We start from the raw sequence: 42,750 nt of genomic DNA, 5'->3' as shown, positions 1-42,750 counted from the left end.
CCGGCAACTACGTCGGCGCCAGCCCGGAGGCCGGCGACGACCACAATTGGTGGGTCTGGCACGTCGGCGCCGACTACGAGAAATACCGCGAGTCGCACGACTGGATCACCGAGTTCGGCTTCCAGTCCTTCCCCCACCCCGCCACGGTCGCGGGCTACACCGGGGAATCGGACCGCGACTCGGTGCTCAGCGAGATTCATCTCTTCCACCAGAAGAACGGTAACGGCCGGGGCAACACCCTCATCCTCGACAAAATGCGCGGCTACTTCCGCGAACCGAAGGACCACGAGTCGACGCTGTGGCTGAGCCAGATCAACCAGTCCTACGCCATGAACCTCGGCATCGAGCACTGGCGCACCGACTGGCCGGCCTCGAGCGGCGCGCTGGTCTGGCAGCTCAACGACTGCTGGCCCGGCCCGACCTGGTCGAGCATCGACTACCATGGCCGCTGGAAAGCCGCCCACTACGGATACCGCCGGTCATTCGGCGCGGTGATGGCCTCGGGGGTTCCGGCCGGCGGCGAAGTGCTTCTGAGAATCGCCAGCGACCTGCCGGAAGCCGCGACGGCGGAGCTGACGTGGCGTCTTTCCGACCTCGAGGGGACGAATATCGCCCGCGGCAGCGATCGCGTGGACCTGCCGCCCGGCACCTCCCGCGTCGATGGCCCGCGGCTCGAACTCGGCCGTGAAATCGACCGCAGGGGCCGCGACAAGCTGCTGCTCTGGCTCGATGTCACAGCCGGCGGGAAGTCGAACAGTAACGTGCTGTTCTTCACCCGCCCGAAGGAACTCGAACTCGCGGACCCGCAGGTCACCGCGGAGATCGCGGCCGCCGGCGACGGCTTCAACATCACCCTGACCTCGAAAGCCCCGGCGCTGTGGACCTGGATCACCTGCCCGGATCCGGACGCCTGCTATTCCGATAACTTCGTCCACCTCTTCCCCGGCGAGCCGGTGACGATCCACCTCAAGCCATCCACCCCGCTTTCCCTCTCCGACCTCCGCGCCGGCCTGATCGTCCGCAGCCTCCGCGACACCTACACCCGACCCTGATGCACCGCTTCGCCCTCGCCGCCATCCTGTTCCTCGCCCCGCTCCCCGGCGCGGCGGAGCTGGCATTCGACTCGCCGTTCACCCCGCACATGGTCCTCCAGCGCGATGCACCGATCGTGGTCCGCGGGCGCGGCGAAGCCGATGCCACGCTCACCGTGGATTTCGGGTCCGAAAAACAGTCCACCAGGATCGCCGCCGACGGAACCTGGTCGGTGTCCTTTGGTCCGCTGCCCGCCGGCGGCCCTTTCGCCATGACCGCCCGGGCCGGGGCCGACCAGGCGCAGCTCGACGACCTGCTCGTCGGCGACGTCTGGGTTTTCGCCGGCCAGTCGAACATGCAGATGGGCCTCGATGAGGTCGACGGCGGCCCCGGGGCGATCGGATCCGCGAAACCCGGCCTCCCGGTCCGATTGCTGTCCATGCCGAAGTCCGGCGCCGAGCGACCCGACGCCTCGCTCGGCGCGGAGTGGAAAACCTGCACGCCGGAGGCGCTGCGCAAGTTCTCCGCCGTGGCCTGGTTTTTCGGCAAGCACCTGCGGCAGAACCCGGAACTCGCGGAAGTGCCGCTGGGATTGATCGATTCGAGCTTCGGCGGCACCGCGATCGAAGGCTGGACGCCCCTGGACGAGCTGCCGGCGATTCCCGCGGACCGGATCAGCGGCTCGATGTTCGGCATTCCCCCGGGCCATCTCTACAACCGGATGATCTTCCCCCTGCACGCCTACCGGATCAAGGGCGCGGCCTGGTACCAAGGCGAGGCCAACGCCGGCAAACCGGAGGTCTATTCGGAATTGCTGCAAAACCTGATGCAGCGCTGGCGGCAGCACTGGGAGCAGCCGGAGTTGCCGTTCCTGGTGGTCCAGCTGCCTGCCTTCGAAGGCCGGATGAACGGCCTCGATTTCAGCTGGCTGCGCGAGGCCGAGGCGGATGCCTGCCGGAAAGACCCCAATGCCTGGCTGGCGGTGACCTACGACACCACCCCGGGATTCGACCTTCATCCGCACGAAAAGGAGGAGGTCGGCCGGCGCCTCGCCCTGCTGGCCCGCCGCGAGGTTCATCACGAATCCTGCGCGGCCCACGGACCCCGCATGGAGAAGCTGAACGTCGCCGGGCGGCGGATCGTGCTGACCTTCGACCAGCCGCTCTCCGTGCCACCGGGCGAGCCTGCCCGTGGCTTCATGCTGGCCGGAAGCGACGGCGACTACCGGATTGCCACGGCGACCCTCGACGGCACCCAGCTCTCCCTCGAAGCCGAAGGCGTCGACCGTCCGGCGACCGTCCGCTTCGCCTGGGGCGCGATGCCCGATGCGAATCTCACCAACCGCGAGGGCCTGCCCGCGGCGCCCTTCCGCACCGACAGCCTGAAACCGGACTCGCTGGCCTTCCAATCGCTGCCGACGGTTTATCGCCTCGAGGCTCCGGGCTATGCGCTGGAGACCGGCCGGGACGGATCGATCGCCAGCCTGGTCGCCGGCGGGAAGCAGTTCCTGTCCCATGAACCCGGCGGCGGCACCCGGATCCCCGGCGGATTCGGCCCTCGCAACCTCGCCTACGTGTCCGTGACCGGCCCCCGCCGGCTGTCGCTCTCCGACGGCAACGCAACGCTCGAGATCCAAGCACGGGAGGAATCGATGACCTGGACCCTGACCAACCGGGACAAGGACCCCATCGAATTCCACGTCGAACTCGATCCCCAGGTCGCGCTGCGGATCGAAGGCGCAAATGCCCGCCTCACCCGCGAGGCCACGACCCTGGTAGTCGAAGGCATCGACCACATCAACGGCAGCCACACCCTGGTCGCCAAGGCTCCGGCCAACGGAGCCGTCACCCTGAACTGGAATCTCACCAACCCATGAACATCGCCCGACTCCTCATCCCTGCCCTCGCCGCATCCACCATCGCCTACGCAGCCGCCCCGCTGACCGGCGATCCGGTCGATTGCGTCAACCCGCTGTCCGGCACCAACGGCGACAGCGAGTTTTCCCGCGGCAACACCCTCGCGGCGATCGTCGCCCCCTTCGGCATGACCACCTGGGCACCGCAGACCGACGGCAATGCCGGGCCGTTCTACCAGATGAAGCACCGGCAGCTCGAAGGGATCCGCGCGACCCATCAGCCGAGCATCTGGATGCGCGACTACGGCAATTTCCTGGTCATGCCGGTGACGGGAGAGGTGAAAGGATCGGTCCGCGACCGCGCCTCGGCCTTCAGCCACGACCACGAGATCGCCCGGCCCTACTATTACTCCGTCGAGCTCGAGCGCTACGAAACGACCGTCGAGCTGACGCCGAGCGAGCGCTGCGCGATGTTCCGCTTCTCCTTCCCCGATACGGACGCCGCGTCCGTGGTCTTCACCGCCGAGGGCACCGTCGAAGCCGTTGGCGACGGCAAGAAGACCCGCATCCGCGGCAAGGCGACCCATGTGACCTTCGGCGCGCCGGGTGGCTTCGGGAAATACTTCATCGCCGAGTTCGACCATCCCTACGAGGCGGTCGATGTCACCCGCGACGACAAGACCGACACCGCCGTGGTCAGGTTCGGCGCGGCGAGGAAGGGGAAGCCGGTCACGATGCGCATCGGCACTTCCTTCATCGGCTACGACCAGGCGGAGCTGAACCTCGGCCGCGAGATGCCGGACTTCGACTTCGCGAACGCGAAGGACAAGGCCCGCGGCCAATGGGCGGACGAGCTCGCCAGGGTCGACATCAAGGGCGCCGACGACGACCAGAAGTCGACCTTCTACACCGCGCTCTACCGCTCGCTGCAGTTTCCGCGGATGTTCCATGAGCCGGACAAGGACGGCAAGATCCGCCACTACAGTCCCTTCGCCGACGGCGAGATCCGCGACGGCGTACTCTACACCGACAACGGCCTCTGGGACACTTACCGCACCGCCTTCCCCTTCTTCGTGCTCTACTATCCGGAGCACAGCTCGAATATCCTCGAGGGCTGGCTCAATGCCTACCGCGAGGGCGGCAGCCTACCCGCCTGGCCCAGCCCGGGGAACCGGCCGTGCATGATCGGCTCCCATGCCGACTCGATCTACGCCGACGCCTGGGCGAAGGGACTGCGCACCTTCGACATCCAGGAAGCCCACGAGGCGACCCTGAAAAACGCCATGCGCAGCAATTCCTGGGCCGGCCGCGATTTCGTCGAGGACTACATCGCCCTCGGCTACGTCCCGGTCGACAAGCGCAAGGATGCCGCCACTTCCTGCACCCTCGAGTATGCCTACGGCGACTGGTGCGTCGCCAAGGTCGCCCAGGCTGCCGGCAAGAACGGGCTGGCGGAAAAGCTGTTCGCACGGGCGAGGAATTACCGCAACGTCTGGGACCCGGAGACCGGCTTCATGCGCGGCAAGAACTCGGACGGCAGCTGGCAGGAGCCCTTCGACCCGCTGGCCTGGGGCGGCGCCTACGTCGAGGGCAATGCCTGGCAGTGGCTGTGGTCGGTCCAGCACGATCCCTACGGCCTGATGGAGCTGCTCGGCGGCCGCGACAAGATGGCGGCGAAGCTCGACACCCTGCTGTCGATGCCATCGACCACTGTGGTCGGCGGCTACGGCCGGGTGATCCACGAGATGCGCGAGGTCGAGCATTCGAAGATGGGGCAGTACGCCCACATCAACGAGCCGAACCACCACGTGCTCTTCCTCTACAACCACCTGCGCCAGCCGTGGAAAACCCAGCACGCCGTCCGCCGCGTGATGGATGAGCTCTACGACCGCGACGGCATGGTCGGCGACGAGGACACCGGCCAGATGTCGGCCTGGTATGTCTTCAATGCCGCCGGCTTCTACCCCTTCTGCCCCGGCTCGCCGAATTACCTGATCGGTAGCCCCTTGTTCGGGGAAACGGTGATCCACCTCGGCAAGAACGAGGCCTTCACCGTCCGCGCCCATGGCAACAGCAAGCAGAACCGCTACATCCAGTCCGCGAAGCTGAATGGCAAACCTTTCAGCAAGACCTGGCTCGCCCACGACGTCATCACCGCGGGCGGATTGCTGGAATTCACGATGGGACCCGAGCCGAACAAGCGCTGGGGTTCCGCCGAAGCCGACGCGCCGCCGAACGACTTCGAATGAGCATGACACGTCCCCTTCTCCTCGCCCTCGCCTGCCTCGGCCCGCTTCACGCCGAGGAGGCGAGGAAGGCCTGGTTCATCGACGGCTATCACGGCGGCGTCTACGGCCACTACCCGCCGGGCTACACCTCGTTCCTCGTCGAGCAGTTGGGGAAACATCCCGAGTGGAAGATCAACCTCGAGATCGAGCCGGAGACCTGGGACGTCGCCCGCGACCTCGAGCCCGCGGCCTATGCCGCGTTCAAGAAGCTGATCGAAGCCGGCGAGCGGATCGAGGTGGTGAACCCGAGCTACGCCCAAAGCTACTTCTTCCAAAGCTCCGGCGAAAGCGTGATCCGCCAGTTCGACCACGGCATCCGGGCGATGCGCGGGCATTTCCCGTCGCTCAAGTACACGACCTACTCGTCCGAAGAGCCCTGCTTCACCAGCTGCCTGCCGGGCGTGCTCAAGTCCTTCGGCTTCGAGTTCGCCTCGCTGAAGAACCCGAACACCTGCTGGGGAGGCTACACCACCGCCCGCGGCGGCGAGCTGGTCAACTGGATCGGTCCCGACGGCACGTCGATCCTGACCGTGCCGCGCTACGAGTCCGAATCGCTTCACCCGGAGAACCCGTGGTCGACCAACGCGTCGGGCAACTCGCCGGAGTACATCCAGGCGGCCTTTGCCCAGGGCATCGGGCACCCGGTCGGCATGTGCCTGCAGGACGCCGGCTGGGGCGGCGGGCCATGGCTGAAATGGTCGGCGAAGGACCACTACCGGCCGACCGAGACCATCCTCTGGAGCGACTACTTCCGCAACGTCACCGCCGGAGAAACCACAGACGACTGGAAGTTCTCCCAGGAAGATGTGAAACCCGGGCTGATGTGGGGCGCGCAGGTGCTCCAGCGGATGGCGCAACAGAGCCGCGAGGCCGAGCACCGGCTGCTCGTCGCCGAAAAACTCGCGGCGATGGCGCGGGTCGATGCCGGCCGGCCGGCGCGGATCGCCGGCTTCGACGAGGCCTGGCACAACGTCCTGCTGTCCCAGCACCACGACTGCTGGATCGTCCCCTACAACGGCCGCACCGGCAACACCTGGGCCGAACAGCTCCGGCGCTGGACCAGGGTCGCCAATGCCGTCAGCGACCTCGCCACCGAGACCGCGATCGAAGCGCTGCTCCACGGCGAAGGCCGCCCGCGCGGAAGGTCAGTGAGGCTTTTCAACCCGACCGCCACCTCGCGCGACACCGTGGTCGGGGTGCCGATCCCGAAAACCGACGGCCCCTCGCGCTGGGTATCACGGGATGCCCATGGCGGAAACTTCCCCACCCAGGTCGTCGCCTCGGACACGCCGGGCCAAAGCACCCTGCTGGTCCGCGCCACCTTGCCGCCGATGGGCTACGCGACCGTCTCACTCAGCGAGGATAAAGATTCGCCCCAGGCGACGGTGACCACGACTTCCACCGCGGATGCCGTCGTGCTCGAAAGCGACCTCTACCGCATCGAACTCGACCCCGCGAAGGGCGGCACGATCCGCAGCCTGGTATCGAAGCGGGAAAACCACCGCGAGGTCGTGGACCAGGCGAGCGAACGCCGCTTCAATGAACTCCGCGGTCACTTCTACGAACAAGGCGGCTTCCACTCGAGCGCCGACCATCCGGCCACGGTGACGATCATCGAGAACGGCCCGCTCCGCGCGACCGTCGAGATCGCCGGAGAAATCGCGGGCAGCCCTTTCACCCAGCGCCTCTCGCTCACGCAGGGATCACCGGTGATCGACTGCAACGTGCGCATCGACTGGCAAGGCAACCCGCGGATCGGCGAGTCCGAGGAGAAAGACGGCTGGAAGAACTTCCGTCGCCCCGCCTATCAGGACCGCTTCAAGTTGCTCGCCCTCTTCCCCACCGCGCTCGACGAGCCGAAACTCACCAAGAACGCGCCCTTCGACGTCTGCGAAAGCCAGCTCGTCGACTCGTTCTACGAATCCTGGGACGCGATCAAACACAACCTGATCCTCGACTGGGTCGACGTGGCCGGCGCGAAGTCCGGGCTCGCGCTCTTCAGCGACCACACCACCAGCTACACCCACGGTCCCGACCACCCGCTCGGGCTGACCCTCCAGTATGCCGGCAAGGGCCTGTGGGCACGCGACTACCGGATCGAGGGCCCGACCGAAGTCCGCTACGCCCTGGTCCCCCACGCAGGAAAATGGGACGCCGCCGATCTCCCGGGCCTGTCCGCCGCCTGGCAGGAACCCGCGACCGGTGCCTTCTCCCGCGGCGGGGAAACCAGCGACCGCTCGCTGGTCGATCCCGGCCCGGGGTGGCAGGTGCCGGCCATGTTCGAGCGCGACGGCGCGATCTTCATCCGCCTCTTCAATTCCCATGGCGACGACTCGCCGCGGCAGGTGAAGCTCGGGATCGACGCCGGCACGGTCGAGTTGGTCGAACTCGACGGCCGCGTCATCGAGACGCTCAAGCCGTCTGCCGAAGGCACCGTGGAGCTGCAAATCCCGCGCCTCGGCTTCCGCACCCTGCGGGTCTCCGATCTGCAGCCGGCCCGACGCCACTGAAAACGCAAAACGCCGTCCCCCTGCAGACAGAGGAACGGCGCCTGCGTGTCGGGATCGCCTAGTTCAGCGCGGGATCAATTTCCATCGCTGGGCCGAACCGCCACTCGGGGTCCACAGCCTCACGTTGGTGCCGTTGGATGTCCCGCCATTCAACACATCCAGTCGCAACCCCTGGTTGTGACCCGGCCGGATCTCGAACTCCCCGTCTCCGGCGGGAACGAGGATCCAGCGCGAATCCGAGCCGTTGTGATCGCCCCAGATCTGCACGTTGGCGCCAGCGGAACCGTTGTTCACGCCCGTCGTCTCCAGGCGCAGCGACGGCGCACAGGCCGGGATCAATTCCCAGGAACCGTCGCCCTGGTCCTGCAGGGTCCACGACTGGGCGTTGCTGTTGTTGTCCTGCCAGATCTGCACGTTGGTGCCATTGCTGCTGCCACCGCCGGACACGTCGAGCCGCTGGCCCGGGGCACAGCCCGGCTCCAGTTCGTATGGCACCAGGTTGACCGCGAAGTTGTCCCAGGTCGCGTTCGACAGGAAGGCCCGCACCCCGCAGCTGCCGCTCGCGAAGGTCGTGTCGGTCACCGTGATCTTCGGCGTGTTCATGTCGTCGCAGTAGACCTTGATCAGGCTTCCGGCGGCGACGACCCGCAAATGGTGGGTCGAGCCGTTGGCGATCGTCATCGGGGAGGATTGGAGCAGCGTCCAATTGTTGTTCATCCGCCCGAGGATCACACCGCTGCCCGGTTTGATCCCGGCATAGTAGCCTTTCAGATTATCGGCTCCCACCCGGTAGTTGCTCCCGCGGAAGATCAGCCCCGCGTCCCCGCCGTTGGCGGTCACGTCGGCCTCCACCGTCACGTCCTCATTGACGACCCCCAGGGCGATCGCCTTTGGACCCGCCGAGGCAGCCACCGAGTAGGTCCCCGACGCGGCCGTCCAGGTGCCGCCGTAGGTTTTCCACTCCGCGGGGTCGTTGTCGGCAAAGGTGTCGCTGAAGAAGTTCACGGTGTACGGCGACATCTCCAGCAGGTTCGGCGTGCGGAAGTACTGGATGTTGTAGAAGCAATGGTCGTTCCCCGGCCGGTTCGACAGGAAAGGTCCCGCGCCATCCGCGCCGTCGGGACCGATGTCAGAATAGCCGACGCCGTAGACGCCGTTCTGCACCGTGTGGGCGTGTAGGTAGGGCATGTAGTAGTAGGAGTTCTGTGCCTCCCAGGCCGGCGTCGCGATCCACTCGGCGCTGGTCCACGGACCCACCGGCGTGGGGGCGAAGGCGGTGAGCATCTGGCCGCCGACGAAGCCGGAATGGATCGCCGCGAAGTTGTTCGGACCGATCCGCACGACCTTCCAGGCACCGGGAAAGCCGCTCACCGAGACGGCCGACGAGGAACTCGCCGCCCATCCGGATCCATCCCAGTATTCCCAGGCGGAGAGATTGCTGAAGCTGCCCTTCGGCACGCTGGCGACCTTCTTCTCGTCATCGCCGCCGTAGACGTAGAAGTAGCCGTCCGCGCCGTCGACCACCTTCGAGATCCGCCACGGCAACAGTCCCGAGATCCCGTCCAGCGTGAGCCCCGGCAGCGACAAGGTGGCCACCGCACAGCCGACATACTGGCCGTAGCCGCCGACCTCGTGCAGGATGATCTTCAGCTTCGAGCCCTCGACGAAGGCATCGTTCGGCCAATAGCAGTTGCCCGAGGTCGACGGCGAGAACGAGGTCGCGCCCGGCGCCCAAGGGGTCAGGGTCTCGCCGTTCTGGACGAAAAGCATGTTGCGGACGAAGCCCGCCGTCCCGGTGCTGTTGTCATAGGGATTCGGCGTCCCCGTGTAGGTGTCGTTGAAAAGCCACACCACCCGGCCGTCGGGGAGTTCCACGGAGATATCATTGTCCGTGTTCAACAGTCCTCCGGATTGCGACGGCTGGCCCCAGCGCCACAGATGGTGCAACTCGGGGTCCAGCCGCGTGCCGGTGTGGTCGATCGCGTTCTGGGTGTCGAAGACCTGGAGCTCGTCGAGGTCGAAGGTCGCCGCCTGCCCGAAGGTGATGCTCAGCGTGGTCGTTCCCGACGCTCGGAAGGACCAGTAGTAGCCTTCCCAGCCGTTGGAGGACGGCCGGTATTCCGCCGCGGAGTAGGTCGGGCCCCCGGCGCTGCTGACCTGGAGGTGCATCAGCGGGCGGTTGACACTGGACTTCGCGAACCAGCGCACCAGGTAGGTTTCCGACGCGCTCGCCTGGAAGGTGGTGGTCAGGGACGGGCGCGTGCCGGCGCCGGGATTGGAGACCGCGATCCGCGCGGATTTCGATCCCGCGAAGGGCGAGGCGGTGGGATTCGAGAAGCTCGCGGCTCCCGATCCCTGGGAGGTGGTCCAACCGCTGAAGTTGGACTCGAAGCCGGCGTTCGGCAGGAGCTGGGCTCCCGCCGTGCCGATGGACAGCGCGAGCAGGGACAAGAGCGCGCGCCGGTGTGACCGCCCGGATCCTCCGGGCCGCATGTTAGGTTTCATGGGTTTTATCTGTGGTTTCTCGGGTTTCCCAGCGCGCCCCGTGGACACGCCGGCCCGCCGCCTCCCGCATGATTCAATGCCACGCCACCCGGTTCCCCGCTCATATCATCAGGCAACCGACGGAACCCGGCACATCATCCGAGAAATATCGACAGGATAAACAAACGAAGTTTTGCCGAATTCAGGTTTAGTTGTGCCGCATCTATCCGTCCGGCAATCCCGGAAACTTCGCGACAGCCCGCCGCGCCACCGCCGGACATTTTCCCTGCATGCCACGATTCGTCCGATCGAACTGCGGATTCCCGACGTTTCTCTCATCGTGAAACCCATCCACTTCCTTCCGCTCCTCATGCTCCTGAATGCCAGCGCCGCCGACCCGGAACCCGCCAAGGCGGGAGCCCAGACCCACCAGCACTTCGCCCGCACGGTGACCCGCGAGGAGGCGCTCGACTACCTGCTTTTCCTCCCGCGGGACTACGATGCCAAGCGCGAGCAGGGCTTCCCGATGATCCTCTTCCTCCACGGCGCCGGTGAGCGCGGCTCCAACCTCGAGAAGGTGAAGGCCCACGGTCCGCCGAAGCAGATCGAGAAGAACCCGGATTTCCCCTGCGTGGTCGTTTCCCCGCAGTGCCCGGATGGCGAAACCTGGGACGTGGCCGAACTCACGGGCCTGCTGGACAAGATCATGGCCGAGCAGAACATCGATCCCGACCGCGTCTACCTCACCGGCCTCAGCATGGGCGGCTACGGCACCTGGGCGCTCGGCCTCAGCCACCCGGAACGCTTCGCCGCGATCGTCCCCATCTGCGGCGGCGGCGAGAGGATCAAGGTGATCCTCGCCGGTCGGGAGAAAGGCGAGATCCTCAAGACGCTCCCGGTGCGAGCCTATCACGGGGCCAAGGACCCGGTCGTGCCGCTGGAGGAATCCGAGCGGATGATCGACGCCCTCAAGCGCGCCGGCGCGCAGGACGCCACCCTGACCGTTTTCCCGGAAGCGCAGCACGACTCGTGGACCCAGACCTACGACGACCCGGCCTTCTACCCCTGGCTTTTGAAACAGAAGCGCAGGCACTGACCGGACCCGGATCCAGCGCGGCAAAGTGCCGGCCCGACTAAACTTCGGCGGCCGGCCCCGACGTTACTACTGTTTCACCAATCGCATGCCGGACGCCGAGGAGACATCGCTGGGGGAATTCGTGCAGGAGCTCACGGATTGCCAGAGCGAATTGCTGTACTTCATCCGCGCCCTCTGCGACGATCCGGACTCGGCCGCTGACATCCGGCAAGCGGTCAACATCATCCTCTGGCGCAAGCGCAAGGCCTTCCGGCCGGGCACCAGCTTCAAGAACTGGGCGTTCCGGGTCGCCCAGATCGAGGTGAAGGCCTACATGCGCAAGCAGGCGAAGGCGCGCACGACGCCGCTCAACACGGAACTGCTCGACCTCTTCGCCCGCGAACTGCCGAAGGTCGCCGACGAGCTGCCCGAACGCCAGCTGGCGCTCGCCGAGTGCGTCCGCGGGTTGACCCCCAAGGACGAGCAACTGATCCGCCACCACTACTGGAGCTCAGCCACGCTCGACACGCTGGCAGCCGCCACCAACCGCAGTGTCGGCACGCTCAAGGCGCGGCTCTTCCAGCTGCGCATCTCCCTGCGCCGCTGCATCCGCAAGAAGCTCCAAACCGTCTGACCGCGATGGAACGCGCCCGATTGGAAGAGCTGCTGAACCGGAAGGTCGAACGACAACTTTCGGAGGACGAACGCGCCGAAATCGAACAGGAGCTGCTGGCCTCGAAGGCCGCCCGCATGCTCTACTACGACCTGCTGGCGGTCGATTCCCTGCTGACCGACCGCTACCGGATGCCCGAATACACCACCGTCCGCGCCAAGGCGATGGAAGGGTCGTGGATGATCAACCGGATGCGGAACAAGTTCGCCTTCGGCTCGGTCGCGGCCGCCGCCATCCTGATGCTGGTGACGGCGATCGTTTTCCTGGTCATCAAGCTGCCGCAGACGGGCGCAACCGTCGAGGGCACCGCCGATTGCCGCTACTTCGCGGGCGACAGCCCGGCCGGGGTCCTGAGTGTCGGCCAGGAGCTGAACATCGAGCGGGGCGTGGTCAAGGTCGGCCTCACTTCCCGCGTCAACGCCTGTTTCGAGGGCCCCGCCCGGGTGAAGCTTCTCGACCGGAGCGGCAACGTCGAACTGATCTCCGGCCGCGGCTTCTTCGACATCTCGGCCGGCGGGAACGGGTTCGAGGTTCACTGCGGTGGAACCGTGATCCGCGACATCGGCACCCGCTTTGGCGTGGACGCGAAGGCCGACGGCTCGTTCGAAGTCCACGTCGGCAACGGCGAGGTCCGGATCACCGACCCGCAAGAAAACACCCACCAGGTGACCTCGGGGCTCGCGATCGCCTACAAGCCGGCCGACGACGCCGTGGATGTCGACCTCGACCTCGACCGCTTCGTCCAGAACCTCCCCTGGCAGCGCATCGTGTTCTCCGACAACTTCGAGCGGCCCGCCAACGACCCGTCCGCCTTGCGCCGCCCGCAGACCGGCAAGCCGTGGCTCATCGCCGGCGAGGAACGGGTCGAGCCCAAGGTCTTCCGCAACGGCGCGCTCGACACATCCTTCGGACAGCGCTCGCTGACCGCGAACTTCGAGCGGATCGACGAGCGCGGGAAGAACATCTCCCACGTGGTGACCTTCACCACCCGCAAGCCGTCCAATGAAGAGGACAAGAGCCAGCAGCCCTTCGCCAGCGAACGCCTGCTCTTCCACGACACCGACGGCCAGCGGATGTTCAGCGTGTCCGCTCACTCCGCGGAAAACCACCATTGGCGGCTCCAGGACGAACAGAGCCCCGCCTCGTCGCCGGTCACCGACATCCGCGCCTTCGAAACGCGGACGCTGACCTTGCTCTACGAATCCTGGACCGGGCGGGCGGTGCTCTACGAAGGCTCCTCCGTCCAGGGCAAGGAACTCGTCACCCTGACGACCCGTCCGAACGCCATTCCCGGATCATTCAGCATCTTCAACCAGGGTGGCGGCGACCTCGCCCTCGAGGACCTGGTGGTGAAGATCGTCGTCTACCCGGGCCACTACGATCCCGCCCCTTGAGCCGGCGGGCCCGCCCGCTGCGGCGGACCTCCCCCTTGAGGGGCCCCGGGGGCGCATCCGGATGCGGCCAATCGGATCGGCCCGTTCCCCTGTAACGGGGTGACGGATGAGAAATAGATCGCGTCAACTACACCTGAACTCCGGGTTTCGACGTTAATACTGTTTCGATTTTCCGAACCCGCAAAACCCATGCGCCGAATCCAAGCGAGAGGCCCGCGTGAACCCGCGCGTGCCGTGGATTTCCAGCACCCCCGGCCCCCCGGCCCCGGGCAGTTGTCGCGCTGCGGGATATCCACCTTCCCGGTACCCGGCCTGCCGCCGCGGACCGGCCGATAGAAAACCAAAACAACCCAGAATGAACCCAAGAACCCGCTACTTCACATCCTCCCTCGCCGTCGCGGCCACCGGAGTCTGTACCAACACCTCCCGGGGCTCCGTCGTCATCACCCCGCAGAACACGAGCTTCACGCACGCCGGCGGCGGCCAGCTCTCGTTCGACATCACCGGGGATGCCGATCCCGACTACAGCTTCGTCTACGCCAACAACAACAACACCAAGCCGCAGCTGACCTCGGAGCCGTTCCCCGGCGGCGGGGCCTACGCCCCCGAGCACATCATGATGCCCAACATCACCTCCAAGGCCGTCCCGGCGGACCTGGCGGTCGGCAGCGTCATCGACGGGTCCCTGTATGGCGGCATGTCGTTCTGGGAGGGCTTCCTTTTCAGGAACTTCGATAACAACGCCTTCGGCGAATGGGGCGGCCCCGATACCGACAATCCCACCGGCCCGGTCGAAGGCTACATCGCCCTGCGCATCGAAACCGGCGGCCAGGGCTCCGGTACCTGGAACTACGGCTACGCCCATGTCCGGGTCGATGTTCCCGGCGGCACCATCAAGGTCTTCGAGACCGGCTACGAGACCGATCCGAACACGGCGATCACGATCCCGCCCCACGATCCGGCGCTGGTGGTTCCCGATGCTTTCACCGGGCAATCCGACACCACCGGGGTCACCCTCGAGATTTCGGTTTCCAACGGCGGTGCCACCAATCCGCTGACCATCACCTCGGCGGTCTTCACGGGAATCGACGCCGACTACTTCACGATCAACGAAACCTATCCACTGGTCATCGGACCCGGCGGCAGCATCGACTTCTCGGTCGACTTCGACCCCGAAGGCCTGGTCTCCACCTTCTCCGCCACCCTTGAGCTGACCAGCGACGATCCCTTCGCGCCGGTGATCAGCCTGCCGGTGACCGTGGAAGTCGGCCAGCCCAACATCCAGCTCCCCGCGAGCCTGGAGCTGGGGCCGTTCGCGAGCGGAGACGGCGCGCAGGCGCTCAACGTGGAGATCCAGAACAGCGGCTACGCGGATTTGGAAATCTACGACGCCTACTTTGCGGCCGGGCCGTACTCGACCCGCTTCGCCGTCACCCATGATTTCATCGGCAGCGGCCTGACCGCCGCCGGCCAGGGCTCGGTGAACCTGCCGTTCTCCTTCGACCCGACGGGATTGGCAGCCGGCGTGAAGAGCGCGGTGATCACCCTCTCGACCAACGACCCGGACAACCCGACGCCGACGCTCCTTGTCAACGTCGAGGTCTCCGCCCCGCCGCAGGAAACGACCGTCTCGCTGGCCCACCGCTGGAGCTTCGACGACCTCAGCGACAGCGCCGGCAGCGCCGATGCCACCCTCGTGGGAGCCGCCTCGGTGTCAGGAGGATCACTGGTCCTGCCCGGCGGCGGGGTCCGCCAGGACTATGCGTCGGTCCCGGTCAGCGCCACCATCGCCGCAGCCTCGAGCCTCAGCTTCGAGGGCTGGTTCACGCCGGTGGTTCCGGACCCGCTGAACCCGATTCCCCAGGATTGGACCAAGGTCTGGATGTTCGGCATCCCGGGCACCACGGCGGAGACGGTCACCTACCTCGACTTCACCTGGGACAGCCTGTTGGATTTCCCCAGCGCCAACTTCCGTAACGGGACCAATGAGGTGCACACCCGTGACGGGGACAATCCCCCGGGGATTCCCGCCGGGAGCGAGGCTCATGTCGTCGTGGTCTACGATGCCGTCGGCCATCTCATCTCGATCTACGTCAACGGCACCCTCGCGGACAGCGTGGCGTGGACCGGCGAAATCCACGACCTTGGCATCACCACCGACAACTTCCTCGGTGCCCCGGTCTTCCACAACGACCCGGACTTCGCCGGCAGCATCAACGAGATGCGCATCTGGCGTGGTGTCCTCGACTCCAGCGATGTCGCGGCAAGCTTCAGCAGCGGCCCCGGCACGCTGATCGATCCCAACTCGATCGCCCCGAATCCCGAACCCTTCGCCATTACGGGCGTCGAGATCGTCGACGGCAATATCGTCATCACCGGTTCCAGCGGACTCACCGCCGGCCAGACCTATCACCTCGAGACCGGCGTCACGCTCGACGACTTCGCTCCCGTGCCGGGCAGCGACTTCACCGGCGGCGACCCGATCCCGCCCTGCCCGGTGGGTGGTCCCAAGCGCTTCGTGAGGATCGCCAGCGGTCCCGGCGGCGAGTAAACGGCAACCGCCCCTTGATGGCATCGCCTCCTCGCCGGGGGGCGATGCCTTTTCATTGCGCCGGACCGCGTCCGAAAGTTCAAATCACACCGGCGGGAACATGACCGGGATCGCGGTCACGACCGGAAGCAAGCAGACGGCGCCGGTAGGCCCGGGCCAGTTCATCACCGGGCGAGATCCGCAGCAGGCGGTCAAGGGCCTCGACGGCCACCCGGATCATGCCCTGGGCCGCGAAGGCCCGCGCAAGCGCCAGGTGGGCTTCGGGAAAGCAGTAGCGGATCCCGATCGCGCGCTGGGCCGCCTTCGCCGCGCCGTCGAGGTCCCGGCGCCGCAGCAGCGCCTCCGCGAGCCCGAGCCAGGCCACCTCGTCGTCGCCATGCCCGAGGACGGACCGGGCGCACTTCTCGAGGAGCTCCCATTCGCGCAACGCCACCAGCAGCAGCCCGACGCGATGCCATGCCGCCGAACTCCGCGCGGGAAAACCGAGCAGGCCCCGGATGCACTCGCGGGCCTCTTCGGCTTCGCCCCGGGCCCATGCCAGTTCGGCGCGGCAAAGGAGCACGGCAAAGGGATCGAGCGACTCTTCCACCAGTTCCATCAACTCCCCGGCAGCGTCGGTCCGGCCCATGGCCAGCAGGGTCTGGAACAGGCACTGGATGAAGGCGGGGTTCTCGGGGAAGTCTCGTACCAACGCCTCGATCCGCGGCAAGGCGTCGCCAATCCGCCCGCCATCCAGCATGGATTGCACGAGGTTCCACTCGAACAACCTCCGTTCTTCCGGCGACAAGCCCGCCTTGGCTTCCGCCAGGCGCACGGCATCGTCCGCTGGCCCCGACTCCCAACTGGGGCAGGCGGGAATCTCGCACGGCGACTCCAGGCATTCGGCAAGGACCCGGCCTTCCATGTCGTCGCCACGGGCGAGCCCGAACCAGTTGAGCAAGGTCGGCGTGACATCGACCGCCCGTGCGCCATGCACCAGCAGGTCGCGGCCGAATCCCGGCCCCGAGGCGACGAGGATGCCCGGGGCTCCCGCGCGCCCGTCTTCCCCGCCCGGAGCCGCAAGGGTCTCGCGGATGCTTCCGGCCGAAACGACCACAACCGCGGCCGCGGGACCCGCCGACCGGACGAGCGCCCCGAGCATCGCGTCCAGCATTTGATACGCCACCGGCAGTACTTCGCGATACACCGCCTGCGGCTTCGCGGCCGGATCGCCGGCATGGAGGCAATGGCGGGCAAACAGGCTGCAGATGGCACCAATCGCCGGCATACGCACGGAGGCGAAATCCCAGGTTTCGGTCGCCATCAACCGGGAGAACGCGGTCTGGAACGAGGCGTCGGCGGCAAGCAGGAGCCGGAGCTTCGCGAGGGACGGATCACGATCCTGGTCGACCTGCTGCCAATCGCGAACGTAGCGGGCGATCGTGTCCGCGCCAATCTGCTCCGGCCGCACCCTCAGGTCGTCGAACGCAGCCGCGAGGCTTGCGGGCTGATAGGTTCCCGCCGGCGCTCCGGGCCACGGCTTCCCGGGTGGAGCCGTCGGCACCGGGTACCGGTCCGATATCAGGCTTCCCTCAATCCCGCCGCCGTGGCTCGCCGGCCAGCCGACGACCACCGGCCGGAGGTCGTGCCCGGACAGGATCTCCCAGATCGACCGTGCACCCCGCGATTCCGCCCCCACAGGTTCGGCACGGCCACCGGTCCGGTGGACCGGCAGGCAAACCTGGTGCTGCCAGGGTCGCTTCCCCGTTGCAAGGGTCGTCCAGCGCGAGGCGCTGAAGGGCGGCGGGTGATGGGCGAGCGCACCGCTGGCCCCGTTTTCCACGAGGCCCCGGAGCACCGGCATCCTGCCGTCGTCCATCAAGGGATGGAGGACCTCCCAGTCCGCCGCCTCCCAGCCCACCAGCAACAAGCGGCGCTTTCCTCCGCCAATCATCCCCGTGCCAACTCGGGCGTTCGACGACGACGGCGGACCGAGGCAAGGCCGAGGGCGCCGACCGCCAGCACACCGACCGAGGGTTCCGGGACAATCGTGATGCCCTGCCCCTGGACGTCTTGGTAGGCGGTGTCAAACACCGTCATGGTGCCGGCCGGGACGTCGATCGAAACATGGGCGTAGCCATAATTCCAGAGGCCGGAGCCTTCACCGCCGGTCTCGATCCGCAGGGCAATGTAGCCCTCGACGGGCCCGATGGGATTCCCCGTGTCCGCACCTCCCCAGGTACCAAAGGCGTTCTCGTCGTAGTTCTTGAAGAAGAAGGCTTCCCACAGCGACACGCCCCCGTAGAGGGAGCCGTCCACGATGGTGCCAAGCGACAGGTCCGCCGGCAGCACCTTCGAACCCGAATCCGGCATCATCACCTGGTTCGGCTCATAGGTGCCGCCGCCCTCGAAGGGAAACGAAGTGATCTGCGGCTTGGTGTTGTTGTTGTTGGCGTAGACGAAGCGGTAGTCGGCATTGCCGTCGCCCGTGATATCGAACGAGACCTGCTCATCCGTGGTGCCCGTGTAGGTGAGTGTCAGATCGTGGTTGATCACGCTCACCGCGGCCTGGCCGGTACCGGCGGAAAGGCCGGCAACCGCAACCGCCATCGACGATTTCAAGTGCTTGGGTTGTTTCATGGGTTGTAACAGAACAAACGCCCGTTCCGTCACTTCAGGTTTAGTTGCACGGAGATTATCCCAACGCCGTACCCCGGCACCTCACGCCTGGTGTCGCCGGAAAACCAGTGCCGCGTTGTGGCCGCCGAACGCGAAAGATTGCGAAAGCGCGTGATCCATCTCGAGCGCACCGGAAGATCTCACGAAGGCAAGATCCGCGACCGGCTCCTGGAGGTTCACGCAGGCATGGGTCCGTTGCTCGGCGAGACTATGGGCGCACACCACTGCCTCCAGTGCGCCGCTTGCTCCGATCGAGTGCCCGGTCAGCGCCTTGGTCGAGTTGACCTTGACCCGGGGGCCGAAAACCCGGGCGATCACTTCAGACTCGATGGCGTCGTTGATGCGGGTGCCTGTGCCGTGGGCATTGAGATAGTCGACGCGTTCCGGAGTGATCCCCGCATCGGCCACCGCGGCCCGCACCATCCGTTCGACCTGCCGACCGTCCGGCGCGATGCTCATCATGTTGTGGGCGTCGAAGGTCTGCGCAAAGCCCGTGACCTCCGCCAGGATGGTCGCGCCCCGCCGCAAAGCCATCCCGCGTTCCTCGAGACACAAGATGCCCGCGCCCCCCTCGGCCAGCAGGAACCCCGAACGCTGCACGTCGAAGGGCCGGTTGGCAGTCGCGGGATCACTGCAGTCCTGGACCAGGGTCCGGGCGATGTCGAAGCCGCGGAAAATCGCACCGTAGTCGTCGCGGAGATACTCGCACCCGCCGGCCAGCGCCAGGTCCAGCTCGCCGCACTGGATCGCACGGAAGGCCTGCCCGATCGCCACGGTGCCCGCCGCGCAGGCCACGGTCGTGGTGACATTCGCGCCGTGGAAGGTGAACTTCTGGCCGAGGTGCGCCGCGGTGGCATTTGGCATCAGCATCGACACGGCGAAGGCATTGAATCGCTCGGGATGCACCAATCGGCGGCCCGTCATCCTGAGTTCATCGGCCTCCTTCATGGTCGGGGGAAGCCGGCCGGCAAGGTCCTCGATCTCGCGCTTCGCCCGCCCGAGGAGGTGATGACTGAAGTTCCCCAGGAAGCTGTGCGCCCCGCCGATCCCGGTGCCGACGAAGATCCCGGCCCGCTCCGCTTCGACACCGGGAATCCCGAACGCGTTGGCGCGGCGATCCCGCAGGACCAGGTCGTGGCCCGCCTGTGCCAGCGCCTGGCGGGCCGCGCATTCCCCGATCAGCGACACGGGATCGCGCTGGGATCGTTCGTTTCGGTTGGCACCGAGCCCGTCGAGGTCGAGTTCGGGCAAAGGCGCCCACAAGGTGGACCGCAGGTCCGCGTGGTCGAGCCAATGCTCCGGGATGCGCCCGACCCGGCCACAGCCCGCGAGGCAATTGCTCCAGAACTCATCGACATCGGAACCATTGGGACAAAACACCCCGGTCCCGGTGATCACGACTCGTCGTTCACCCGGCATCCGCGGCGGTTTTCACCCGGGTGGAAATGTAGGCGATGACGTCCTCCAAGGTGCTCATTCCTTCCGCCTCGTCGAGGTCGACGGAACCGCCGAATTCTTCCTGCAGGGCGGTGAACAGGGACAGCATGTCGAGGGAATCGGCACCAAGGTCATCTTGAATGGACGAGTCGCGCCGCGCCGTCCCGGCGTCGAGCGACAGCACCTCCTCGACCACCGTCAGGACACGGGACTCGATTCCCCGGTGAAACTCGGCGTCACTCATCCGCGGCAAGGTGCGGTTTCATGATGCTCACCCCGCGGCGTGCGACCAGCACGGCGACGCCAACAGGTTCCCTCGATCGACGCGGATTTTTCATGCATATCGCGCCGCCTCCGGCTCGCCATGGCCATCACGGACATGGCACCCGGAAAGATGGCGCGATTACGAGTCAATGAAACCCCGGGCCTCCCCGTCAAGCTGGGCCTCGCGGATCGATCCGCTTCAACCGGCCTGCCCCGGCCGGGTGTAGATATGCCGCACCGCCACCTCGCGGCCGCCCATCCGCTTCGCGAGGTTGGCGGTTTCCAGGTGGTCCTGCTGGCGCGCCCGGAACGCCAGGACACGCAAGCTCGACCTTTCCGGGGTCGCCAGACGGGCGATGTGATCGAACAGCGCCAGGTTCGCCAGCGCGCGCAGTCTCGGCGGCATCGGGCTCACCACCCGGACATCGACCGCGAGGCAAACCGCATTCGTCCTTACCAGCAGGACGCCCAGCACGTCGCTGCCATCGAGGAGCACCGACGAGAACGCGAGGTCATAGCCATCGCCGCCCGGCGACGACCACGAGTCCCGTAGCGAATCCAGGTCGATCAATTGATAGGGCGCAAGCAGCGGCCAGACCGTCTCCGGCGGGTGGTGCCGGATCGCTTCCGTCCGCCACCCCGCCGGGATCTCCGGCCGGTAGCGCTCTAACATGGCATCGACCCGTTCGCGCACGGCATCGGCGGGGGCTTCGAAAACCCGCTCGGTGTGCCGGCCCTCGTAACCGCACTCCGCCAAAAGAATCGCCGCCGGCTCATCCTCCGCGAGCAGGCGGGCGAACTCCATGCGTCGCCCGGCGACGCGTCCGTCCGCCTCGAACTCTGCAAGCAGGGCATTCCATGAAGCACTTCCATCGGTCCCCGGCGGGCCCGCGAGCAGGAACTTCACCACCTCGCCCTCGTTCCACCATGCCAGGGACGCCACGATGCGCTCGATCGGGCGCAGCTTCGTCACCACCAGGAACTCCGCCTGCGCGGGCGGGACTTTCGGGGCCGACGCGAACAGGAAGCGCGCCCGCGGGATTTCTTCTTCGCGGGCTTTCCGGGGAAGCCCTGATGGTTGGGAATCCGGCATCTCGGAACGACGATCGGCACTCAAGAATCCATGGTCGGTTGGAACGAGTCGATCACCGGGCGCGCGTTCCGTCGAGCTGGCTCAGCGCATACGCGTAGGCACCCAGCGCAACCGCCTCGCTGGTGCCCAGCCGGCTGATGCCGACACCGGTCCTCTGCAAGGGATCGTAAAGGACCGTCCGGTCGCTGCCGGGGATCGCAACCTCGCGGGAGTCGCCCTTGAGGAAGGCTTTCAACTGCCCGGGGTCCTCGAGGTTGAATGCCTTGGCGGGCATGCGCCGGAAGCGCTTGCCATCCGGCGCGATGAACTCGCTGTTCATTTCCGCCACCAGCGCCGGCAGGAAGGCCGGCCAGGCACCGGAAACGCCCCCGCCGATCACGCCGAGACCGTCGATCAGGGTCAACGCGGTGGCCATGACGTCGCCGGCGACCTCGCCGAGCCGGCGCGCCGCTTCACGGGCCGCGGCCGCGTTGCCGGGCACGGTGCCGCGCGCGATGTCGTGGATGACCTTCGGTTCCGGCGTCTCCCCGAAGGGGATGCCACTATGCTCGCCGTAGATCTTGCGGACGGCCCGGATGCAGGCGCCCTCCTCGGCATTGGTCCAGGGCTCGAGCTTGTGCCGCAAGGTCCAGACCTCGGCCGCCACCGAGTTGTCGCCGATGAACAGGCGACCGTCCCGCACGATCCCGCCGCCGAGACCGGTCCCGAGGGTCATGCCAAAGAGATTGCGGTAGCGCTTCGGGCTTCCGGCTTGCTCGAGCATCGCGTTGACCTGCGGCAACAGCCCGCCGATCGCCTCGCCGTAGGTGAACAGATCCCCGTCGTTGTTGATGAAGACCGGGATGCCGAACTTTTCCGCGAGCATCGGCCCCAGTGGCACGCCGCCACGGAAGCCGGGCAGGTTGCCCAGATCGCCGATGATCCCCGCCGGGTAGTCGCAGGGGCCGGGAAAGGCGAAACTGATGGCCACCGGCGCCTCGGGGCAGCGGGCACGGACGGTCTCGAAACCGTCGACGATGCTCTTGAGGCAGGCCTCCAGATCGTCGCCGCGCGACGGCAGGTGGACGCCCTCGACGACCGGTTTGCCGGCACGGATCGCCGAAAAGCGGAAGTTCGTGCCGCCGGCATCGAGGGTGAGGACCAGGCGGGGGTCGGTGTTCGGATCGCTCATCTCATCCTTCCACGGCGGTCGCGCCCGATTCCTTTCGTCCGACCTTGTGCCCGCTGGCGCCATAGTAGGCCACGTAGGCGAACGCGATCATCGGCACGATGAAGGACGCCTGGATGCTCATGTGGTCCGCCATCAGCCCCTGCAACGGTGGAAGGATGGCACCGCCGAGGATCGCCATGACCAGCAGCGAGGAGGCCTGGCTCTTGTAGGTCCCGAGGCCCTCGATCGCGAGCGAGAAGGTGTTCGACCAGCCGATCGAGGCGAACAAGCCGACGGCGACCACGCACCACATGGCGACGGTGCCGCCGACGGCGACCGCGACCAGCAGCAGCACGACCGCGGTGCCCGAGAAGATCATCAGCGAACGCCCGGCGAGTCCCTTGCCGAACTGGAACAGCAGCCAGCAAAGGCCCACGAAGGGCAGGTAAAAGCGGAACACGCTCCAGTTCCCGATGAAGCTCTGCTTCCACAACGCGAGGATATCGGCATCGCCCTTGCCCCCGGCCTGGATCGCGTCCAGCGGCGCGCTCTTCGCCACCCACAGGAAGAGGAAAGCCACCAGCGGGATCGCTGCCAGGAGAACCTGCTTCCTGGCTTTCGGCAAGTCGCTCAACTCGACGGACCCCATGAAGCGGCCGATGAGAAGCCCGCCCCAGTAGATCGAGACATACTTGCTCGCCTCCGCCTCCGACAGGCCGGCGATCGACTCCTGCCCGAGAAAGCTTACAATCGCGCTGCCCACGGCCACTTCGCCCCCGACGTACATGAAGATCCCGATGATCCCGAGCCGCACGTGCGGGAAGGCCAGCGCCCCCGCCCCGGGCAGGACCTTGCCCTCGCCGACATGCGGCAGGTGGATGAAGAAAAACACGAACGCGAGCACCAGGAAGACGACGCAGAATCCCATGTACGGCAGCTTCACCGAAGCGGCGCCGTGGGCGTCGGAAGTGGCGAAGTACTGGAAGATCAACCAGCCCCCGATGAGCGGGCCGATCGTGGTCCCCACGGAGTTGAAGCCCTGGGCGAGGTTGAGCCGGCTCGAGGCCGTACGCTCCGGACCGAGGATGGTCACGTAGGGATTCGCGGCGATCTGCAGCATCGCGAAGCCGATCCCGACGATGAACAGCGCGCCGAGGAACATCGGATAGGACTCGGCGGCCGCGGCCGGCCAGAACACCGCGCTGCCCAGGGCGGAGATCACAAGCCCCAGCACGACCCCATTCTTGTAGCCGATCCGCGCGATCGGGTCGGTTCCGGTGGCCGAGATCAGGAAATAAATCAGCGCCCCGGTGAAGTAGGCGCCGAAGAACGCGAACTGGACCAGCATCGCCTTGAAATAGGTCAACTCGAAGGCCTCCTTGAAGCGGGGGATCAGGATGTCGTTGAAGACCGTCATGAATCCCCACAGGAAGAACAGCGAGGTCATCACCGCGAAAGGACCGCGGAAAGTGTCAGGCGAGTGCGGGGCGCCGGTGGGCGCCGGGCGCGAGTTGGGTAGTGCCATGCAGCTTGGATTTTGGAATGGGTCGGCAGGGCGGGGAATCCCGCCACCACAGCCTCCCTCCACCCCGCGCCAGGACGGCCGGGCAAATGAAGGAGCAATAACGCCTATTCCGTGACGCCGGGTTTAGTCATGTCCCCACTTGCGGGGACAGCTCCGCCGACGGCGAAGCCAGCTCAGCGTTCCCAATCCTACCAACCACCCGGGGCGGCCGAGGAAGCGTCAAACGGCACCCACACCGGAGAGATCTACGGCAGCTGCATCTCGAAATAGACCTTCCCCTCTTCGCCGCAGTCGATCCACGAGCCCCCCGACCCGACGGGCTCGATCCGCTCGAGCGGAATCTCCAAATCCGGGAAGTGAAGGAAGCCCAGCGCCAGCGGGACGCTCCGCCCCCGGATCACCAACCGGTCGGCCGATTGATAGGCTGCCACGGTCCGGACACCGAATCGCAGCTCTCCCATTTTCACCGCCCCCGGCAAACGACGACCCGGTGCAGTGGAGATGACATCCGTCTGGTAATGCTTGGCCAATCTCCCCCATCCGGAGCGCACCGAAGCCCAGACCATCATTCCCTGCCCCACGCCATAGAGCACGAGCATCACGGCGATCGCCATCTTGATCCTGCCCCACTGGATATCCACGAATCGCATCATCCCTCGTTGGCGAACGGATACACAACAGGGCGAACCTTGAAACGACCGGTTCTCGCCGTCGACCAGTTTGAACCAGGTTTTGGATCGCCCGCTCCCACCATGGTCGGAATGCACCCGGAAGGCACTGCTCCTATCGATCAGGCCGATTGGCCCCTCGTCCCCGGCCGCTGTGAATCAAAGCACCTCCAACCCGTGGCACGGCCCTTGGAGAGCTAAATCCCGCGGCGCCGAACTGGTAGCAGAGGGCGGATTTGAACCGCCGACCAAAGGCTTATGAGTCCTCTGCTCTACCCCTGAGCTACTCTGCCGTTCCAGTCGCTGCCCAAAACGGGCGGGCGGAGGGATTAGCGTCGTCTCGCCGGACTGTCCACCGAAAAATCGCCCGCTTGCACCCGGCCGATCCGGTGGCAAGCTGCCCGGCGTGAAGCCGCTCCAAGCACTCTCCGCCATCGCCGCGCCGTTCGGACTCGCCATTTCCCAAGCCTCCGCCGCCCCGCTCGAGGATGGCGCCGCGCTGCCCGCGGTCACGGCCGTCGACCAGGATGGCAAGGAGGTCAAGGTCGCGGAAGCCGGCGGCAAGGGCTGGACGCTGGTCTATTTCTACCCCCGCGCCGACACGCCCGGCTGCACCAAGCAGGCCTGCTCGCTCCGCGATTCCTATGCCGCCCTGACCGAGAAAAAGGTCACGGTGTTCGGCGTCAGCATGGACGACGTGGCCGCCCAGAAGGCCTTCCAGGAGAAATACCAGCTGCCCTTTTCCCTGCTGGCCGACAAGGACGCCAAGGTGGCCGACGCGTTCGGCGTGCCCCACAGCCTCGGCTTCGCGAAGCGCCAGGCCTTCCTGTTCAAGGACGGCAAGCTCGTCTGGAAAGACCTGACCGCCTCGACCGACCAGCAGGCGGCCGACGTGTTGAAGCAGCTGGAGAAGTGAGCGGACCCGCCGCCGGGAGGGCTCCTTCCTGCGGGGCCGCAGCCCTCGCCGTGCCGACACCGGAGCAGCCGCCGGGACGGAGTTCCACGCCTGGACCGGCAAATCCCGCTGAAATTCAACGTTCGACATTTCAGCCCCCTCCCCCATCGTCACGCCCCTTCCGATCCACTCATGCTTTTCCGCAGTCTCTGCCGCCACGCCGAAATCGGCTCCAATTCCTACCTGCTCGATTCCGGCAAGTCCCGGGTGGTGCTCGATGCGGGACTTCATCCCAAGCACGACGGCCTCGAAGGCCTGCCACGCTACGACCTCATCCAGAAGGAACCGATCGACTCGATCGTGGTGACCCACTCCCACCTCGATCACATCGGCTCGCTGCCGGTTTTGATGAGCCGGCAGCCGCAGGCCAAGGTCTTCCTGTCCCAGGCCGTCGCCGAACTCGGCAAGGCGATGCTCCACAATTCGGTGAACGTGATGCAGTCGAAGCGCACCGAGCTCGGCATCGCCGAATACCCGCTCTTCACCCACCGAGAGCTGGATGAGCTGGAGGACCGGTTGGAACCGCGCCCGCTGGAGCGCCCCTTCGACCTCGATCCCGAAGGCCACATGCGCGGGATCTTCCACGACGCCGGCCACGTGCTCGGCTCCACCGGCATCACCATCCGCGGCAACGGCACCACCGTGATGTACACCGGCGACGTCAACTTCGAGGACTCCACCCTGATCAAGGGCGCCGTTTTCCCGGAGGACCACGTCGACACGCTGATCATCGAGACCACCCGCGGCGACAGCGAGCGGCCCGCCAGCTACACCCGTGCCGCGGAGGAACTGCGCTTTGCCGAAAGCATCGCCGCCACCCTGGACCGGCGGGGCGCCGTGCTCATCCCGGTGTTTGCGATCGGCAAGACCCAGGAGGTGCTGACGATGATCCACCGCTTCAAGAAGCAGGGACTGATCCCGAAGAAGACCCCGGTCTTCATCGGCGGGCTCAGTACCAAGATGACGGTGATCTACGACAAGTATGCGAAGGGCAAGACCCGCCGCACCGACGATGACTTCCGCATCCTTGAGGACATGCAGCTCGAGGCCGGCAACAAGAAGCGCAAGGGCCCGGTGCCGCTCCATGCCGGCGCCATCTACTGCCTGTCGAGCGGGATGATGAGCGAAAAGACCGTCTCCAACCAGTTCGCCCGCATCGGCTTCCTCGAGAACCCGAAGAATTCGCTGCTGTTCGTCGGCTACGCCGATCCCGACTCACCTGCGGGGCACATTCGCGCCGCGTCGGAAGGGGAAAAGGTCGTGCTCGACAAGAGCCACCCCGCGGTGGAGCGGAAGTGCCAGATGGAGATCTTCGACTTCAGCGGTCACTCGACCCGCGAGGCGCTGCTCGACTACATCCTCAAGGTGAAGCCGAAGAAGACCTTCCTCGTGCACGGCGACCCGAAGGCCTGCGACTGGTTCCTCGGCCAGCTCAAGGAGAAGCTGCCGGCCACCGAAGCAATGGTGCCGGTTCCCGGCAAGGACTACCAGCTGGCCTGATTCGACGGCCAGCTCAGTGGCGCCCGAACATCCGCCGCAGCTCCGCAGCGTCCTTCACCTTCGGAACCGATTTCCGCGGACCCGAGTCGGCGGGGGCGACCTTGGGGTTCGAAACCGGGCGGGACTTCGTACGACCTTGATCGGGTGCATCAAGGTCGCCGAACCAGGCGAGACAAATACGATTTTTCATGGAGGGGGAACTTGACCCTATCCGGCAAGCACCGGGTGTTCAAGTACGCGATCGCGTGACATGGGAGCGGCTCCCATGCCGATCCGGGGAAATCCTGAATCTATCAGCTTTCCCCCCTTCAAAAAATCATTCCGCCACGAGGTCTTCGAGCCGCAGGCGGGCGATCTGATGGATCTGCCCGAGAGCCTCGACCAGTTCCTCGCCGCGGTCATTCTCGAGACGCCGTCCGAAGGCTTCCAGGATTCCGGCCCGGTCCGTCAGCCGGACGCAAATGATGAACGGAAAGCCGAAGCGCTCGCGGTAGCGGGTGTTGAGATCGGAGAACTTTTCGTATTCCCCGTCGCTGAGCCGGTCCAGCCCCAGGCCCGCCTGCTCGCGGGTGGACTCCGCGCTCAAGGCTCCGGCCCGCGCGAGCTTCCCCGCAAGATCGGGGTGGGCCCGGATCAGCGCGAGCTTCGCGGAATCAGCGGCGGATTCCACCACCGCCCGCATCCGGTCCACCACGTGCTTCCGCCCGGGGAACGGACGGTCGGCCGCGACCCGCTCCGCGACCCAGGGTGAGTCCTCGTAGATCCCGCCGAAGCGGGCGACGAAGTCCGCCTTTGGCATCGCGTTCAGGGCTTCGACCGTGACATTCTCCACGACAACAAGAATCACTACCCAGAAACCCTGTGGCAACGCTCGAATCCAACCGCTACGGCAAGTTCCGCGTCCGGGTGATGAAAGTCATCCGTCACGATGAATCCCACCACGACGTCTGTGAACTGGAGGCCGACGTGCTCCTCCAAGGCGATCTCGCCGGCTCCTACCTGAGCGACGACAACTCGTCGATCGTCCCCACGGACACCGTCAAGAACACGGTTCACCTGCTGGCCCACGACCACCTCACCACCTGCCGGACGAGCTTCGCGAACGTGATCGGCGAGCACTTTCTCGACACCTATCCCCACCTCTCCGGCGTGACCGTCGAGCTCCGCGAACGCAAGTGGGAGCGGATGACCATCGAGGGCAGTGCCCACCCCCACAGCTTCGTCCACGCCGCCAACGGCGAGCCCTTTTCCCGCGGCATTTTCCAACGCGGGCACGAGCCGGTGCTGTCCTCGGGAATCCGCGGCCACCTGGTCATGAAGACCACCGCATCGTCGTTCACGGGCTACAACGTCTGCGACCTCACCACCCTGCCCCCGGCCACCGACCGCGTCTTCGCGACCCGCCTGACGGCCGAGTGGACCTTTTGCGACAAGACCGCCTACTTCCCCACGACCGACGCCTCCGTCCTGTCGGCCGTCCACGAGATCTTCGCCACCACCCACAGCCCTTCGGTCCAGCGCACCCTCTATCAGATCGGGGAACTGGCCTTGGAGCGCGTTCCGGCGATCCGCAGGATCGACCTCAAGATGCCCAACGTCCACTTCCTCGGCCTCGACCTCGCCAAGCTCGGCCGGCCGGACCAGAAGGTGGTGCTCCTGCCGACCGACGAACCCGCCGGGGAAATCGAAGCGGTCATTGTCCGGGAATGAACCCGTGGCCGGAAATCGCGCGGCTGCAGGATGCCGGCACCGACCTCGTGGTGGTCACGGTCGCCGCGGCCCGCGGGAGCGTGCCCGGTGAGGCGGGTGCCAAGATGATCGTCACCCGCGACGGCCTGCTTCACGGAACGGTCGGCGGCGGCAGGATCGAGGCGCGGGCGATCGAGGAGGCCACGGCCATGCTGGCCCGCGGCGGTGAAAGCACCCGCCTCGTGTGCTGGAACCTCCAGCGCGACATCGGCATGACCTGCGGCGGCGAGATGACACTCCTGTTCGAACGGCTCGCCGCCGCGCCCCCGTGGCACATCGCAATCTTCGGCGCCGGTCATGTCGTCCAGGCCCTGGTGCCCATCCTGGTTCCCCTCGCCTGCCGGATCGATGTGATCGACCCCCGCATCGACTGGCTGGAGCGGCTGCCCCGTGCCCGCAACCTCTCCACCCACCCCTTGCCGGATTTCGAAGCCGGGGCCGGACTCGTCGGCCCCCGCTCCTTCGTGCTCTCCATCACCAAGGGCCACGCCAGCGACGTGCCGGTGCTCCGCGAGGTGCTCACCCGCCATCCGGAGATTCCGTTCCTCGGCGTCATCGGCAGCGCGTCGAAGAAAGCCGCCCTGTTCCGGGACCTGCGGGAGGCCGGCCTCGGCGAGGACTTGCTGGAAAAGATCACCTGCCCGCTCGGACTGCCCGTCGGCGGCAACGACCCGCACGAGATCGCGATCAGCATCGCGGCGCAATTGTTAGAGCGGAAGTAGCGCAACGTTGCACGTTGCGGCCAGGGGCGGCCGGATTGTTGGTGGGCGACCGCTCGACCTAACAGGCCGTTCGCCGACGCAACGTTCAACGTTGCGCTACTTCCGCGCCTCATCCACCGCGGACTTCACCGCCTCGCCCGTGCACGGGGAGGCCAGATCGAAATCCCCGGCCGTACCAAAAGCCGCCACTGCATCCCGGATCGCCTCGCGCACCGAGATCGCCAGCATCAGCGGTGGCTCGCCAACCGCCTTGCTGCCATGGATGGTCCGCGGCTGGGTGGCATCCTTCAACAGCGCCACCCTGAGTTCCGCCGGCACATCGCTGATCGCCGGAATCGCATAGGTGCTCGCGCTGTGGGTCAGCAGCACGCCCCGGTCGTCCCATCTCAATTCCTCGCCGGTCAGCCATCCCATGCCCTGCACGAAACCACCCTCGATCTGCCCGCGGTCCACCGCCGCATTCAGCGAATCGCCGACGTCGTGCAGGATGTCGACCCGGAGCACCCGCGTCATCCCGGTGAACCCATCGATCTCGACCTCGCTGACCGCGGCCCCGCAGGCGAAATAATGGAACGGCCGGCCCTTGCCGACATTCCAGTCCCAGACCAGGTCGGGCGTCGCGTAGAATCCGCACGCCGCCAGGGAGACCCTGCGAGTGTAGGCGATGCCCGCCAGCTGCGCGACCGGCACGCTGCCGACCGGTCCCTTGGCGTCGCCCGCTTCGAAAACAATCTCCTCCGCCAGGCAGCCGAGCTTTTCCGCTGCCAGTGGCGCGAGGCGCTCGCGCAATTGCCGGCAGGCATCGGCCACCGCCATGCCGTTGAGATCCGACCCCGAGCTCGCCGCCGTCGCGGAAGTGTTCGGAACCTTGTCGGTGCGCGTGTGCATCAGCCGGATCCGCTCCGCCGGCAGCCCCAGCTCCCGCATCGCCACGCCGAGGATCTTGGTGTGCAGCCCCTGCCCCATCTCGGTGCCGCCGTGATTCACCTGGACCGAGCCGTCCGAATACATCAGGACCAGCGCCCCGGCCTGGTTGTAGTGGGTCAGGGTGAAGCTGATCCCGAACTTCACTGGCGTCACCGCCAGGCCGCGCTTGCGGTGCGGATGAGCGGCGTTCCATTCCGCAACCAGCCCGCGCCGCACCACAAACTCCGAGGACTCCAGTAGTTCGCTCCAGATCCGGTCGAGGTGATGGTCGCCGATCTCCTCGCCGTAGTGCGTGGTGTTGGTCTCTCCGCTGCCATGGTAGAAATTCCTTCGCCGGACTTCTTCCGCAGGCAAGCCGAGCTTGAGCGCGATCCGCCCGAGGATCTCCTCGATCACCAGCATCCCCTGCGGCCCGCCGAAGCCGCGGAAGGCGGTGTTCGAGACCGTGTTGGTCTTCGCCACCCGCCCCTCGAAGCGCGAGTGGGGGATGTAGTAGGCGTTGTCGAGATGGAACAAGGCGCGGTCGTTCACCGGCTGGGAAAGGTCCAGCGACCAGCCACCGTCGGAGAAAAGCTTCACGTCCACCGCCAGCAGCCGGCCCTCTTCATCGTGGCCGGCACGGTAGCGGGCGAGGAACGGGTGGCGCTTGCCGGTCACCGCGATGTCCTCGTCGCGATCCAGCTGCCAGCGGACCGGCCTGCCGGTCTTCACCGCCGCGATGGCGCACAAGGCCGCGATCGCGTTGCCCTGCGTCTCCTTGCCACCGAAGCCGCCGCCCATCCGCGGGGACTCCGCCACCACCCGGTGCCGCGGCAGGTTCAACGCTTCGGCCACGATCGCCTGGATCTCCGACGGATGCTGGGTCGAACTCGCGACATGCACCCCGCCCTCGCCGTCGCACTCCGCCCATGCGGCGTGGGTTTCGAGATAGAAGTGTTCCTGTCCGCCAAACCCGAACTCGCCCTCGATCGTCCGCGGGGAAGCCTCCATCCCGGCCTCCACGTCGCCGCGGCCGAGAACATGGGGATCGGTGTGGAAAGACTCCGCCGCCACCGCCGCGGCGATGGCCAGCAAGGGCGGCCGCTCGTCGATCTCCACCACCGCCTTCGCCGCGGCAAGCCGGCAGGCCTCGGTCGATTCGCCGACGACCAGCGCCAGCGCCTGTCCGTGAAAGGCCACCTCGTGCTCCGCCAGGATCGGCTCGTCGTGGCGCACCGGTCCGCTGTTGTTCGCCCCCGGAATGTCGGCCGCGGTCAGCACCGCCACCACCCCCGGCGAGGCGGCCACCGCCGACAGGTCGAGCTTGCGGATCGTCCCGCAAGCCACCTGCGACCGCACCGCATGGACCTCGAGCATCGGCCAGCCAAGCGCAACGTCCTCCACGTAACGCGCCGCACCGGTGACATGACCGGCAGCGCTCTCATGCGCGATCCCCGGGCCCCCGTCGAATAACGACTTCCACTCCGGCTCCGCAAAACCTTCATCCGCGACGAATTTCCCGAACAGCCCGCGCACCAGCGCCCGGCGGTAGGCCGCGCTGCCGCGGACATCGGTCAGCGGGGTGAATGCGGCGTCCAGCAACTCCAGGACCTCCTCGTGCGCCGCGAGCGTCCTTCCGACGAGCGCCGCTTCCGCCGCACTTGCCCGCATCGTCTTCTCCGCCACGCCGCCAAATGCCAGCCGCGCCTCGGTGACCCGCCCCATTTCATCCGTCGCGACCCGGAACGCCGCGGAGACGATCGAAATATCCAGCTCGCGCCGCCTCGAGACCTTGAGGAAGGCGACCCGCCCTGACGGCCTGGCCGGAACCCGGATCGACCGGATCAACTCGTCGTCGCGCAGCACCGTCTTCCGGTAAGCCGTGAAAAAATCCCCGATCGCGACCTCCCTTTCGCCGGTCGCCGACACCAGCAGCAGGGACGCATCCAGGGCCATCAGCAGCGGCGCGCTGTCGCCGATCGGCGAGGCGGTGGCGAGGTTTCCGCCCAGCGTCGCACGGTGCCGGATCTGCCGCGAAGCGAACCAGCGCAGCATCTCGTCGAGGGCCGGGATCTCCCCCGCCAGAGCCTTCCCGATGTCCGTCAGGCTCGCGCCCGCACCGAGTTCCCAGTGATCGCCGCTGCGGCGGATCTCCTTCAACTCGGCGACCCCTTCCAGCGAGATCATCACCGTCGTCCGCAGGTGCCTCTTGTTCGCCAAAACCGCCACCTCGGTGGCACCCGCCACCATCACCGCGCCCGGGTGCCGGGCCTTCAAGGACAGCACCTCTGCAATGGAAGTCGGGCGCAAGAACAAGCCGCCGTCCACCCGGCTCTCCTGCGGGGGCTCCGCGGTCTCTTGCGGTGCCAGCCAGCGGTCCCAGGCTTCCCGTTGTTCCCTATCTAACAACGACTGGTGCATCGCCTCCCGGATCGGCCGGTAGCCGGTGCAGCGGCAGAGGTTGCCGCACAGCTGGTCGGAAATCGCCGCGTCGTCCGGCAGTCCGGACCGGTGCCAGCACTCGGCCATCGACGCGATGAATCCCGGCGTGCAATAGCCGCACTGCGACCCGTGGCAGGCCACCATCGCCGACTGGACCGGGTGAAGTTCGCCCCCCTTGCCAATGCCCTCCGCGGTGCGGATCTCGCGACCCGCGAAGGCATGGGCAAAGGCCAGGCAGGAGTTCACCGATTTCAGCGTTCCGTCCTGCTCGACCAGCAGCACCGAGCACGCGCCGCAGTCGCCCTCGTTGCACCCGCACTTGGTGCCGGTCAGTCCCTTGCGGCGGAGGAAACCGAGAACGGTCTCGTGCAACGGCACGAACGAGAGATCGAAGGTCTCGCCGTTGATCCGCAGGATGGAGGGCGCGTCCATCACCGGCTGAGTTCCTTGAGACATTCCTTCAAAACCGCGACGCCCTTCGCGATGGCATGCGGCGAGCTGAACTCGTCCGGGCGATGGCTGTAGCCCTTGTGGCAGGGAATGAAGATCATCGTCGTCGGACAAAAGCGGGCCATGAAAAGGGAGTCGTGGTAGGCCCGGCTGACCATCCGGTCATGGGAAAACCCGGCAGCCGCCGCCTTGTCCTCCGCCAGTGCCACCAGCGACCGCTCGCACAAGGCCGGCGGGTCCTGGTTGATCACCTGCCAGTCGATCTCCACCCCGCGCCGCTTGCAAACCGCCCGCGCACCCTGGCCGATCTTTGCCAGCGCCCGGTCCCGCGCTTCCTGGTCGGTGTCGCGGAAATCCACCTCCATCTTGACGTCGCAGGGGATGCTGTTGATCGCGCCGGGCTTCACCTCGACCAGCCCGGTAGTGCCCACGGTGTCCTTGCTGCCGCTCTCCAGCGCCGCCTGTTCGACCAGCAGCGCGATCTCGGCGGCGGCGAGGAAAGCATCGCGGCGATCCGGCATCAGCACCGCCCCGGCATGCCCGCCCGATCCCTTGAGCAAGAGGCGGAACGCGGAGGGCGCGGCGATCTTCTCGACCACACCGATGTCGATGCCCCGCTCTTCCAGCAGCGGGCCCTGCTCGATGTGGAGCTCGATGAAGGCCTTGTAGGCGCCGGTGGAAACCTTCACCGCCCCGAGGTCGCCCCCGCAACCGGCGGCAGCACGCAGCTCGTCTAGCGACCTGCCGTCCGGATCGCGCAGCGCCTGGGCCTCGCCGGCAGTGATGGTGCCGGCCATCAGGCGGCTGCCGAGGCAGCCGATCCCGAACCGCGTCGGCTCCTCGGACGTGAACATGATCAATTCCAGACTGTGGCGGGGCAGGTGGCCGGCCTCCTTGAGCTGGCGCATCGCCTCCAATCCGCCCAGCACGCCGACGACCCCGTCGTATTTGCCCGCATTCGGGATGGCGTCGGTGTGGGACCCGGTCGCCACCGCCGGCAGGCAAGGCTCGCTGCCCTCCCAGCGGATGAAGAGGTTTCCCACCGGGTCCTGCCGCAGCTGGAAGCCCGCTTCCCGTGCCTTCCCCGCAAGCCATTCCCTCGCCGCCAGGTCCTCGGGCGAAAACAGCACCCGCGTCACCGCCGGCGCGGGATGCGCGGAGATGGCGGCGAGCTCGTCGATCTCCCGGTCGAGGCGGCTAGGGCAAGCGGTGGACATCCTTGTAGTAGAGATAGCTGGCGGGCTCGTCGCCCATCGCGACGAACCATTGCGGGCAGTACGGCGCCATCCAGATCGCGTCGCCGGCTTTCACCGGGTAGTACGATTCCTCGAGGCGATAGACGCCTTGCCCGGAGAGCATGAGCAAGCCGTGTTCCATGATGTGGGTCTCCACGAATGGCAGCGTCGCGCCCGGTTGATAGGTGAAGATGTTCACCGCCAGGTCATAGCGGGAGTCGACCGGCAGCAGCGTCTGCAAGCGCGCCTTATCATTGCCGAGGAAAGGTTCGCCCGGGATGTCGGCGGCATGCCCGTGAACCGCCGGCGGTGCCTCGAGGTTGTCGACCGGTTCGTAGATCTTGCGGAAGATCGTCAGGCGGGTGTTCTCACTGCCGTGCAGCGCGAGGACGTTCTCCGAGGGCACGAAGACGAATCCGCCCGCACCCAGGGTGACGTCGCCATCGTCCCACACCACCCGGCAGTCGCCTTTCTCGATGTAGATCACGTGCTCATACTCGCCCGCCGGAAACCAGGCGGTGCCACCGCCCGTCTGGTAGCACACCAGCAGCTGGCTGATTTCCGCGCCGATCGCGGGCGAAAGGAGCACGTAGGCATCCGCCCCGTCCCAACCGGGGAACGCGCTCGGCACGTGGCCGTCCAGGGCGATCAGGGCGTGGCGCATCGCGACGCGGGTGCGGGTCAGTCCGAAGAGTTCACTCATGGTTGGAAAAGCAGTGGGCGGCCTTCAGCCGGCATCGGACATCTCTACCGGGTTGCTCATCGTCCGGGCACTAAAAAACGGCCGCTGGTCGCGGGCGACACGGGCTCGCCCCGCAGCCAGGTCGAGGCGACCCGCCACCCGCTGCGACGGCCGACATACGGCGAGATCGCATGGCGCGAGAGCAGGTCCTCGCGACCGATCACGGATTCGTCCGCGGCCAACAGGCAGAAGTCGGCATCCCATCCCCCGGCGACCCGTCCCTTGCGCCCGCCCAATCCGAAACGTCGCGCCGGGTTCCCCGCGACCAGAGCCGCGAGCAGCGGCCACGAAGCCTCCCGCACGGCCCGCTCGATCATCAACGGAAACCCGTGCTGGGCGCCGGCAATGCCGCCCCACATCGCGAAGAAGTCGTTGCCCTGCTTCAGTTCCGGCGGTGCCGGCGAGTGATCGGATCCGATGGTGTCGATCTCCCCGGCCGCGAGCGATTTCCACAGCCCGTCGACCGTCGCGGCGGGCCGCAAGGGGGGCGCGCACTTCGCGGCCGGACCGATCTCGCACGCCATCACGGCGTCCAGCAAAAGGTAGTGCGGACAGGTTTCCGCGGTGACGTCGATGCCTTCCCGCTTCGCCGCCGTCACCAGATCGACGCCCTCAGGCGAGCTGATGTGGACGATATGCAGGGCGCAGCCGGTGTCGCGCGCGCAGGCCAGCGCCATTTCGATCGCGGCCAGCTCCGCGGACACGGGCCGCGACGCCAGCCAGTCCGCCATTGTCCCGGGACTCGGCGGCGGGAACTTCTCCCAATGCGCCGCCAGGGCCGCCGGGCTCTCGGCATGCACCGCGACCGGCAAGCGGAGATCCGCGGAAATCTTCATGCCTTCACGCAGCGTGGCCTCGTCCGCCGCTTCGAATTCCGCGAGACCACTCGGGCACAGGAACGCCTTGAAGCCCGCCACCCCGCACCCCGCCAGCGCGGCCAGGTTGGCCAGTGAGTGGGGCGTCAGCCCGCCCCACAACGCGAAGTCCAGCCGGCTCCGGCGCTCTCCCGCGTGGCGTTTCGCCTCGAATGCCCCGACGTCCAGCAAGGGCGGCGCCGAGTTCAGGGGCATGTCGATGAAGCAGGTCCCGCCGCCCGCCGCCAACGCGGCCGAACCGGTGGCAAATCCCTCCCACTCGCTGCGCCCCGGTTCATTGAAATGCACGTGGGCATCGACCAGCCCGGGAAAGAGCACCTTGCCGCTGGCATCGATCTCGACCTCCGTGCTCCCCGCGAGATCCGGGCCGATGGCGGCGAAGGATTCGCCCGAGATGCCGACGTCAGCGATCGTCGCTTCCCCTGCGGCCACCACCGTCGCCCCCCGGATGATCGTGTCGAAGTCACTCATGATTTGGAAATGTCCTGCAGGAATCCCACCAGCACCCGCAAGCCCGCGGCCATGTCGTCCGGGGAGGCATATTCGTCCGGATGGTGGCTGAGCCCGTCGCGGCAGCGGACGAAAACCATCGCGACCGGCATCGCCGTCGCCATCATCACCGCGTCGTGCCCCGCGCCGCTCGGCAGCAGCCGCCGCCCGCCGGTGACCAATTCAATGGCATCCAGCAGCCGCTCCGTCAGACCCGGGTCGCAGGGCACCGCCGGATTGGCCTGCACCAGGTCCCAGGCCAGCTTCAATCCGCGGTCCGCGGCGATCGCCTCGAACTCCGCCAGCAGCTCGCCTAACAGACGCTCGCGGCAGGCATCGTCGGGATGGCGGAAATCGAGGGTGAACTTGACCTCGCCCGGAATCGCATTCGACGCGCCCGGGCGGAGGTCCAGCTTGCCCACCGTCGCGACCAGCAGGGGATCGCTGCGGCCGCAGCGCTCGGCGGCAAGGATGCACGCCGCGGCCCCGGCAAGGGCGTCGCGGCGGATCTCCATCGGCGTCGTCCCGGCATGATCCGCCTGGCCGATCAGTCCCACCGCCAGCCGGCTCTGACCGCAAATCGCCGACACCCCGCAGACCGCTTCGCCCAGTTCCTCCAGGACCCGCCCCTGCTCGATGTGGAGTTCGACGTAAGCCAGGCAGGCGGAGTCCTCGTACGAAAACCGGGTCGCCCCCTCGTTCCAACCTTCCTTCCCGAGCGCCTCCGCCAGCGAAACCCCGGCGAAGTCGCGGATCTCCATCGCCTCGGTCCCCAATTGCCCGACACAGGCACGGCTGCCCAGATAGGTGGCATGGAAACGGACCCCCTCCTCGTCCGAAAAGCCCAGCACGTGAACCGGAAACGGCAGGGGCCCCGTCACCTGCAGCGCCGCCAGCGCCGTGAGCACCCCCAGCGCCCCGTCGTATTTCCCGGCGTCAATCACCGTGTCGAGATGGGAGCCCAGCAGCAGCGGCGGCAAATCACCGGCGGTCCCCGCGAGGATGCCGCGGATGGTCCCGCCGGCATCATGCTCCACCGTCATCCCCAGCTCCTCCATCCACCGCGACACCATCGCCGCCGCCGCCAGGTTGGCCGGCGACAGGAAGGTCCGCGTCAACGCCCCCGGCGTGTCGGTGACCTGCCCGAGCGCCTCGATCCGTTCCGCAAGTTGCCCGGCGGCCTGGGTGATCGCGTCCATCAGCTCCCGCGATAGGTGGAATACGCCCACGGCGAGCAGACCAGCGGCACGTGGTAGGAGCCGCCGGCTTCCATGCGGAAACAAACCGGCACCACGTCGAGGAAGGGACAGGCGACATCGAGCGTCCGGAAGTAGTCGGCGACATGGAAGCGCAGCTCGTAGCAGCCCCCGACCACCGCTTCGCCTTCAAGCAAGGGCCCCTCGGCACGACCGTCGGCATTGGTGACGATGCTTCCCACCGCCACCCCTTCCTTCAAGAGCTCGACCCGCATCCCCGCGGCCGGCTTCCCGTGGGCGGTATCGAGCACATGCGTGGACAACTTCCCCATCTGCCTAGCATCAGCAGTTCCGGTGCCGCGCGGCAAGACTGCCTTCCGTCCGTTTTGACCAGAATCTCCTTGAGCGGGCGGGCGGACCGTTGAGTCTGGTATTGCTATGAAATTCATTCCCTTCCCCGCCTTCGCCTTCTGCCTGATGCTTTCGTCCTGCGGCGACATGCCGATGGGTGGTGTCCCCGGTCCGCCGATGCCCGGCCCGGTTCCGGGCGGCAACAACCTCGCCGAGCAGCAGGACAAGGCCTTCAACCAAGGCTTCGGCTTCGGCCGCCGCGACGCCAACCTGGGCAAGCCCTCGAACCCGCTGCTCTACAACAACTACTACAACTCCCAGACCAAGAACCACTTCACACGCGGCTACTACGCCGGCTACCGGAAGGGCGGCCGCTAGGACTCCGCGACCCGCCATCGGGACGGTGGGTCCCGCGCAAGGATCCTCCGTCCCGGAATTGACCGCGCCGGGACACCGGGCGAGGCTCGCCGCGTGACGGGCGAGCTGATTCTGGGAATTGATCTGGGAACGACGAATTCCGCCGTGGGCGCGGTGGAATCCGGCTTCCCCATCCTGTTGGCGGACGCCGACGGACGGCGGATCACGCCGAGCGCGGTGTGGTACGGCGATGCCGGCCAGGTCGAGGTCGGCCGCAAGGCCCTGCGCCGGCGCCCGGCGGATCCCGGGAGGGTGATCACCAGCGTCAAGCGCCTGATCGGCCGCCGCTACGGCGACGAAGAGTCGTTCTGCGTGCCGATGAAGCCCGCCCCCGACGGCGGCATTACGGTGCTCGACCGCAGCCCGGAGGAAGTCAGCTCGGAGATTCTCAAGGAACTGAAGCGCATCGCCGAAAGCCGGCTCGAGCGCGAGGCGAGCAAGGCGGTGATCACCGTGCCGGCCTACTTCAACGACGCCCAGCGTGCCGCCACCAAGCGGGCCGGCGAACTCGCCGGTCTCGAAGTGGTGCGCATCCTCAGCGAACCGACCGCGGCGGCGCTGGCCTATGGCTTGGACAAACTCGAGGAACGCTCGCGGGTCGCCGTCTACGACCTCGGCGGCGGTACCTTCGACCTCTCGGTGCTGGAAATGCAGGACGGCGTGTTCCAGGTGCTGGCCACCCGCGGCGACACCCGCCTCGGCGGCGACGACCTTGACCTGGCGCTGGCGCGACACGGCGCGGAGCGTGGCGGCATCGACTTCGACTCGCTCGACGACAGCGCCAAGGTCCGGCTCCTCGAAGAGGCGGAGCGGGTGAAGTGCGCCTTGTCGGATCGCGGGGAGGAGACCTTCCGCGCGCCGTTTTTCGACGGAGTCCACAGCCTGGAGGTCCCGCTGACGGCCGCGGATCTCGGCAAGCTCGCGAAACCGTGGATCGCCCGCACCCTGACCTGCTGCCGCCAGGCGCTGGCGGATGCCGGCACCGAGACCTCGGCGCTGGACGCCGTGATCCTGGTCGGTGGCAGCACCCGGATTCCGGCGGTGCGGCAGGCGGTGGCGGAATTCTTCGGTCGCGAGCCCGACCTTTCCCAACACCCGGACGAGGCGATCGCGCTCGGCGCCACCATCCAGGCCGGCGTGCTCGGCGGCACGCTGCGCAAGATGGTGCTGCTCGACGTCACCCCGCTCAGTCTCGGCGTGGAGACCTTCGGCGGCCTGATGAACGTGCTGATCCCGCGCAACACCACCATCCCCTGCAAAGCCGGCGAGATGTTCACCAATGCCGCCGCCGGCCAGGCATCGATGCGGCTGCGGGTGCTCCAAGGCGAGCGCGAGATGGCCCGCGACAACTGGGAACTCGGGCTCTTCGACGTCCCCTTTGAACCCGCCCCGAAAGGCCAGGCCCGGGTCGGGGTGCAGTTCCGCATCGATGAAAACGGCATCCTCGAGGTGCTTGCGCGCGACACCACCACCGGCCGCGACACGGTCGTCGAAATCCGCAGCGCCGCCATCGACGTCGACGACGAGGCGGTCGAACGGATGGTCGGCGAGTCGGTCGAGCATGCCTTCGACGACATGGCCGAGCGGATTTTCACCGAGGCGCGCTTGAAGGCCGAGGAGCTGCTGCCGGCCGTGGACCAGGCTCTGGCGACCGCCGGGGAACTGGTGCCCGCCGACGAACGGGCCGAGATCGAAGCGGCCGCCGCAGAGGTGCGCAAGGCCCTGGCCGACGGTCAGCCGAACCCGCTCAAGGCCGCCGTCCAGCGGCTCGACAAGGCGACCGAAGCGCTCGCCGCCGCGCTGGTCGAACGCGCCATGGAACAGGCTCTGGAGCGGCGGATGTAGCGCAACTTTGCAAGTTGCGCTACCTGCCAGGTGGTACACGAGGACGGGATCGAACCGCCGACCGACCCGGTGTAAACGGGTTGCTCTACCGCTGAGCTACTCGTGCTTTCTCCCTGCGGACGGCGGCTTTTTCGGCCATCCATCCGCCGCGTGCAAGCATGGAGTCGCTGCGGGCTTGCGGCTGCGGGAAAGCGGTGATTTCCTCCCCGCCCCGACATGCACCTGCGTTTCACCGAAGAAGAACTCGCCACCCTGGTGGAAATGGTCAGCTTGGCCGCCGAAGTCGCTTCGTGGAACGAGCGCCCGGGTTCGGAGGAAGGCGTCTCCGCCTACGAGGCATTGGAAGACAAGGTGTTGGAAAAGGCCAAGCATGCCGGACTCGGCGACCAGATCGAGTTCGACGAGGAGAAGCAACGCCACCACCTCAACCCGGAGCACCAGGAGGGCTCGTTCTTCCAGCAGTGCTACGACGAGTTCCGCAACGAGGTCTTTTGGGAAGAACTCGTTATCCGGCTCGCCGACCGCGACCTCGCCCGGGTCATCGGCATGAGCGCCTGGCAGGCGATGAGCGAGGAAGACCGCCGCGCCCACACCCGTGACATCGAGAAACGCTACTGGGACGAGTTCTCGAAGAACGGCATCGAGCGCCTGGCGGTGATCTTCCCGCACCAGGAGGGGTGACCCGATGAGCCGCGACCTCGAGGAAATCTACGCCAAGGGTTGTTGGTGGTTTCCAAGAAGGGTCGCCTTCTACCTGAGCGCGGTCTGGGTCGGGAGTCAGGTCGGCGCCTTCGCCATCGCCGCGGGATTCCTGACCGCCATGCGCCGGTTCCATCCCGATCAATTCAAGGTGATCTGGCAAAGCCCGCTCCTGCTAGACGGCGAGTGGGACGTGCTGAACGCCTTGGTGTTGGCCTCCGCGGCGGTGTGGTTCGCCAGACTCGATACCTTGGGATACCGGAGCTGGGCCGCTTTCGCCGGCATCGAGTCGGTCTTCGCCGTGCTCGGCGGAATCTACGACGTGCAGGGCCCGCTTGCCGTCACGGTAACCTGGTTCGTCTGGCTCGTGCTGGCGATCGCGATGGCCACTGCCGTCTGGTTTTTCCGACAATGGCAGCTCAACCGCTGGGCCGCCGAGATCACCATGCTCAAGGCCGAAAACGCCGCGCGGCGGGCGGCCCGGCCAAATGACGCTGGAGCGGAGGAGCCGTTGGACCCCTGTTAGCGCGGCGCCCCCGCCTTCAACATCTGCTGCGACCAGGTGCAGATCTCGATCCCTCGACGGGTCTTGTGCACGGCCGGTTCAAAGTCCTTCCAGGTCATTGTCAGCTCGGTCGGCGAGACCACCGTCCACTCCGCGAGGTTCGGGGAGCACCATCCGGATTGCTTCCGCGGGTCGAGCTTCTGCGGCCCGTCCTCGAAGGCGAGGTCATCGACCGTCCAGCCGTCGAGCTTCACCCGGAACTCGGCCTTGCCTATCGTGCCCTGCCACACCGCGCCGGTGTGGGTGGTGTAGCTGAACCACGACGTTCCCATCGTGTCGCCGCCGTTGTCGGCGAGGTAGTGGCGCTCGATGATGACGTCCCGGTCGGGCGGGAACGCCACCTCGATGGCGAAGAAATCCGCGAGTTGGACCTCCCCTGCCGGCAATTCCGGCGGCGGCGCGCCGAAGCCGCTCTTGGGAGTGCCCCAATCCCCGGTCGCGAACCAGCCGCGGACCTTCTTGGCTTCCACCGGCTTGCCATCGACGAAGGTCTCCAGCTTGCGGATCCGCCCGGTGTCCGAGTCCATCTCCAACAGGTCGGGAAAGCCCACGGTCTGATTCGCCGCGCCGCCCTGCTTGGTGCTGCGGAAGGTGAAGCGGCAGGTCACCTCGGACTCCTCCTTGCCGAAGCGGATGGCGATCGTTTCGGAAACCATCCGCACCACCGATTCCTCCGCGGCAAACTCGCCGAGCGGCGACGGCCCGTGCGCCCCGGAATTGATCGAGGTGTCGTTGGCAAGCGCCGTCGTTGCGGCCGCGAGGGCCAACAGGAATAGAATCCTCATGGCCCAACGTCCTCATCCGCGAGGCCTATGTCGAGCCGTTCCATGCTTCGCACCCGGCCGCTCACTCCCCCTCATCATCGGAAACCAGCCTACCGGCACGATCGATGAATCCCGACTCCTCCTCGCCGTCCTCGTTCTCCCACTCGACCTCGGCGTGACCCTCCGAAAAG

General features: G+C 66.8%; 35 protein-coding genes and 2 tRNA genes (1 of these 37 cut by a window edge). 16 read left to right on the top strand and 21 right to left on the bottom strand.

From position 1 onward, the window contains the following. The 4 genes from IG178_RS09680 to IG178_RS09665 form a co-directional block, all read left to right on the top strand. Nucleotides 1-1,052: glycoside hydrolase family 2 protein (locus IG178_RS09680; protein WP_226895264.1), on the top strand; the 1,052-nt coding region annotated here is incomplete at its 5' end. After that, nucleotides 1,052-2,908, top strand: a complete 1,857-nt coding sequence (locus IG178_RS09675; protein WP_193212335.1) for a sialate O-acetylesterase — start codon at nt 1,052-1,054, stop codon at nt 2,906-2,908. The genes IG178_RS09680 and IG178_RS09675, both read left to right, overlap by 1 nt. Further along, nucleotides 2,905-5,136: a GH92 family glycosyl hydrolase gene (locus tag IG178_RS09670; protein WP_193212334.1), complete on the top strand. Its 2,232-nt coding sequence runs from the start codon at nt 2,905-2,907 to the stop codon at nt 5,134-5,136. Before IG178_RS09675 ends, IG178_RS09670 begins: the two co-directional genes overlap by 4 nt. 2 nt (nt 5,137-5,138) lie before the next feature. After that, nucleotides 5,139-7,685, top strand: a complete 2,547-nt coding sequence (locus tag IG178_RS09665; protein WP_193212333.1) for a glycoside hydrolase family 38 C-terminal domain-containing protein — start codon at nt 5,139-5,141, stop codon at nt 7,683-7,685. A 63-nt stretch (nt 7,686-7,748) separates the two neighbouring features. Here the strand turns inward: IG178_RS09665 and IG178_RS09660 are convergent, their stop codons facing one another. Then, nucleotides 7,749-10,136 (bottom strand): DUF5005 domain-containing protein, encoded by a 2,388-nt coding sequence (locus tag IG178_RS09660; protein WP_193212332.1) that lies wholly within the window; start codon nt 10,134-10,136, stop codon nt 7,749-7,751. Between the two features lie 373 nt (nt 10,137-10,509). Between IG178_RS09660 and IG178_RS09655 the strand changes: the two genes are divergently transcribed. The 4 genes from IG178_RS09655 (at nt 10,510) to IG178_RS09640 (ending at nt 15,862) form a co-directional block, all read left to right on the top strand. Further along, the gene (locus tag IG178_RS09655) at nt 10,510-11,265 is read left to right on the top strand and encodes a carboxylesterase family protein (RefSeq protein ID WP_343225955.1); all 756 of its coding nucleotides are present in this window, start codon (nt 10,510-10,512) and stop codon (nt 11,263-11,265) included. 85 nt (nt 11,266-11,350) lie between these two features. Further along, on the top strand, nt 11,351-11,878 hold the full coding sequence (locus IG178_RS09650) for a sigma-70 family RNA polymerase sigma factor (RefSeq protein ID WP_193212331.1): 528 nt from the start codon (nt 11,351-11,353) through the stop codon (nt 11,876-11,878). 5 nt (nt 11,879-11,883) lie between these two features. Continuing rightward, a complete protein-coding gene (locus IG178_RS09645) occupies nt 11,884-13,311 on the top strand; it encodes a FecR domain-containing protein (protein WP_193212330.1) in 1,428 nt (475 codons plus the stop codon). Nucleotides 13,312-13,666: 355 nt separating this feature from the next. Then, nucleotides 13,667-15,862 carry a choice-of-anchor D domain-containing protein gene (locus tag IG178_RS09640; RefSeq protein ID WP_193212329.1) on the top strand — a complete coding sequence of 732 codons (2,196 nt, stop codon included), beginning with the start codon at nt 13,667-13,669 and terminating at the stop codon, nt 15,860-15,862. A gap of 79 nt (nt 15,863-15,941) precedes the next feature. Here IG178_RS09640 and IG178_RS09635 read toward each other — a convergent pair whose 3' ends face one another. From IG178_RS09635 to IG178_RS09595, 9 genes are all read right to left on the bottom strand, one after another. Continuing rightward, on the bottom strand, nt 15,942-17,795 hold the full coding sequence (locus IG178_RS09635) for a tetratricopeptide repeat protein (RefSeq protein WP_193212328.1): 1,854 nt from the start codon (nt 17,793-17,795) through the stop codon (nt 15,942-15,944). After that, nucleotides 17,792-18,481 carry a hypothetical protein gene (locus tag IG178_RS09630; protein WP_193212327.1) on the bottom strand — a complete coding sequence of 230 codons (690 nt, stop codon included), beginning with the start codon at nt 18,479-18,481 and terminating at the stop codon, nt 17,792-17,794. Before IG178_RS09630 ends, IG178_RS09635 begins: the two co-directional genes overlap by 4 nt. Nucleotides 18,482-18,562: 81 nt before the next feature. After that, on the bottom strand, nt 18,563-19,918 hold the full coding sequence (locus IG178_RS09625) for a beta-ketoacyl synthase N-terminal-like domain-containing protein (protein ID WP_193212326.1): 1,356 nt from the start codon (nt 19,916-19,918) through the stop codon (nt 18,563-18,565). A 10-nt stretch (nt 19,919-19,928) separates the two neighbouring features. After that, the gene (locus IG178_RS09620) at nt 19,929-20,201 is read right to left on the bottom strand and encodes an acyl carrier protein (protein WP_193212325.1); all 273 of its coding nucleotides are present in this window, start codon (nt 20,199-20,201) and stop codon (nt 19,929-19,931) included. 219 nt (nt 20,202-20,420) lie between these two features. Further along, entirely contained in the window at nt 20,421-21,314 is an 894-nt protein-coding gene (locus IG178_RS09615) for a hypothetical protein (RefSeq protein WP_193212324.1), read from the bottom strand. 52 nt (nt 21,315-21,366) lie between these two features. Beyond that, on the bottom strand, nt 21,367-22,485 hold the full coding sequence (locus tag IG178_RS09610) for an ROK family protein (RefSeq protein WP_193212323.1): 1,119 nt from the start codon (nt 22,483-22,485) through the stop codon (nt 21,367-21,369). Nucleotide 22,486: 1 nt separating this feature from the next. Beyond that, complete coding sequence (locus IG178_RS09605) at nt 22,487-23,989, bottom strand: sugar MFS transporter (RefSeq protein WP_193212322.1); 1,503 nt, start codon at nt 23,987-23,989, stop codon at nt 22,487-22,489. Nucleotides 23,990-24,234: 245 nt separating this feature from the next. Beyond that, complete coding sequence (locus tag IG178_RS09600) at nt 24,235-24,642, bottom strand: hypothetical protein (protein WP_193212321.1); 408 nt, start codon at nt 24,640-24,642, stop codon at nt 24,235-24,237. 233 nt (nt 24,643-24,875) lie between these two features. Continuing rightward, nucleotides 24,876-24,950: transfer RNA gene (locus IG178_RS09595), tRNA-Met, on the bottom strand. A 113-nt stretch (nt 24,951-25,063) separates the two neighbouring features. Between IG178_RS09595 and IG178_RS09590 the strand changes: the two genes are divergently transcribed. Together IG178_RS09590 and IG178_RS09585 are read left to right on the top strand one after the other, a co-directional pair. Beyond that, the gene (locus IG178_RS09590; protein ID WP_193212320.1) at nt 25,064-25,573 is read left to right on the top strand and encodes a redoxin domain-containing protein; all 510 of its coding nucleotides are present in this window, start codon (nt 25,064-25,066) and stop codon (nt 25,571-25,573) included. 171 nt (nt 25,574-25,744) lie between these two features. Next, the gene (locus IG178_RS09585) at nt 25,745-27,112 is read left to right on the top strand and encodes an MBL fold metallo-hydrolase (protein ID WP_193212319.1); all 1,368 of its coding nucleotides are present in this window, start codon (nt 25,745-25,747) and stop codon (nt 27,110-27,112) included. 13 nt (nt 27,113-27,125) lie between these two features. On the opposite strand, the gene IG178_RS09580 is transcribed toward IG178_RS09585, so the two are convergent. Together IG178_RS09580 and uraD are read right to left on the bottom strand one after the other, a co-directional pair. After that, nucleotides 27,126-27,302, bottom strand: coding sequence for a hypothetical protein (locus IG178_RS09580; RefSeq protein ID WP_193212318.1), 177 nt, complete (start codon nt 27,300-27,302; stop codon nt 27,126-27,128). 126 nt (nt 27,303-27,428) lie between these two features. Further along, nucleotides 27,429-27,911 (bottom strand): 2-oxo-4-hydroxy-4-carboxy-5-ureidoimidazoline decarboxylase, encoded by a 483-nt coding sequence (uraD, locus tag IG178_RS09575; protein ID WP_193212341.1) that lies wholly within the window; start codon nt 27,909-27,911, stop codon nt 27,429-27,431. Nucleotides 27,912-27,973: 62 nt separating this feature from the next. Here uraD and pucL point away from each other — a divergent pair, with 62 nt between their 5' ends. Both pucL and xdhC read left to right on the top strand, forming a co-directional pair. Then, nucleotides 27,974-28,822, top strand: coding sequence for a factor-independent urate hydroxylase (pucL, locus tag IG178_RS09570; RefSeq protein ID WP_193212317.1), 849 nt, complete (start codon nt 27,974-27,976; stop codon nt 28,820-28,822). Continuing rightward, nucleotides 28,819-29,583, top strand: a complete 765-nt coding sequence (gene xdhC / locus IG178_RS09565; protein ID WP_193212316.1) for a xanthine dehydrogenase accessory protein XdhC — start codon at nt 28,819-28,821, stop codon at nt 29,581-29,583. The genes pucL and xdhC overlap by 4 nt, the downstream gene beginning before the upstream one ends. A 96-nt stretch (nt 29,584-29,679) precedes the next feature. Here the strand turns inward: xdhC and xdhB are convergent, their stop codons facing one another. The 6 genes from xdhB to uraH are packed head-to-tail and all read right to left on the bottom strand — an operon-like array spanning nt 29,680 to nt 38,250. After that, complete coding sequence (xdhB, locus tag IG178_RS09560; protein ID WP_226895257.1) at nt 29,680-33,387, bottom strand: xanthine dehydrogenase molybdopterin binding subunit; 3,708 nt, start codon at nt 33,385-33,387, stop codon at nt 29,680-29,682. Next, on the bottom strand, nt 33,363-34,598 hold the full coding sequence (locus IG178_RS09555; RefSeq protein WP_193212315.1) for a M20 family metallo-hydrolase: 1,236 nt from the start codon (nt 34,596-34,598) through the stop codon (nt 33,363-33,365). Before IG178_RS09555 ends, xdhB begins: the two co-directional genes overlap by 25 nt. After that, complete coding sequence (gene allE / locus IG178_RS09550) at nt 34,579-35,319, bottom strand: (S)-ureidoglycine aminohydrolase (RefSeq protein ID WP_193212314.1); 741 nt, start codon at nt 35,317-35,319, stop codon at nt 34,579-34,581. The genes IG178_RS09555 and allE overlap by 20 nt, the downstream gene beginning before the upstream one ends. A 56-nt stretch (nt 35,320-35,375) precedes the next feature. Further along, complete coding sequence (allB, locus tag IG178_RS09545; RefSeq protein ID WP_193212313.1) at nt 35,376-36,704, bottom strand: allantoinase AllB; 1,329 nt, start codon at nt 36,702-36,704, stop codon at nt 35,376-35,378. After that, on the bottom strand, nt 36,701-37,921 hold the full coding sequence (locus IG178_RS09540; RefSeq protein ID WP_193212312.1) for a M20 family metallo-hydrolase: 1,221 nt from the start codon (nt 37,919-37,921) through the stop codon (nt 36,701-36,703). Before IG178_RS09540 ends, allB begins: the two co-directional genes overlap by 4 nt. Further along, nucleotides 37,921-38,250, bottom strand: a complete 330-nt coding sequence (gene uraH / locus IG178_RS09535; protein ID WP_193212311.1) for a hydroxyisourate hydrolase — start codon at nt 38,248-38,250, stop codon at nt 37,921-37,923. The genes IG178_RS09540 and uraH overlap by 1 nt, the downstream gene beginning before the upstream one ends. Before the next feature lie 106 nt (nt 38,251-38,356). Here uraH and IG178_RS09530 point away from each other — a divergent pair, with 106 nt between their 5' ends. After that, entirely contained in the window at nt 38,357-38,647 is a 291-nt protein-coding gene (locus tag IG178_RS09530) for a hypothetical protein (RefSeq protein ID WP_193212310.1), read from the top strand. A 93-nt stretch (nt 38,648-38,740) separates the two neighbouring features. Beyond that, the gene (locus IG178_RS09525) at nt 38,741-40,531 is read left to right on the top strand and encodes an Hsp70 family protein (RefSeq protein WP_343225954.1); all 1,791 of its coding nucleotides are present in this window, start codon (nt 38,741-38,743) and stop codon (nt 40,529-40,531) included. Between the two features lie 31 nt (nt 40,532-40,562). Here the strand turns inward: IG178_RS09525 and IG178_RS09520 are convergent. Continuing rightward, a tRNA-Val gene (locus IG178_RS09520) sits at nt 40,563-40,637 on the bottom strand. 110 nt (nt 40,638-40,747) lie between these two features. Here IG178_RS09520 and IG178_RS09515 point away from each other — a divergent pair. Beyond that, nucleotides 40,748-41,212 (top strand): hypothetical protein, encoded by a 465-nt coding sequence (locus IG178_RS09515; RefSeq protein WP_193212309.1) that lies wholly within the window; start codon nt 40,748-40,750, stop codon nt 41,210-41,212. Nucleotides 41,213-41,216: 4 nt separating this feature from the next. After that, complete coding sequence (locus tag IG178_RS09510) at nt 41,217-41,756, top strand: hypothetical protein (RefSeq protein ID WP_193212308.1); 540 nt, start codon at nt 41,217-41,219, stop codon at nt 41,754-41,756. Here the strand turns inward: IG178_RS09510 and IG178_RS09505 are convergent. Both IG178_RS09505 and IG178_RS09500 read right to left on the bottom strand, forming a co-directional pair. Further along, complete coding sequence (locus IG178_RS09505) at nt 41,753-42,580, bottom strand: hypothetical protein (RefSeq protein WP_193212307.1); 828 nt, start codon at nt 42,578-42,580, stop codon at nt 41,753-41,755. The two genes, IG178_RS09510 and IG178_RS09505, sit on opposite strands and share 4 nt — an antisense overlap. Nucleotides 42,581-42,641: 61 nt before the next feature. Beyond that, a protein-coding gene (locus tag IG178_RS09500; RefSeq protein WP_193212306.1) for a WG repeat-containing protein crosses the window boundary here: on the bottom strand, nt 42,642-42,750 show its end. It continues 1,007 nt past the right edge of the window; only the last 109 of its 1,116 coding nucleotides appear in the window; its start codon lies off the right edge, out of view; its stop codon occupies nt 42,642-42,644.

This window comes from Neoluteolibacter marinus (genome assembly GCF_014904755.1).
GTDB lineage: Bacteria > Verrucomicrobiota > Verrucomicrobiia > Verrucomicrobiales > Akkermansiaceae > Haloferula > Haloferula marina.
The sequence above is the reverse complement of the archived record's forward strand: the minus strand, read 5'-3'. Positions and strand labels throughout refer to the sequence as shown.

What these genes read in the sequence shown, in the direction of transcription:
- IG178_RS09640 (WP_193212329.1), top strand. Translation starts at nt 13,667, where the DNA reads ATGAACCCAAGAACCCGCTACTTCACATCCTCCCTCGCCGTCGCGGCC.
- IG178_RS09665 (WP_193212333.1), top strand. Translation starts at nt 5,139, where the DNA reads ATGACACGTCCCCTTCTCCTCGCCCTCGCCTGCCTCGGCCCGCTTCAC.
- IG178_RS09580 (WP_193212318.1), bottom strand. Translation starts at nt 27,302, where the DNA reads ATGAAAAATCGTATTTGTCTCGCCTGGTTCGGCGACCTTGATGCACCC.
- IG178_RS09540 (WP_193212312.1), bottom strand. Translation starts at nt 37,921, where the DNA reads ATGGACGCGATCACCCAGGCCGCCGGGCAACTTGCGGAACGGATCGAG.
- IG178_RS09610 (WP_193212323.1), bottom strand. Translation starts at nt 22,485, where the DNA reads ATGAGCGATCCGAACACCGACCCCCGCCTGGTCCTCACCCTCGATGCC.
- allB (WP_193212313.1), bottom strand. Translation starts at nt 36,704, where the DNA reads ATGAGTGACTTCGACACGATCATCCGGGGGGCGACGGTGGTGGCCGCA.
- IG178_RS09600 (WP_193212321.1), bottom strand. Translation starts at nt 24,642, where the DNA reads ATGATGCGATTCGTGGATATCCAGTGGGGCAGGATCAAGATGGCGATC.
- IG178_RS09515 (WP_193212309.1), top strand. Translation starts at nt 40,748, where the DNA reads ATGCACCTGCGTTTCACCGAAGAAGAACTCGCCACCCTGGTGGAAATG.
- IG178_RS09585 (WP_193212319.1), top strand. Translation starts at nt 25,745, where the DNA reads ATGCTTTTCCGCAGTCTCTGCCGCCACGCCGAAATCGGCTCCAATTCC.
- IG178_RS09620 (WP_193212325.1), bottom strand. Translation starts at nt 20,201, where the DNA reads ATGAGTGACGCCGAGTTTCACCGGGGAATCGAGTCCCGTGTCCTGACG.
- IG178_RS09635 (WP_193212328.1), bottom strand. Translation starts at nt 17,795, where the DNA reads ATGATTGGCGGAGGAAAGCGCCGCTTGTTGCTGGTGGGCTGGGAGGCG.
- uraD (WP_193212341.1), bottom strand. Translation starts at nt 27,911, where the DNA reads ATGCCAAAGGCGGACTTCGTCGCCCGCTTCGGCGGGATCTACGAGGAC.
- IG178_RS09615 (WP_193212324.1), bottom strand. Translation starts at nt 21,314, where the DNA reads ATGCCGGATTCCCAACCATCAGGGCTTCCCCGGAAAGCCCGCGAAGAA.
- IG178_RS09505 (WP_193212307.1), bottom strand. Translation starts at nt 42,580, where the DNA reads ATGAGGATTCTATTCCTGTTGGCCCTCGCGGCCGCAACGACGGCGCTT.
- IG178_RS09630 (WP_193212327.1), bottom strand. Translation starts at nt 18,481, where the DNA reads ATGAAACAACCCAAGCACTTGAAATCGTCGATGGCGGTTGCGGTTGCC.
- IG178_RS09605 (WP_193212322.1), bottom strand. Translation starts at nt 23,989, where the DNA reads ATGGCACTACCCAACTCGCGCCCGGCGCCCACCGGCGCCCCGCACTCG.
- IG178_RS09645 (WP_193212330.1), top strand. Translation starts at nt 11,884, where the DNA reads ATGGAACGCGCCCGATTGGAAGAGCTGCTGAACCGGAAGGTCGAACGA.
- IG178_RS09530 (WP_193212310.1), top strand. Translation starts at nt 38,357, where the DNA reads ATGAAATTCATTCCCTTCCCCGCCTTCGCCTTCTGCCTGATGCTTTCG.
- uraH (WP_193212311.1), bottom strand. Translation starts at nt 38,250, where the DNA reads ATGGGGAAGTTGTCCACGCATGTGCTCGATACCGCCCACGGGAAGCCG.
- IG178_RS09650 (WP_193212331.1), top strand. Translation starts at nt 11,351, where the DNA reads ATGCCGGACGCCGAGGAGACATCGCTGGGGGAATTCGTGCAGGAGCTC.
- IG178_RS09675 (WP_193212335.1), top strand. Translation starts at nt 1,052, where the DNA reads ATGCACCGCTTCGCCCTCGCCGCCATCCTGTTCCTCGCCCCGCTCCCC.
- IG178_RS09555 (WP_193212315.1), bottom strand. Translation starts at nt 34,598, where the DNA reads ATGTCCACCGCTTGCCCTAGCCGCCTCGACCGGGAGATCGACGAGCTC.
- allE (WP_193212314.1), bottom strand. Translation starts at nt 35,319, where the DNA reads ATGAGTGAACTCTTCGGACTGACCCGCACCCGCGTCGCGATGCGCCAC.
- xdhB (WP_226895257.1), bottom strand. Translation starts at nt 33,387, where the DNA reads ATGTCTCAAGGAACTCAGCCGGTGATGGACGCGCCCTCCATCCTGCGG.
- IG178_RS09510 (WP_193212308.1), top strand. Translation starts at nt 41,217, where the DNA reads ATGAGCCGCGACCTCGAGGAAATCTACGCCAAGGGTTGTTGGTGGTTT.
- IG178_RS09670 (WP_193212334.1), top strand. Translation starts at nt 2,905, where the DNA reads ATGAACATCGCCCGACTCCTCATCCCTGCCCTCGCCGCATCCACCATC.
- xdhC (WP_193212316.1), top strand. Translation starts at nt 28,819, where the DNA reads ATGAACCCGTGGCCGGAAATCGCGCGGCTGCAGGATGCCGGCACCGAC.